The organism is Bordetella trematum (genome assembly GCF_900078335.1).
In the GTDB taxonomy this organism is placed as follows: Bacteria; Pseudomonadota; Gammaproteobacteria; order Burkholderiales; family Burkholderiaceae_B; genus Bordetella; species Bordetella trematum.
On the sequence record NZ_FKBR01000022.1, the window covers coordinates 65,786 to 121,806 of the forward strand.

Annotated in this window: 55 protein-coding genes and 2 tRNA genes (1 of these 57 cut by a window edge); 26 read left to right on the forward strand and 31 right to left on the reverse strand. The window is 64.7% G+C overall.

Annotated features, from left to right (window positions below; all coding sequences use genetic code 11):
• Positions 1–284 precede the first annotated feature (284 nt).
• From pssA to A7V84_RS11255, 4 genes are all read right to left on the reverse strand, one after another.
• Positions 285–1,052 carry a CDP-diacylglycerol--serine O-phosphatidyltransferase gene (pssA, locus tag A7V84_RS11240; protein ID WP_025516622.1) on the reverse strand — a complete coding sequence of 256 codons (768 nt, stop codon included), beginning with the start codon at positions 1,050–1,052 and terminating at the stop codon, positions 285–287.
• A 147-nt stretch (positions 1,053–1,199) separates the two neighbouring features.
• A complete protein-coding gene (gene ilvC / locus A7V84_RS11245) occupies positions 1,200–2,216 on the reverse strand; it encodes a ketol-acid reductoisomerase (RefSeq protein WP_025516624.1) in 1,017 nt (338 codons plus the stop codon).
• Positions 2,217–2,279: 63 nt separating this feature from the next.
• Complete coding sequence (gene ilvN / locus A7V84_RS11250) at positions 2,280–2,771, reverse strand: acetolactate synthase small subunit (protein WP_025516626.1); 492 nt, start codon at positions 2,769–2,771, stop codon at positions 2,280–2,282.
• 10 nt (positions 2,772–2,781) lie between these two features.
• Positions 2,782–4,527, reverse strand: a complete 1,746-nt coding sequence (locus A7V84_RS11255; RefSeq protein ID WP_257792249.1) for an acetolactate synthase 3 catalytic subunit — start codon at positions 4,525–4,527, stop codon at positions 2,782–2,784.
• Between the two features lie 495 nt (positions 4,528–5,022).
• Between A7V84_RS11255 and A7V84_RS11260 the strand changes: the two genes are divergently transcribed.
• Entirely contained in the window at positions 5,023–7,200 is a 2,178-nt protein-coding gene (locus tag A7V84_RS11260; RefSeq protein ID WP_025516630.1) for an FUSC family protein, read from the forward strand.
• A 77-nt stretch (positions 7,201–7,277) separates the two neighbouring features.
• Here the strand turns inward: A7V84_RS11260 and yaaA are convergent, their stop codons facing one another.
• Entirely contained in the window at positions 7,278–8,051 is a 774-nt protein-coding gene (gene yaaA / locus A7V84_RS11265) for a peroxide stress protein YaaA (RefSeq protein WP_025516632.1), read from the reverse strand.
• 20 nt (positions 8,052–8,071) lie between these two features.
• Positions 8,072–8,854: a 3-hydroxybutyrate dehydrogenase gene (locus A7V84_RS11270; protein WP_025516634.1), complete on the reverse strand. Its 783-nt coding sequence runs from the start codon at positions 8,852–8,854 to the stop codon at positions 8,072–8,074.
• A 251-nt stretch (positions 8,855–9,105) separates the two neighbouring features.
• Between A7V84_RS11270 and A7V84_RS11275 the strand changes: the two genes are divergently transcribed.
• The 3 genes from A7V84_RS11275 to dkgB all read left to right on the forward strand — a co-directional run bounded on the left by A7V84_RS11275 (position 9,106) and on the right by dkgB (position 10,806).
• Positions 9,106–9,195: transfer RNA gene (locus A7V84_RS11275), tRNA-Ser, on the forward strand.
• A 162-nt stretch (positions 9,196–9,357) separates the two neighbouring features.
• Complete coding sequence (locus A7V84_RS11280) at positions 9,358–9,816, forward strand: GNAT family N-acetyltransferase (RefSeq protein ID WP_025516635.1); 459 nt, start codon at positions 9,358–9,360, stop codon at positions 9,814–9,816.
• 183 nt (positions 9,817–9,999) lie between these two features.
• Positions 10,000–10,806 carry a 2,5-didehydrogluconate reductase DkgB gene (gene dkgB / locus A7V84_RS11285; RefSeq protein ID WP_063491417.1) on the forward strand — a complete coding sequence of 269 codons (807 nt, stop codon included), beginning with the start codon at positions 10,000–10,002 and terminating at the stop codon, positions 10,804–10,806.
• Between the two features lie 45 nt (positions 10,807–10,851).
• Here the strand turns inward: dkgB and A7V84_RS11290 are convergent, their stop codons facing one another.
• Positions 10,852–11,646 carry an AraC family transcriptional regulator gene (locus tag A7V84_RS11290; protein ID WP_231940119.1) on the reverse strand — a complete coding sequence of 265 codons (795 nt, stop codon included), beginning with the start codon at positions 11,644–11,646 and terminating at the stop codon, positions 10,852–10,854.
• Positions 11,647–11,883: 237 nt separating this feature from the next.
• Between A7V84_RS11290 and A7V84_RS11295 the strand changes: the two genes are divergently transcribed.
• A complete protein-coding gene (locus A7V84_RS11295; RefSeq protein ID WP_082832908.1) occupies positions 11,884–13,290 on the forward strand; it encodes a cytochrome P450 in 1,407 nt (468 codons plus the stop codon).
• A 31-nt stretch (positions 13,291–13,321) separates the two neighbouring features.
• On the opposite strand, the gene A7V84_RS11300 is transcribed toward A7V84_RS11295, so the two are convergent.
• The 4 genes from A7V84_RS11300 to A7V84_RS11315 form a co-directional block, all read right to left on the reverse strand.
• Entirely contained in the window at positions 13,322–13,732 is a 411-nt protein-coding gene (locus A7V84_RS11300; protein WP_127070883.1) for a hypothetical protein, read from the reverse strand.
• Between the two features lie 167 nt (positions 13,733–13,899).
• The gene (locus tag A7V84_RS11305; RefSeq protein ID WP_025516652.1) at positions 13,900–14,823 is read right to left on the reverse strand and encodes a hydroxymethylglutaryl-CoA lyase; all 924 of its coding nucleotides are present in this window, start codon (positions 14,821–14,823) and stop codon (positions 13,900–13,902) included.
• A gap of 9 nt (positions 14,824–14,832) precedes the next feature.
• Positions 14,833–15,798 (reverse strand): Bug family tripartite tricarboxylate transporter substrate binding protein, encoded by a 966-nt coding sequence (locus tag A7V84_RS11310; protein ID WP_025516654.1) that lies wholly within the window; start codon positions 15,796–15,798, stop codon positions 14,833–14,835.
• 62 nt (positions 15,799–15,860) lie between these two features.
• Positions 15,861–17,045: a CaiB/BaiF CoA transferase family protein gene (locus A7V84_RS11315; RefSeq protein ID WP_025516656.1), complete on the reverse strand. Its 1,185-nt coding sequence runs from the start codon at positions 17,043–17,045 to the stop codon at positions 15,861–15,863.
• Positions 17,046–17,290: 245 nt separating this feature from the next.
• Here A7V84_RS11315 and A7V84_RS11320 point away from each other — a divergent pair, with 245 nt between their 5' ends.
• Positions 17,291–18,628: a replication-associated recombination protein A gene (locus A7V84_RS11320; RefSeq protein WP_025516658.1), complete on the forward strand. Its 1,338-nt coding sequence runs from the start codon at positions 17,291–17,293 to the stop codon at positions 18,626–18,628.
• Here A7V84_RS11320 and A7V84_RS11325 read toward each other — a convergent pair.
• Entirely contained in the window at positions 18,625–20,007 is a 1,383-nt protein-coding gene (locus A7V84_RS11325; RefSeq protein WP_063491419.1) for an ATP-binding cassette domain-containing protein, read from the reverse strand. The two genes, A7V84_RS11320 and A7V84_RS11325, sit on opposite strands and share 4 nt — an antisense overlap.
• A 331-nt stretch (positions 20,008–20,338) precedes the next feature.
• On the opposite strand from A7V84_RS11325, the gene serS reads away from it, so the two are divergent.
• From serS to A7V84_RS21135, 3 genes are all read left to right on the forward strand, one after another.
• A complete protein-coding gene (gene serS, locus A7V84_RS11330) occupies positions 20,339–21,688 on the forward strand; it encodes a serine--tRNA ligase (protein WP_025516663.1) in 1,350 nt (449 codons plus the stop codon).
• Positions 21,689–21,953: 265 nt separating this feature from the next.
• A complete protein-coding gene (locus A7V84_RS20695) occupies positions 21,954–22,202 on the forward strand; it encodes a hypothetical protein (RefSeq protein ID WP_081695089.1) in 249 nt (82 codons plus the stop codon).
• Positions 22,189–22,329: a hypothetical protein gene (locus tag A7V84_RS21135; protein WP_156507242.1), complete on the forward strand. Its 141-nt coding sequence runs from the start codon at positions 22,189–22,191 to the stop codon at positions 22,327–22,329. The genes A7V84_RS20695 and A7V84_RS21135 overlap by 14 nt, the downstream gene beginning before the upstream one ends.
• 154 nt (positions 22,330–22,483) lie before the next feature.
• On the opposite strand, the gene A7V84_RS21675 is transcribed toward A7V84_RS21135, so the two are convergent.
• A complete protein-coding gene (locus A7V84_RS21675; protein ID WP_081977004.1) occupies positions 22,484–22,819 on the reverse strand; it encodes a hypothetical protein in 336 nt (111 codons plus the stop codon).
• 210 nt (positions 22,820–23,029) lie between these two features.
• Between A7V84_RS21675 and A7V84_RS21140 the strand changes: the two genes are divergently transcribed.
• The gene (locus A7V84_RS21140; protein ID WP_162269645.1) at positions 23,030–23,230 is read left to right on the forward strand and encodes a hypothetical protein; all 201 of its coding nucleotides are present in this window, start codon (positions 23,030–23,032) and stop codon (positions 23,228–23,230) included.
• 15 nt (positions 23,231–23,245) lie between these two features.
• Here A7V84_RS21140 and A7V84_RS11335 read toward each other — a convergent pair whose 3' ends face one another.
• Positions 23,246–23,857: a GGDEF domain-containing protein gene (locus tag A7V84_RS11335; protein ID WP_081695091.1), complete on the reverse strand. Its 612-nt coding sequence runs from the start codon at positions 23,855–23,857 to the stop codon at positions 23,246–23,248.
• Positions 23,858–24,415: 558 nt separating this feature from the next.
• Here A7V84_RS11335 and ppk2 point away from each other — a divergent pair.
• Positions 24,416–25,495 (forward strand): polyphosphate kinase 2, encoded by a 1,080-nt coding sequence (gene ppk2 / locus A7V84_RS11340; RefSeq protein WP_025516667.1) that lies wholly within the window; start codon positions 24,416–24,418, stop codon positions 25,493–25,495.
• Positions 25,496–25,568: 73 nt separating this feature from the next.
• The gene (locus A7V84_RS11345; protein WP_063491421.1) at positions 25,569–26,459 is read left to right on the forward strand and encodes a LysR family transcriptional regulator; all 891 of its coding nucleotides are present in this window, start codon (positions 25,569–25,571) and stop codon (positions 26,457–26,459) included.
• 44 nt (positions 26,460–26,503) lie between these two features.
• Here A7V84_RS11345 and lolA read toward each other — a convergent pair whose 3' ends face one another.
• Together lolA and A7V84_RS11355 are read right to left on the reverse strand one after the other, a co-directional pair.
• A complete protein-coding gene (lolA, locus tag A7V84_RS11350; RefSeq protein WP_025516669.1) occupies positions 26,504–27,133 on the reverse strand; it encodes an outer membrane lipoprotein chaperone LolA in 630 nt (209 codons plus the stop codon).
• Positions 27,133–29,499 (reverse strand): DNA translocase FtsK, encoded by a 2,367-nt coding sequence (locus A7V84_RS11355; RefSeq protein WP_025516671.1) that lies wholly within the window; start codon positions 29,497–29,499, stop codon positions 27,133–27,135. The genes lolA and A7V84_RS11355 overlap by 1 nt, the downstream gene beginning before the upstream one ends.
• Positions 29,500–29,546: 47 nt before the next feature.
• Between A7V84_RS11355 and trxB the strand changes: the two genes are divergently transcribed.
• The 3 genes from trxB to A7V84_RS11370 are packed head-to-tail and all read left to right on the forward strand — an operon-like array spanning position 29,547 to position 31,481.
• The gene (trxB, locus tag A7V84_RS11360; protein WP_025516673.1) at positions 29,547–30,500 is read left to right on the forward strand and encodes a thioredoxin-disulfide reductase; all 954 of its coding nucleotides are present in this window, start codon (positions 29,547–29,549) and stop codon (positions 30,498–30,500) included.
• Complete coding sequence (locus tag A7V84_RS11365; RefSeq protein ID WP_033535261.1) at positions 30,487–31,155, forward strand: Smr/MutS family protein; 669 nt, start codon at positions 30,487–30,489, stop codon at positions 31,153–31,155. The genes trxB and A7V84_RS11365 overlap by 14 nt, the downstream gene beginning before the upstream one ends.
• Positions 31,152–31,481: a DMT family transporter gene (locus A7V84_RS11370; protein WP_033535262.1), complete on the forward strand. Its 330-nt coding sequence runs from the start codon at positions 31,152–31,154 to the stop codon at positions 31,479–31,481. Before A7V84_RS11365 ends, A7V84_RS11370 begins: the two co-directional genes overlap by 4 nt.
• A gap of 15 nt (positions 31,482–31,496) precedes the next feature.
• Here A7V84_RS11370 and A7V84_RS11375 read toward each other — a convergent pair whose 3' ends face one another.
• From A7V84_RS11375 to icd, 3 genes are all read right to left on the reverse strand, one after another.
• Positions 31,497–33,563, reverse strand: coding sequence for a sodium:solute symporter family protein (locus A7V84_RS11375; RefSeq protein ID WP_025516679.1), 2,067 nt, complete (start codon positions 33,561–33,563; stop codon positions 31,497–31,499).
• Positions 33,563–33,856, reverse strand: a complete 294-nt coding sequence (locus A7V84_RS11380) for a DUF4212 domain-containing protein (protein ID WP_328586988.1) — start codon at positions 33,854–33,856, stop codon at positions 33,563–33,565. The genes A7V84_RS11375 and A7V84_RS11380 overlap by 1 nt, the downstream gene beginning before the upstream one ends.
• A 301-nt stretch (positions 33,857–34,157) precedes the next feature.
• A complete protein-coding gene (gene icd / locus A7V84_RS11385) occupies positions 34,158–35,414 on the reverse strand; it encodes an NADP-dependent isocitrate dehydrogenase (protein WP_025516681.1) in 1,257 nt (418 codons plus the stop codon).
• A gap of 149 nt (positions 35,415–35,563) precedes the next feature.
• Between icd and A7V84_RS11390 the strand changes: the two genes are divergently transcribed.
• The 3 genes from A7V84_RS11390 to A7V84_RS11400 all read left to right on the forward strand — a co-directional run bounded on the left by A7V84_RS11390 (position 35,564) and on the right by A7V84_RS11400 (position 38,154).
• Positions 35,564–35,989, forward strand: coding sequence for a DUF1841 family protein (locus A7V84_RS11390; protein WP_025516682.1), 426 nt, complete (start codon positions 35,564–35,566; stop codon positions 35,987–35,989).
• A gap of 116 nt (positions 35,990–36,105) precedes the next feature.
• On the forward strand, positions 36,106–36,972 hold the full coding sequence (locus tag A7V84_RS11395; protein ID WP_025516684.1) for an AAA family ATPase: 867 nt from the start codon (positions 36,106–36,108) through the stop codon (positions 36,970–36,972).
• Positions 36,973–36,981: 9 nt separating this feature from the next.
• Positions 36,982–38,154 carry a vWA domain-containing protein gene (locus A7V84_RS11400; protein WP_025516686.1) on the forward strand — a complete coding sequence of 391 codons (1,173 nt, stop codon included), beginning with the start codon at positions 36,982–36,984 and terminating at the stop codon, positions 38,152–38,154.
• Between the two features lie 43 nt (positions 38,155–38,197).
• Here A7V84_RS11400 and A7V84_RS11405 read toward each other — a convergent pair whose 3' ends face one another.
• Positions 38,198–38,518 (reverse strand): hypothetical protein, encoded by a 321-nt coding sequence (locus A7V84_RS11405; RefSeq protein ID WP_033535266.1) that lies wholly within the window; start codon positions 38,516–38,518, stop codon positions 38,198–38,200.
• Between the two features lie 264 nt (positions 38,519–38,782).
• Between A7V84_RS11405 and A7V84_RS11410 the strand changes: the two genes are divergently transcribed.
• Positions 38,783–41,536 (forward strand): M16 family metallopeptidase, encoded by a 2,754-nt coding sequence (locus A7V84_RS11410; protein WP_025516688.1) that lies wholly within the window; start codon positions 38,783–38,785, stop codon positions 41,534–41,536.
• Positions 41,537–41,704: 168 nt separating this feature from the next.
• On the opposite strand, the gene dnaJ is transcribed toward A7V84_RS11410, so the two are convergent.
• The 7 genes from dnaJ to hrcA all read right to left on the reverse strand — a co-directional run bounded on the left by dnaJ (position 41,705) and on the right by hrcA (position 48,449).
• The gene (gene dnaJ / locus A7V84_RS11415; RefSeq protein WP_025516689.1) at positions 41,705–42,832 is read right to left on the reverse strand and encodes a molecular chaperone DnaJ; all 1,128 of its coding nucleotides are present in this window, start codon (positions 42,830–42,832) and stop codon (positions 41,705–41,707) included.
• 108 nt (positions 42,833–42,940) lie between these two features.
• Positions 42,941–44,875 (reverse strand): molecular chaperone DnaK, encoded by a 1,935-nt coding sequence (gene dnaK / locus A7V84_RS11420; protein WP_025516690.1) that lies wholly within the window; start codon positions 44,873–44,875, stop codon positions 42,941–42,943.
• A gap of 85 nt (positions 44,876–44,960) precedes the next feature.
• Positions 44,961–45,341: a thioredoxin family protein gene (locus tag A7V84_RS11425; RefSeq protein WP_063491422.1), complete on the reverse strand. Its 381-nt coding sequence runs from the start codon at positions 45,339–45,341 to the stop codon at positions 44,961–44,963.
• Between the two features lie 8 nt (positions 45,342–45,349).
• Complete coding sequence (gene grpE, locus A7V84_RS11430; RefSeq protein ID WP_025516694.1) at positions 45,350–45,892, reverse strand: nucleotide exchange factor GrpE; 543 nt, start codon at positions 45,890–45,892, stop codon at positions 45,350–45,352.
• A 110-nt stretch (positions 45,893–46,002) separates the two neighbouring features.
• The gene (locus A7V84_RS11435) at positions 46,003–46,239 is read right to left on the reverse strand and encodes a hypothetical protein (RefSeq protein ID WP_025516697.1); all 237 of its coding nucleotides are present in this window, start codon (positions 46,237–46,239) and stop codon (positions 46,003–46,005) included.
• A 55-nt stretch (positions 46,240–46,294) separates the two neighbouring features.
• Complete coding sequence (gene hemH / locus A7V84_RS11440; RefSeq protein WP_025516698.1) at positions 46,295–47,395, reverse strand: ferrochelatase; 1,101 nt, start codon at positions 47,393–47,395, stop codon at positions 46,295–46,297.
• Between the two features lie 49 nt (positions 47,396–47,444).
• A complete protein-coding gene (gene hrcA, locus A7V84_RS11445) occupies positions 47,445–48,449 on the reverse strand; it encodes a heat-inducible transcriptional repressor HrcA (protein WP_025516700.1) in 1,005 nt (334 codons plus the stop codon).
• Between the two features lie 109 nt (positions 48,450–48,558).
• On the opposite strand from hrcA, the gene A7V84_RS11450 reads away from it, so the two are divergent.
• Together A7V84_RS11450 and recN are read left to right on the forward strand one after the other, a co-directional pair.
• Positions 48,559–49,458, forward strand: a complete 900-nt coding sequence (locus A7V84_RS11450) for an NAD kinase (protein ID WP_025516701.1) — start codon at positions 48,559–48,561, stop codon at positions 49,456–49,458.
• 20 nt (positions 49,459–49,478) lie between these two features.
• On the forward strand, positions 49,479–51,134 hold the full coding sequence (gene recN / locus A7V84_RS11455) for a DNA repair protein RecN (RefSeq protein WP_063491423.1): 1,656 nt from the start codon (positions 49,479–49,481) through the stop codon (positions 51,132–51,134).
• Between the two features lie 56 nt (positions 51,135–51,190).
• Here recN and fur read toward each other — a convergent pair whose 3' ends face one another.
• Positions 51,191–51,610, reverse strand: coding sequence for a ferric iron uptake transcriptional regulator (fur, locus tag A7V84_RS11460; protein ID WP_025516705.1), 420 nt, complete (start codon positions 51,608–51,610; stop codon positions 51,191–51,193).
• A gap of 222 nt (positions 51,611–51,832) precedes the next feature.
• On the opposite strand from fur, the gene A7V84_RS11465 reads away from it, so the two are divergent.
• Positions 51,833–52,372: an outer membrane protein assembly factor BamE gene (locus tag A7V84_RS11465; RefSeq protein ID WP_025516707.1), complete on the forward strand. Its 540-nt coding sequence runs from the start codon at positions 51,833–51,835 to the stop codon at positions 52,370–52,372.
• A gap of 12 nt (positions 52,373–52,384) precedes the next feature.
• Positions 52,385–53,176 (forward strand): 4-hydroxy-tetrahydrodipicolinate reductase, encoded by a 792-nt coding sequence (gene dapB / locus A7V84_RS11470; protein ID WP_025516708.1) that lies wholly within the window; start codon positions 52,385–52,387, stop codon positions 53,174–53,176.
• A gap of 98 nt (positions 53,177–53,274) precedes the next feature.
• On the opposite strand, the gene murB is transcribed toward dapB, so the two are convergent.
• On the reverse strand, positions 53,275–54,297 hold the full coding sequence (murB, locus tag A7V84_RS11475; RefSeq protein WP_063491424.1) for a UDP-N-acetylmuramate dehydrogenase: 1,023 nt from the start codon (positions 54,295–54,297) through the stop codon (positions 53,275–53,277).
• A gap of 52 nt (positions 54,298–54,349) precedes the next feature.
• On the opposite strand from murB, the gene A7V84_RS21145 reads away from it, so the two are divergent.
• Positions 54,350–54,490, forward strand: a complete 141-nt coding sequence (locus A7V84_RS21145; protein WP_156507240.1) for a hypothetical protein — start codon at positions 54,350–54,352, stop codon at positions 54,488–54,490.
• A gap of 44 nt (positions 54,491–54,534) precedes the next feature.
• A tRNA-Gly gene (locus A7V84_RS11480) sits at positions 54,535–54,610 on the forward strand.
• 83 nt (positions 54,611–54,693) lie between these two features.
• Here the strand turns inward: A7V84_RS11480 and A7V84_RS11485 are convergent.
• Both A7V84_RS11485 and A7V84_RS11490 read right to left on the reverse strand, forming a co-directional pair.
• Positions 54,694–55,332 carry an FMN-dependent NADH-azoreductase gene (locus A7V84_RS11485; RefSeq protein ID WP_025516711.1) on the reverse strand — a complete coding sequence of 213 codons (639 nt, stop codon included), beginning with the start codon at positions 55,330–55,332 and terminating at the stop codon, positions 54,694–54,696.
• Positions 55,329–55,712 (reverse strand): GNAT family N-acetyltransferase, encoded by a 384-nt coding sequence (locus A7V84_RS11490; RefSeq protein WP_328586989.1) that lies wholly within the window; start codon positions 55,710–55,712, stop codon positions 55,329–55,331. The genes A7V84_RS11485 and A7V84_RS11490 overlap by 4 nt, the downstream gene beginning before the upstream one ends.
• Positions 55,713–55,886: 174 nt before the next feature.
• Here A7V84_RS11490 and pdxR point away from each other — a divergent pair, with 174 nt between their 5' ends.
• Positions 55,887–56,021 carry the beginning of a MocR-like pyridoxine biosynthesis transcription factor PdxR gene (gene pdxR / locus A7V84_RS11495; RefSeq protein WP_197669220.1) on the forward strand. Its footprint extends 1,278 nt past the window's final position, so 135 of the gene's 1,413 nt are visible here — the first part of the coding sequence; its start codon is at positions 55,887–55,889; its stop codon lies off the right edge, out of view.

The window sequence follows — 56,021 nt, forward strand, 5'->3', positions numbered from 1 at the left end:
CGCGTGAGGGCATACCCACTCAGCGTGGGGCACCTCTAAGCAAGAACAGCCGCCCCGCCGCCGGGCCGCCCCAAGGCGGGGCAGCCCCCTCGGGGGGCAGCAAGCACGCCAAGCGTGCGCAGCGTGGGGGCACACCCACACGTGGGGCACCTCTACGCAAAAACAGCCGCCCCGCCGCCGGGCCGCCCCAAGGCGGGGCAGCCCCCTCGGGGGGCAGCAAGCACGCCAAGCGTGCGCAGCGTGGGGGCTCCCACACCCAGCGTGGGGGCACACCCACGGCACCCTCACCCCCCGCGCCGCTCCTGCTGCAGGCGCCGGGCGCGGTTCCAGCGCCATGCCATCACGACCCAGCCGGACAGGCCGTACAGCACGAACAGGCCGAACAGCACCACCGGGGGATCGCTGGAGACGAACACGAAGACCGCCACCACCACCAGGATGCCCCAGAAAGGCACGCTGCGGCCCAGCGCAAAACTCTTGCCGCTGTAGAACGGCGCATTGGAAACCATTGCGATGCCGGCGTACATGGTCAGCACGAAGGCCACCCAGGCCAGCACGTTGTCGTGAATGGGCAGCTTGTTGTCGACCGAGAGCCATACCAGGCCCGCCACCAGCGCAGCTGCGGCCGGACTGGGCAGCCCCTGGAAGAAGCGCTTGTCGACCACGGCGATGTTGGTATTGAAGCGGGCCAGGCGCAAGGCGGCCCCGGCCACGTACACGAAGGCCGCCAGCCAGCCCCAGCGCCCGAGATCCTGCAGCGCCCACTCATAGGCGACCAGGGCCGGCGCCACGCCGAACGAGGTCATGTCGGAGAGCGAGTCATATTGCTCACCGAAGGCCGACTGGGTATTGGTCAGACGCGCCACGCGGCCATCCATGCCGTCCAGCACCATGGCCACGAAAATAGCGATGGCAGCCGTTTCGAAACGGCCGTTCATGGCCTGCACGACCGCGTAGAAACCGGCGAACAGAGCGGCGGTCGTGAATGCGTTGGGCAACAGATAGATGCTGCGATGTCTGTTTTCAGGGTCGCGCATGGAAAAATTGGGCATGGCGTTGGGAGACTTCCACTGGCTTTGTAAGCTGAAAGATTAACCCATCTGCATGGGGTTGCGGTTCCGGACGGGCCCGCACAAAAAACAAAGGCCGCCCGAAGGCGGCCCCGCACGCCCCGGCCGCAGCCGGGGCACGCCGGTCCATTAGTTCTTGGACTTGTCCACCAGCTTGTTGGCGGCGATCCAGGGCATCATGGCACGCAGCTTGGCGCCGACCACTTCGATCTGCGACTCGGCGTTGATACGACGACGCGAGGTCAGGGTCGGGGCGCCGGCCTGGTTTTCCAGGATGAAGCGCTTGGCGTATTCGCCGGTCTGGATGTCCAGCAGCGCCTGGCGCATGGCCTTGCGGGTCTCGTCGGTCACGATCTTCGGGCCGGTCTCGTACTCGCCGAACTCGGCGTTGTTCGAGATCGAGTAGTTCATGTTGGCGATGCCGCCTTCGTAGATCAGGTCAACGATCAGCTTCAGCTCGTGCAGGCACTCGAAATAGGCCATTTCCGGAGCGTAGCCGGCCTCGACCAGGGTGTCGAAACCTGCCTTGATCAGTTCGACCGCGCCGCCGCACAGCACGGCCTGCTCGCCGAACAGGTCGGTTTCGGTTTCTTCGCGGAAGTTGGTCTCGATGATGCCGGCACGGCCGCCGCCGTTGGCGCTGGCGTACGACAGGGCGACATCACGGGCAGCGCCCGACTTGTCCTGGTAGACAGCGACCAGGTGCGGCACGCCGCCACCCTGGCTGTAGGTCGAGCGCACCGTGTGGCCCGGGGCCTTGGGGGCGATCATGATGACGTCGATATCGTCGCGCGGCACGACCTGGCCGTAGTGCACGTTAAAGCCGTGGGCGAAGGCCAGGGCAGCGCCGGCCTTGATGTTGGCGTGCACGGAATCGCGGTACACGGCGGCGATGTTCTCGTCGGGCAGCAACATCATGACGATGTCGGCGCGCTTGACGGCCTCGGCCACTTCGGCGACGTCCAGGCCGGCGTTGGCGGCCTTGTCCCAGGAAGCGCCGCCCTTGCGCAGGCCGACCACGACCTTCACGCCCGAATCATGCAGGTTCAGCGCATGGGCGTGGCCCTGCGATCCGTAACCGATGATGGCAACGGTCTTGCCCTTGACGAGGGAGAGGTCGCAGTCTTTGTCGTAGAAAACTTTCATGATTGCTCCAGATGCTTATTTTGGATTTGTTGAATTCAGAATGTAGGGTACTGCGTATGCCGCTCAGAGCTTGAGAATCCGCTCGCCACGGCCGATGCCGGAAACACCGGTACGGACGGTCTCCAGAATCGCGCTGCGATCCAGCGCCTCGATAAAGGCCTGGACCTTGTCCTGATCGCCGGTCAGTTCGATCGTATACGACTTGTCGGTGACATCGATGATGCGGCCGCGGAAGATATCGGCCATGCGCTTGACCTCGTCGCGCTCCTTGCCGACGGCACGCACCTTGATGAGCATCAGCTCACGCTCGATGTGCGCGCCTTCGGTCAGGTCGACCACCTTGACCACGTCCACCAGACGGTTCAGGTGCTTGGTGATCTGCTCGATGATTTCATCCGAACCCACCGTGACCACCGTCAGGCGCGACAAGGTCGCATCTTCGGTGGGCGCCACGGTCAGCGTCTCGATGTTGTAGCCGCGCGCGGAAAACAGCCCCACCACGCGCGACAGCGCGCCGGGCTCGTTTTCCATCAGCACAGAAATAACGTGTTTCATGCTGGACTCCTTACAGATCCTCGGAACCGAGCAGCATCTCGGTCAGCCCGCGGCCTGCCTTGACCATCGGCCACACGTTCTCGGTGCGGTCGGTGATGAAGTCCAGGAAAACCAGGCGGTCCTTATGCTTCTTGAATGCTTCGCGCAGCGCCGGCTCGACGTCGGCCGGGCGATCGATGCGCAGGCCCACATGGCCGTAGGCTTCGGCCAGCTTAACGAAGTCGGGCAGCGAATCCATGTACGACTCGGAATAACGCGAACCATAGTCGATCTGCTGCCACTGGCGCACCATGCCCAGGAAGCGGTTGTTCAGGCACACGATCTTGGGCGTCAGGCGATACTGCTGGCAGGTCGACAGCTCCTGGATATTCATCTGGATCGAGGCTTCGCCCGTGATCACTGCGATATCGCTGCCGGGGTTGGCCATCTGCACGCCCATGGCGTAGGGCAGCCCCACCCCCATGGTGCCCAGGCCGCCGGAGTTGATCCAGCGCCGCGGATTGCCGAACTTGTAATACTGCGCCGCCCACATCTGGTGCTGGCCCACGTCGGAGGTGACGAAGGCGTCGCCTCCGGTCACTTCCCAGAGCTTTTCCACCACGAACTGGGGCTTGATGACCTCATCCGAAGGGGCGTACTTCAGGCACTCGCGCCCGCGCCAACCCTGGATCTGCTGCCACCACTTGTCCTGCGACGCCGGCTTGGTGTCCTGGCGCGCCTGGTCATAGAGGGCGATCAGATCGGTCAGCACGTCCTTGACGTTGCCCACGATGGGCACGTCCACGCGCACACGCTTGGAAATCGACGAGGGGTCGATATCGATGTGGATGATCTTGCGCGCGTTCTGGGCGAAGTGCTTCGGATTGCCGATCACCCGGTCGTCAAAGCGCGCGCCGATGGCCAGCAGCACATCACAGTGCTGCATGGCCATATTGGCCTCGTAGGTGCCGTGCATGCCCGGCATGCCGACGAAACGCGGATCGTCGGCCGGCATAGCGCCCAGGCCCATCAGCGTATTGGTGCAGGGCGCGCCGACCATGTCGACCAGCTGGCGCAGCTCGGCGCTGGCTTCCGACAGGATCACGCCGCCGCCCGTGTAGATCATCGGCCGCTCGGCCGACAGCAGCATCTGCACCGCTTTCTTGATCTGCCCCTGGTGGCCCTTGGTCACCGGCGCATACGAGCGCATGCTGATTTCGCCCTTCTTGGGCGTGTATTTGCACTGCGCAATGGTGATGTCCTTGGGGATATCCACCAACACCGGGCCGGGACGGCCGGTGCGCGCGATGTAAAACGCGCGGCGCAGGGTTTCGGCCAGGTCCTTGACGTCACGCACCAGGAAGTTGTGCTTGACGCAGGGACGCGTGATGCCGACGGTGTCGCACTCCTGGAAGGCGTCCTCGCCGATGGCGGCGGTGGGCACCTGCCCGCTCAGGATCACCATCGGGATGGAATCCATGTAGGCGGTGGCGATGCCGGTCACGGCGTTGGTCACGCCGGGGCCGCTGGTCACCAGGCACACGCCGACCTTCTGCGACGAACGCGAATAGGCGTCGGCAGCATGCACGGCGGCCTGCTCGTGGCGCACCAGGATATGCTGAAACTTGTCTTGCTTGAAGATTGCGTCGTAGATATACAGCACGGCGCCGCCGGGATAGCCGAAAACGTGTTCCACGCCTTCATCGGCCAGGCAGCGCACGAGAATATCGGCGCCATTGAGTTCCATGTTGTCATTCCTTTTTAGACCAGCGCTGATTCCCTGACTGCCGGCCACCCGGATACGGCGGCGGCGGAACCCATACCGGCTGCGGCAACATGATCCGGCGCTTTGAGGCTCACGGAGCCACGCCACCCGGACACCTTGCCGACCCGGCACTGACTCGTCAGAGACACAGTGCAAACACCCTGGGGGTGCTCGAGGTCGAAACGGAAGCCTTGGCAACACACGCTTTTGGCGCGGCCAACAGCAGATAAAACTGGCGCAGCAGGCCGCGGAAGGTGGCCCGGGCCCTGCTCGCCCGCGCGCCGGATTCGGATAGCAGACCGGCGCAAGAGGAAGATTTATACCGCGTTGCGGCATCCTCCGCAAATCGGGCTGTTGCCCGCCTGCATCATGGCCAGCCAAGCGGGCCGTCCGCAGCGAGGCCCGGCGCCCTTTTGCACCGCACACCGCCGCAGCGAGAGGTTCCGGCCCCCAAACCGCCCGACGCTCTCTATACTTGCTTCATCACGGTCTTTTGCGCGTTTCGCCATGGACATCCGCATCGCCAATATCCGGCGTTTCCTATACAGCCATTATTTCTTTGGCGGCGTGCGCCAGGCGGTCGGCATGCTGCTGCCGGTGCTGGTTCTGGGCGGCCTTTTCGGGCAATACGCCATGGGCCTGGTGGCTACCTTCGGCGCCCAGTGCCTGGCCATCATCGATCAGCCCGCAGGCCCCCAGCGCCATCGCAACAACGAAATGCTCGGCGGCGCGCTGCTGGGCACAGGCACCGTGGCCATCACCGGCCTGGCCTCGACCTACCCGCTGATCCTGTGGCTGGTCGTGATCGCACAGTGCTTTCTGTTCTCGATGTTCACGGTATTCGGCAAACGTGGCGGCCTGATCGGCTTTGCCTGCCTGCTGCTCATGACGCTGACCATGCACTCGCCGATGGCCCCCGGCGAGGTCCTGTGGCATGTGCTGGCCACCCTGGGCGGATCGCTGTTCTATCTGCTCTTCAGCTTCGCCTTCCGCCGCGTGTTCTGGCTGCGCGAGGAACGCCAGGCGCTGTCCGTGGCCCTGTTCTCGACCGCGGACTACGTTTCCTCGCGTGCCCGGCTCTATGACGAGACGGCGGACCTGGACGATGCCTATCTCGCATTGATGCAACGGCAGTCGCTCATGACCGAGAACCAGCAAGCCGCACGCGACCTCGTGCTGCGTGCGCTGCCGCGCGGCAAGGGCTATCGCGAAAGCGACCGCATCATGCTGTGGAACATGTTCGTCGACATGCTGCAACTGCTGGACACCCTGGTGGCCACCCACACCGACTATGCGCGCCTGCGCCGCGCGCTGGCCGGCAATGACTGCCTGATCTTCATGCGCGACGCCCTGATCAAGATGTCGATGGAGCTCAACCGCATTGCGCTCGACCTGTCTCGCGGCAGGCCCACGCAGTACCGCAGCAGCGCCAAGGCCGAACTGCGCGCCATCGAGTACGAGATCGAACAGCTGAAACAAGCCGGCCTGAGCGAGCGCGACCCGGAAATCCTCACGCTGCTGGTGCAGGTGCTGCGGCGCCTGCGCAACGCCGCCCGCCTGGTCGACCGGCTGGCCGACCACAGCCAGGCCCCGCACGATGCGGAGCCCACCAGCGCGCTGCGCATCGACAAGTCGCTCACCCGCTTCATGTCGCGCCAGGAGGTCCGCCTGGGCATGCTGACCAGCAACCTGCGCCTGGATTCGCCGCACTGCCGCTATGCGCTGCGCGTGACGCTGGCCGCCGCCATCGCGTTGGGTGTGATCGGCAGCCTGCTGCCGGCCGAGATGGCCTCGCACAGCTACTGGGTGCTGCTGACCATCGTCATCGTCATGAAGCCTGGCTTTGCCATGACCCGCCAGCGCAACGGCTGGCGCCTGATGGGCACCCTGATCGGCTGCCTGCTGGCGCTGGCGCTGTTCATGATCACCGACAAGCCAGCGGTGTTGTTCGCCGTGCTGCTGACCGCCTGCATCATGGGCAACAGCCTGGTGCAGCTCAACTATATGGGCAGCGCCATTTTCAACACCTTGTTCGTGGTGCTGGTATTTCACTTCGTGGCGCCCGGCACGGTGTCGCTGGGCGTGATCGGCGAGCGTGCGCTGGACACGCTGGTCGGGTGCATCCTGGCGCTGCTGTGCAGCTATGTGCTGCCCTGGTGGGAGGCCAACTACATGGCCCCGCTGGCGCGCGCCGCCTCGCGCGCCAATCTCGAATACCTGCGCGCCGGCATGCGCTACATCGATGTGCTGCGCCGCCACGGCGGCGCGCAGGCCGACGCCGGCAATGCCGAGGTCACCGAAGCCGACGTGGCCTTGCGCCTGGCGCGCAAGAACGTGCACATCGCCTTCAGCAACTACGCGGAAGCCTTCTATCGCATGATGAGCGAGCCGCAGCACCATCAGATCAACGTGCCGGAATTCAACAACCTGCTGATCCAGAACCATGTGCTGGCCTCCCAGATCACCGCCACCGTGCCCACGCTGGCTGCGATGGAGCAGACACCGGCGCCGGTGCAACAGGCCCTGGAAGGCATGGAGCAGGCCTTGCAGGCCGATCAGCCCGAACCGGCGCTGCCGCCCTTCTCGATGGACACCCAGGGCGAGGCCGCCGGGCTGGCCTACCCCATCAAGCAGATGCTGCGCGCCAGCGGCATGATCCGCCAGGAACTGCAGGCCGTGGCCTGAGCGCCGGACTCGGCCCGGCGGCGGGAAACAGACAAAAAAAAGCGGCGGACAAGCCGCCGCCCTTCGGGACTGAGAGCTCAGTCCTGCTTGCGCCGGAACACCAGCTTGTCTTCGCTCGACGCCGCGGCGTCAAAGGCATAGCCTTCGCTGGCAAAGCCACGCAGGTCTTCGGCCCGCGCGACCTTGTTCTCGATGGCGTAGCGCACCATCAGGCCGCGCGCCCGTTTGGCATGGAAGCTGATCACTTTCCAGGCGCCGCTCTTCCAATCCTGGAACACGCACTGCACCACGCGCGCCTTCAGGGTCTTCAGGTCAACCGCCTTGAAATATTCTTCCGAGGCCAGGTTGATGACCAGCGGCGCGGCCTCGCCCTCCTGGCGCTCGTTCAGGTAGGCCGCAATGGTCGAGCCCCAGTAGTCGTACAGATTGCGGCCCTTGGACGTCTGAAGACGGGTGCCCATTTCAAGGCGATAAGGCTGCATCAGATCCAGCGGCCGCAAGGCGCCGTACAGGCCACTTAGGATGACCACGTGTTCCTGCGCCCACTCGAGCTGGGCGACCGACAGCGTCGGCGCCTCCAGGCCCTCGTAGACGTCGCCATTGAAGGCCAGCACGGCCTGACGCGCGTTGTCCTGGGTGAAGGTCCGGGTCCAGGCGGCATAGCGGCCGACATTGAGCTCGGCCAGCGCCGGGCTCAGGCTCATCAGCGCGGCGATATCGCTGGCCGACTTGGTCTTGAGCACATCGATGAGCGCGGCAGCCTGCGGCACGAACAGCGGTTGCGTATGGCCGACAGCCGGCAACGGCGAGTCGTAGTCAAGTTTCTTGGCGGGGGAAAGCAAAAACAGCATACGTGCACAATCCTTGTTCATCAGCGGGCAGTCCAGCCGCCATCCACGGAAATCGTCGTGCCGGTGATCTGCGCCGCCGCCTCCGAAGCCAGGAACACGGCCGTGCCGCCCAATTGCTCAGGGGTGACGAATTGCAGCGAGGGCTGCTTCTCGCTCAACAGTTCGCGAGCCGCGGCCTCCTGGTCAACGCCATCGCGCTCGGCCAGCGCCGAGATCTGCTTCTCGACCAGCGGCGTGCGCACCCATCCCGGGCAGATCGCATTGGCCGTCACGCCACTGCCCGCCGTCTCCAGCGCCGTTACCTTGGTCAGGCCGACGACACCATGCTTGGCCGCCACATAAGCCGACTTCTGGGCCGAGCCCACCAGGCCGTGGGCCGAGGCGATGTTGATGATGCGCCCCCAGCCCTGCTTCTTCATGTGCGGCAGCGCGGCGGCCGTCCCATGGAACACCGCCGACAGATTCAGGGCCAGCACGGCATCCCACTTCTCGACCGGGAAATCCTCGATCAGCGCGGTGTGCTGGATACCGGCGTTGTTGACCAGGATATCGATGCGCCCGAGCGCCTGAACGGTGTTGGCCACCAGCGCACGCACCGCCTCTGCCTTGGACAGATCCGCGCCGTCATACAGCACCTGCACTTTGTGCAGCGCGGCCAGCTCGGCGCGCACCTTCTCGATCTCAGCCGGGTCACCAAAGCCATTGATCACCACGTTGGCGCCCTGCTGCGCGAACGCGCGGGCAATCCCAAGGCCGATCCCGCTGGTGGAACCGGTGACGACAGCGACTTTACCTTTGAGCATGAACACTCTCCTGTGGACTGAAGCGATACCTTTGCAGTGTATCCGCCCCGCCCATGCGCCGCAGCGCAAGCCGGCCAGGCGCCTGCCGCCAAGCAAGGTTCAGGCTGCGGGCGCTTCAAAAATATTTGCACAAAACGAATTTACAGGTATACTCGCTGTCTTTCCTGGTTTGCGACCACAAGCCAGCGAAACCAGAAGGCGCCGTAGCAGGCCCTCTGGCAAGCACTGCACAAGGCGCAAGCCTTACACCCGGAGAGGTGGCAGAGTGGTCGAATGCGCCGGACTCGAAATCCGGTATACGTTTAGGCGTATCGTGGGTTCGAATCCCACCCTCTCCGCCAGATTCTGAAAGGCCCCTGGAATTCCAGGGGCCTTTTGTTTTTTCGGCGCGTTTTCAGCCCTCTTGTTTTCTCGGCCCTGGCAGACGGGTCATGCCGCTTGCGCCTTTGCCCGCCGGCCTGCGCTACCCTTGTGGCCGTCATCTTTCCCGATGCTGGCCTGCCATGACCGACTGGATCTGCAAACCCCATACCGGACTGACCGTCCCTGAACTCTATGCCCTGCTGCGCCTGCGCGCGCAGGTCTTCGTGGTCGAGCAGCAATGCTGCTACCAGGACCTCGACGGTCAGGATCTTCAGGGCGCTACCCGCCATCTGCTGGGCTGGCGGGACGGCCAGCTGGCCGCCTATTGCCGCATCCTCGATCCGGCCATCCGCGATGGCGAGGTCGCGATCGGTCGCGTCATCACGGCCCCCAGCGCGCGCGGCCAGGGTCTGGGGCACGCGCTCATCCAGCAGGCCATGGCGCAGGCCCGCCTGCACTGGCCCGGCACGCCGATCTACCTGAGCGCGCAGGCCCATCTGCGTCATTACTACGGGCAGCACGGTTTCGTGGCGGTCACAGGGGAATACCTGGAAGATGACATCCCCCATATCGGCATGCGCCTGGACGAATCCGCCTGAAGCCACCCAGCCCCTTGCGAAGGCCAGACGCCCCCCGGATTCTTGATTTTTCATCAAAAGTGATTGCCCGATAAGGGCCTTACCGGGCAAGAGCAAAGGGGGCAGACTGACAGGCATCAAAAACGCACACGCCGCCACCAGTTGCGTTTGCGTATGCCCCTCTCTCTGTTCAGGACTTCCATCATGAGTACCATCCCCGCCTTCGGCGTCGGCACCTTCCGCCTGACCGGCCAGGACGCCATCGATTCTGTGCGCAACGCGCTGGATGTCGGCTACCGCGCCATCGACACCGCGCAGATCTATGGCAATGAGGCCGAAATCGGCCAGGCGATTGCCGCCAGCGCTATCGAGCGTGACGCGCTTTTCCTGACCACCAAGATCTGGACCGACAACTACGCCCGCGACAGGCTGGCCCCCAGCCTGCGCGAGAGCCTGCAGAAACTACGCACCGATTATGTCGACCTGACGCTGATCCATTGGCCCGCACCGGGCAACGGCGTGGCACTGGCAGAATTCATGGAAGCGCTTGCCGAAGCCAAGGCACAGGGCCTGACCCGCCAGATCGGCATCTCGAATTTCAATATCGAACTGACCCGGCAGGCCATCGCCGTCGTGGGCCAGGGCGAGATCGCCACCAACCAGATCGAGCTGAGCCCCTATCTCCAGAACGCAAAACTCACCGCCTTTCTCCAGGCGCACGACATTGCCGTGACCTCGTACATGACGCTGGCCTATGGCAAGGTCCTCAAGGATCCGCTGCTGACCGGCATCGCCGCCAAGCATGGCGCCACCGTGGCCCAGGTCGCGCTGGCCTGGGCCCTGCAACTGGGTTATGCCGTCATTCCCTCCTCGACCAAGCGCGAGAACCTGGCCAGCAATCTGCTGGCGCGCGATTTGAAACTGGACGCCGACGACATGGCCTCGATCGCCACGCTGGAGCGCAACGGCCGCGAGGTCGATCCAGAAGGCCTGGCGCCGCTCTGGGACTGAGGCGTGCACCTGTGTGGCAGGCACAGACCCGCCGCACGGGGTCTTCTACACCCACAGGCGATACAGCCAGAACGACTCATCCTGCGCAAAGCGCCGGGCGAACTCCGCGGGCGCAAAGCCGGTGATGCGCTTCACGGCCCGGCTCAGGTGAGCCTGGTCGGCGAACCCCTCATCATGAGCCATCGCCGCCCAATCGAGCGTGCCGCGCGCAGCGAACTGCTCGCGCGCGGCAAAAAACAGCGCTTCGGTTCTGACCAGCGACTGCCATTCTCGCAATGAGCGCCCGCTGTAGGCCTTGATGCGCCGCTCGACGTGACGCGGGCTGTGGGTGCGACGCCAATCACGCGCCAGCCAGGCCAGCCTGTCGACCCACTCGCGGCCCGCTGCGCGCAACGACTGCGCCGGCCTGCCGTGATCCGCCACACGCTGCCAGCGCGGCAGCACGTGCTGCTCCAGCGCCAGCTGAAGCGCTTCATCCGTCTGCGCGGCGGCCAGTGCGTCGAGACAGTCGCGCCAGCCATCGCCCAGCGTGGCGTGCGCATCGACGCTGGCATCCCGGATCGCGCTCAGATCCAGCTGAAACAGAGTTTGGGCGGCCTGTGCATGAAAGCAGATCATCCCGGCGCGGCCGCTGCCCTGCGCCCAGCTGACCGTCGGGTGCGCATGGCTGCCCGACAGCATCATGCCAGCACCATGGCGCTGCCACGCAGCGCCCTGATCGTTGACGATGATCCGTCCCGGGTCGCCCCCCTCGAACCACGCAAGGCTAACCAGCGCAGTGGCAGGCAGGTGCGTCAGCCTCTGCGCATCGCTCAAGACAAACCCGCGCGTGTCACGCATGACGAGCGCCGCAACCGCCCCCCTCAGCCCCGCAGGCGGCAACAGCAACCGTGCACGCGGCCGCTGTCCGCCCTGCCCGGCCAGTGGCGCACGGGCCCACGGATCGGGGCAATTCAGGCAGGGGGAAGCAAGGCTCATGGAAAAGCAGTATAGGGTGCGGAACGATGTCGTTTGGGTTCAAGAAAATGGCGGCGTCACGCGGCAGAATCTGGCAAACGTTACACGGATTCCACGCTCATGCCCCCCTGCCCTGTACACCGTCGCGCCCCCGCGCGCGCCCCGGCTGCCGATGCCGGGCCGGGTGGCTGGCCTCCCGGCCCGCGACCCGGCCTAGCGGGATGGCGCCTGCTTGGCCCCATGGCGCGTGACCTGCCCGGCGCGCTGGCGGCCTGGCAGCAACGCCATGGCGACGTAGTGCATCTACGCCTTTGGCCGGAACACGTCGTGGTGCTCTGCGACCCGCAACTGGCGCGCGAACTGCTGCTTGAACATCATGACGCGCTGATCCGTTGGGAGCGTGGCGTGCGCGCATTTGCGCAGATCCACGGGCAAAGCGTACTTACCACGGAAGGCGACGCCTGGCGCAGCCGCCGGCAGGCCTTGAATCCGGGCTTCTCGCCCAAAGCAGTACAGGCCTTCGCGCCCCTGATCATTTCGACCGCCGCGCAATCGCTGGCCCGATGGCCGCAAGAGGACGCACGCTGGCCCATCGAAAGCCGCCTTGCGGAGATGACCATGGAGGTCATTCTCCAGATGGTGTTCTCAGGCAGCCACGAGGAAGATGCCGGCGCGATCGAAGAAGCGGTCCGCATCACCAGCGCAACCACCCACGCGGCGTTCTATGCGGCGGCCAGCCTGCCGGACTGGCTGCCATGGAAACGCCGGCAGCGGCGAGCCCGATTGCTTTTGCAGACGATGATCGAGCGGCAGGTGCAAGCGCGCCTGGCCATCGCCCGAGACGCCTGGCCGCCTGATCTGCTGAGCCGCCTGCTGACTTGCCAGCCGGACCTTTCGGCGTCCTCACTGCGCGACGTGCGCGCCGAATGCATGACCCTGTTTCTCGCTGGCCACGAAACCACCGCGGCAACCCTGACATGGTGGGCATGGTGCATGGCCGCCAATCCGCAAGCGCAAAGCCGCGCCCGCGAAGACGTCCGCCTGGCGCTGGGCCCTGACACGCCAAGCGTCGATGCGCTGCAGAACGCCGGATACCTGTCGCAGACGCTCAAGGAAACCATGCGCCTTTACCCCGCCGCGCCGATGCTGATGAGTCGCCGCACGACACGCCCCCTCCGCCTGGGCAGCTGGACCTTTGCGCCGCGCACGCTGTTCATGATCCCGGTGCAGGCCATCCAGGCTGATGCGCGCCGCTTCCCCGATCCGCAGCGCTTTCAACCCGAGCGATTTGCCAAACAAGCGCCGGAGATACCGCGTGGCGCCTACTTTCCTTTCGGCGCTGGCCCGCGCGTATGCCTCGGCCAGCATCTCGCCATGACGGAAATGGGCCTGCTCGCCGCCCTGATGTTGCAACGCTTTGAGTTTTCCGTCTGCGAGGATGCGCCGCCGCCGCGTCCGGTGCTCAATGTCACCTTGCGGCCGGCTCAGGCGCTACGACTTGCGATCAAACGGATCGATGGAGGCTAGCTGGCGATGCCTGACAAGGGCCGGCACGGCATTACGCTGCCGCCGCAGGCTTCTGCCCCCGAAGATAGGCATTCGCCCTGGCAGTGAACAGCGGCACGAGCACCAGCGCATAGATGAAGCCACGCAAGGCGATCTTGCCTACCGACGGGTCCGGCATGTCGGCAGACGTCACCAGCCACAAGGCGAACATCCCGGCCACCAGGAGCGTGCGCGCCCAGGCGGCGCGACGCAGCAAGCCCACCGACGCAACGGCGTTGGCCAGCCAGACGGCATTGAGCATGACCACCAGCAGGACCATATAGACCGTGCCCTCGCGGGTCAGCGCCAGCCACAGCGTGGGCAAGCCTCGGTCGATGAGAAGACCGCCGTTGATGCCCAGAAACAGCAAGGCCAGAAGCGTGACATACCAGGGGCGGCGGCTGGAGTTCGTTGAGGTGGCCACGGTGTCTCTGCGCAGAAAGGAATGGACGGCCGCCATGCAGGATGGCGCCGCGCAATTCTACTCAGGCAGCGGTTTGCACTGCAATCCGGGCGTCAGCCATCCGGAACCGCCGCCGCGGTCGATATCCCGAACGGCCTCGGCCCAGAACAATTCCGGAGTCGGCCGCCTCAGTTCGCCAGCGGCGCATGGCTGCGCGGCAGGCCCGCCAGGGCGACGCCGCCGCGCAGCGGCTCTTCGGGTAGCGCAGCGGCCAGGGGAGCCCGGGCAGCGATGAGGGCAGGCAGATCGATGCCACAGTCGTAGCCCATGCTCTGCAGCATGAATACCAGGTCTTCGGTCACGATGTTGCCCGATGCGCCGGGAGCAAAGGGGCAGCCGCCCAGCCCGCCCAGGCAGGCATCGAAGGCGCGGATGCCTTCGTCCAATCCGGCCAGCGCATTGGCCAACCCCAGTCCCATGGTGTCGTGCAGATGCAGTTTCGTCAGCCGTGCTCCCACGGCATCCTGCGTGGCGCGCACCGCCGCGCGCACGCTGCCCGGGTGGGCATAGCCCACCGTGTCGGCCAGGGAGAGCTCATCCACGCCGACCTGGGCCAGGGCCCGGCCGACCTCAGCCACCCGCGTAACGGGCACGCTGCCCTCCAGCGAGCAACCGAACGCCGTCGCCAACGCGACATCGACCCGCACGGCGCGAGGCTGGGCACGCAGCCAGTCGACCACGGCGGCCACCGCCTCAACCTGCCCTTGCGTGCTTTTGTTGACATTGGCGCGACTGTGCGTATCGCTGACCGACACCGGAATGGCGATCACATGGGCGCCGGCCTCATAGGCGGCGATCGCGCCTTTGAGATTACAGGCCAGCGCGCAGACAGTCAGGCCGTCGATCTTCAACACCTGCGGCAACAGCAGGCCGGTCTGCGCCATCTGCGGCACCAGGCGCGGCGACACGAAGCTGCCGACCTCGATCTCGCGCACGCCGGCCGCGGCCATCATCCTTATCCATTGCAGGCGCGTATCCAGGTCCATCTCGCCGCGCGCGATCTGCAGCCCGTCGCGCGGGCCCACCTCGCAGATACGGATCGCTTCACCCATGATGCCTCCTTACTGTTGGATCTCGATGCCGGCGCTGGCAATGGTTTCGCGCGCCTTGGCGATATCGGCAGCGATCAGATCAGCGAAGTCCTGCGGCGAGCCGGGCCGCGCCTGCAGCCCCTGGGTCGCCAGCGCTTCCCGCACGTCCGTGCGCGCAAGCAGCTTGTTGAAGTCCGTATTCAGACGCTCCACCACGGCGGCGGGCGTACCCGCCGGGGTCAGCACGCCGTAGTAGGTCACGACGCTGTAATCGGGATAACCCAGCTCGGCCACCGTCGGCACATCCGGCAGCGAGGGATTGCGCTCGGGCGAGGTCACGGCCAGCGCCCGCACCTTGCCTGCCTTGAGCAGACCCGCCGCCGACGAAATCGACGAACCGGCGAAATCCACGTGCCCGCCCATCAGGTCGGCCAGGGCGGGCGCGGATCCCTTGTAAGGCACGTGCTGCATCTTGAAGCCGGCGTCACGCTGCAGCATCTCCATGCCGATGTGCACGCCGCCGCCAGTGCCGGAGGTGCCGTATGACAGATGACCCGGGCGGCTCTTGGCCGCGGCGATCACCTCGGGCAGCGTGCGGTAGGGCGAGCTGTCCGCCACCAGGAGCACCATGGGGGTGGTCGCCACCAGCGCCACGGGCATCAAGTCCTTGACGGGGTCATAGGCAACCTTCATCAGCAGCGGAATCAACGTCACGTTGTCGGTCTGGCCGATCACCAGATCGTGACCCTGCGCCGGCGCGCGCGCAGCCTCGGCCAGCCCCAGCGCGGTGCCCGCGCCCGGTCGGTTCTCCGGCACGACCGACCAGCCGTTGAGTTCATGCAGCTTGTTGCCCAGCAGCCGGGCAATGTAATCGGTGCCCCCGCCAGGCGTGGCGGGGATGATGATGCGGATCGATTTGCCGGGGTAATCCTGCGCCAGCGCCTGCCCCTGACAGGCCAGTGCCATGGCAGTCACGGCGAGTAGTTTGCGAATCATGTTTGTCTCCTCGGAGATGAGGGCAGGCGCCGGGCTCTGGCGTCCCGGTCGCCTGCCAGGGTTCAGGTGCCGATCACGCCGGCATCGCGCAGCGCCTGGATCCGCGCGGCGTCCATCCCCAGCGAGGCCAGAATATCTGCGTTCTGACCGCCCTGCATCGGCGGGTCCAGGCGTTTACCCACTTTCTGGCCATCGAATTCGATCGGCAAGGCGGCCGCCGAGATTTCGCCGCCGCCGGGCAGCCGGGTCGGGATCAGCGCGCCGCGCGCCTGCAGGTGCTCGTCGTCCAGCAACTCATGCGGCTGGCGTATCGGGCCATACGACAGGTTGGCAGCCTCCAGCGCCGCGCACAGCTCTGCCGTTTTCCAGTGCTTGAGAATCTCGGCCACCCCAGGGACCAGCCAGGGGCGCGCGGCCTCGCGATCCACCGCCGTAGCCAGCCGCGGATCGCTGCCCCATTCAGGCGGCAGAAAGCGTTCGGCGAAATTGCGCCACTGGGCATCGCCCACCACGGCCACGAACACCCGCCCATCGGCGGTATCGAAAATGTCGTACACCCCCCAGGGCGGGCGACGTTCGGCGCCCATGGGGCGCGGCGCCTGGCCGGTCAACTGGAACTGGGCGATGAACTGCGCCACCAGCAGCAGGTTGTTCTCGAACAGGCCGGAGCGCACATGGCGCCCCTTGCCCGTGGCGTGGCGCTCCTGCAGCGCGGCCAGCGCGCCGACCACACCGAAGGTGCCGCCCAGGATATCGTTGACCGAAGCAGCCACGCGCTGCGGCGTGCCATCGCCGCCGTTGATGTAGGCCAGGCCGCCCATCATCTGCACGACCTCATCGAGCGCGGTGCGGTTCTTGTAGGGCCCGGACAGAAAACCCTTGAGCGATACATAGATAAGCCCCGGGTTCTGCTCCGCCAGCGAGGCATAATCCAGACCGTACTGATCCAGGCCGCCGTCGCGAAAGTTTTCCACCAGCATGTCGGAACGCAGCGCCAGATCGCGCACGATCTGCTGCCCTTCGGGCGATTTCAGGTCCACCGCGAGGCTTTGCTTGTTGCGGTTGAACACCGGAAAATAACCGCTACCCGAGCCGCGCAAACGCCGGGTCCGGTCGCCCTCGATCGGCTCGACCTTGATCACCTCGGCCCCCAGATCGGCCAGCACCAGCCCGGCCGCCGGGCCCATGATCATATGAGAAAGCTCCAGCACCTTGATGCCGCGCAGCGGCAAGCTGTCCGCTGACATGAATGCAGTGGGCATCGACGCCTCCAACTGACAACAAAAGTGCGCCCATCATCGGTGCGCCGGCCGCAGCCGGACAAGCGCTCTTTGGGAACGCCGCCCTTCTCTTTCCGGAACGTCCGGGAAATCCCTAGCCCGCCCGCCCCGGCGGCGGACGGGCGTGGCGCAGACGGGCGGGCGAGCCGGCGCGGCCTCATGGTGTAATGACTCTCCGTCAGCCGCCTTTCTGCTTTCTGTTTTCTGCTGCGATGAGCAACGACCTGTTTTCCGCCGATCCGGCCCACCGGCCCTATGTGCCGCTGGCCGAACGCCTGCGGCCGCGCACGCTGGCCGATGTTGTCGGGCAAACCCATCTGCTGGGGCCGGACAAGCCCCTGCGCGTGGCCTTCGACTCAGGCCGCCCGCATTCGATGATTTTCTGGGGCCCGCCCGGCGTGGGCAAGACCACGCTTGCGCGTCTGATGGCCGATGGCTTCGACGCCCACTTCATCGCCATCTCGGCGGTGCTGGGCGGCGTCAAGGACATCCGCGACGCCGTCACGGCTGCCCAGGTTGCGCAGGGGCAGGGACGCCGCACGATTCTGTTCGTCGACGAAGTCCACCGCTTCAACAAGGCCCAGCAGGATGCCTTCCTGCCCTACGTGGAAAGCGGACTGTTCACCTTCATCGGCGCCACCACCGAGAACCCCTCTTTCGAGGTCAACTCGGCCCTGCTGTCACGCGCCCGGGTGTATGTATTGCAGTCGCTCAATGCCGAAGAACTCGGCCAGCTGGTCGAGCGTGCCGTCTCCGCCTTCAACGAGAGCCGCCCCGAGCACCCTATCCAGATCGATGCGGCCGCGCGCGAACAATTGGCCGGCTGGGCCGACGGCGATGCGCGCCGCCTGATCAGCGCCGTGGAAGTGGTGGCCGAATCGGCTGAAGCCGCCGGACGCAGCACGGTGGATGTCGAGTGGCTGGAGATCGCCCTGTCGCAGAACCTGCGGCGCTTCGACAAAGGCGGCGACGCCTTCTATGACCAGATCAGCGCCCTGCACAAGTCGGTGCGGGGCTCCGCGCCGGACGCCGCACTGTACTGGTTTGCGCGCATGCTCGACGGCGGCGCAGACCCCAAGTACCTGGCGCGGCGCATCGTACGCATGGCGATCGAGGATATCGGGCTGGCCGATCCCCGCGCCACCGACCTGGCCATCCAGGGCGCCGACATCTACGAACGCCTGGGTTCGCCCGAAGGCGAGCTGGCGCTCGCCCAGGCCGTGGTCTACATGGCTTGCGCCGCCAAATCCAACGCGGTTTACAACGCCTACAACACGGCACGCAAGTTCGCCGCCGAAAACGGCAGCGCGCCCGTGCCCCTGCATCTGCGCAACGCGCCGACCAAGCTGATGAAGCAGCTCGGGCATGGTCACGCTTACCGGTATGCCCACGACGAGCCGCATGGCTATGCCGCCGGCGAACAGTATTTCCCGGATGGTCTGAACCCGCGTTTCTACAAGCCCACCGACCGAGGCCTGGAAGCCAAGATCCAACAGAAGCTGGCCTTCCTGCGCGAGCTCGACGCGCAGGCGCGCGACAGGAAACGTTAGTGCAAGGCACTGCGCCGGTGGCGCACCTCGACCACCACCTTGCGCTGCGCCAGTTCGGCCAGCGCCGCGTCGGCCCGGCGGATGTTGCCCTGATCCAGGTTGGCATCCCATTCGTCGAGCAACAGACAGCGCACCTCGGGCATCTCGCCGACCTCGGCGAGCACCCGCATCATGCGCTCGCCGCTGGACAGGCCATCGAGCGCACTGCGCCAGGCCAGTTGTTCGAACGACACCGGCAGATAAAGCGTGTTATCGGGATCGGCGGCTTTCAGGCCCAGCAACAAGGTGGTCTTGCCTGAACCGTTCGGCCCGCGCAAGGTATAACGCCCACAAGGCGCCGAGCGCAGCTGCTTCACCAGCGCCGGGCCATCCGGGATCGGCGCATCGTTAAGCAGGATGCCCTCGCAGGGGGGCTGCGGCGCGTGCTGCGCAGGCGGAGTCGTCGCCTCGAACACGAAGCGCAGCGCGGCATCGGCGGCCCGGAACTCCAGCACCTGGTACACCAGCGCCCCCAGCGAATTCAGGATATGAAAGATGCGCGTCAGGTTGACCAGGGTGGCGGCGACCAGCGCCGGCTCGACCCGGGGCGCCGTGACCATCTGATAAATGAGATAGGCGCTTGGGATCAGTGTCACCAGGCCGAGCAGGCCGTTGCTGGCCTGCTTGACCCATTCAAGCGCTGTCAGGGAATGGTAGTAGCGCGCCCCCGTTTCACGCGCCCTTGCGCGCCAGTGAAGCAGATTGGCCGGATTGCCCAGCGTCACATTGGCCCACAGGCTGCCCAGCACCTGCCCATAACGGGCCAGATTGTCCTGAGCCGCCGTGGACAGACGGTCCACCCGTGGCGAAAACACGCCGATCACCGCCGCGCAAGCCGCCACGCTCACCAGATAACCCTGCCAGATCCCGGCCGGCAACAGATAGGCGATGACCAGCAGGCTCAACAGGCTGTTCAGGCTGAAGCTGGCCAGGCCATAGAGGTAATGGATATAGCCGGACAGGGCGGAGAAGGTATTGCGCGAAACGATCGATTCGACCTTTTCCCGCCAGGCGGAATCCCGGTACAACAGCGGCCGGCCCTGATAGCGCTGCTCGAAGATGCGCACCACGCTGGCATGGGCGGCATTGGCCCAGGCACACACGGCGACGTAAGCCAGGCAGCCCGGCACGAAGGGCAGAATCATGGCGAGGAAATACAGCAACAGGGGGCGCTGAAACGGCCCGCCCGCCTGCAGGGCCTCGATGGCAGCCGTCAGAAAATAGGCCGATGACGCCACCATGCTCTGGTGCAACACCACCAGCAGCAGGGCCCACAAGGCAGCGCGATGCAGGAATATGGTTTTCAGGCGCGAAGGAAGACCTGCACGCTGGCGCGTCATTGCTGCTCCGCATGACGGGTTGACTAAAGGACGGCCGATAGGGGCATCTGGCGCGCCGCCAGAGTGCTGTGTGATGGCAGCCGTCAATGAGAGAAGGGGAAGGTAGCCACTGAATGCCCCACTGTCGATCAGCAGCTTCCGCACAGGCTATGGGCGTTTGCCGACATCAAATGACAGCGCCGCAGGCTGCGCTATGGGCCGCACCAACGGGATGGCGGGCGGAAGGGTAAAATCCCCCGGGTGGCCCGCCTGACTGCGCGAATTTCTTGCGCGGACGCCGGCCCCGGGCCTGCCGGCCTGTCACGCATCGATCAACCCAACCGCCAACACTATGCTAGATCCGATACTGCTGCGCAAAGACCTGCAAACCGTCGTGGACCGCCTCAAAAGCCGGGGCGTGGACTTCGACACGGAACGGTTCAACGATCTGGAGTCTCGCCGCAAGTCGGTGCAGACTGAGACCGAGTCCCTGCAGGCGCGCCGCAATGCCCTGGCCAAGCAGATCGGCCAGCTCAAGGCCAAGGGCGAGGATGCCTCGGCCGTGATGGCCGAGTCGCAAGCCCTGCCCGGCCGGGTCAAGCAACTCGAAGAAGACCTGGCTCAATTGCAGCAGCAGCTCAACGACATGTTGATGTCGGTACCCAACCTGCCGCACCCGAGCGTGCCGGTGGGCGCCTCCAGCGATGACAACGTCGAGGTGCGGCGCTGGCTGCCCGGCCAGGCCGACGCTGACGGCAACCCGGCCCCGCTGGGCTTCGAGCCGCGCGATCACGTCGCCGTGGGCGAACCGCTGGGTCTGGACTTCGATACGGCGGCCAAGCTGTCGGGGGCGCGCTTTTCCTTCATGCGCGGCCCCGTCGCCCGCCTGCATCGCGCGCTGGCGCAATTCATGCTGGACCTGCAGACTGGCGAACACGGCTACACCGAGTGCTACACCCCCTACATCGTCAACAGCTCGACGCTGTTCGGCACGGGTCAGTTGCCCAAGTTCAAGGACGACATGTTCTTCGTCACCAAGGGTGGCGTGGACGATGGCCCCAGGACCGATGAACAGGGCAACGCCTATGTGCGCGAAGACCAATACCTGATCTCCACCTCGGAAATCACGCTGACCAGCTACGTGCGCGACACCATCGTGCCGGCTGCCGAGCTGCCCTTGCGCCTGACCGCCCACACGCCGTGCTTCCGTTCGGAAGCCGGCAGCGGCGGGCGCGATACGCGCGGCATGATTCGACAGCACCAGTTCGACAAGGTCGAAATGGTCCAGATCGTGGCGCCCGACCAATCGTATGACGCCCTGGAACAGATGACCGGGCACGCCGAGACGGTGCTGCGCCGTCTGGGGCTGCCTTACCGCGTGATGCTTCTGTGCACCGGCGACATGGGTTTCGGCGCCACCAAAACCTATGACCTGGAAGTCTGGCTGCCGGCGCAGAATACCTGGCGCGAGATCTCGTCGATTTCCAACTGCGAGAGCTTCCAGGCGCGCCGCATGCAGGCGCGCACCCGCGCCGATGCCAAGGCCAAGCCGGAATACCTGCACACCCTCAACGGGTCGGGCCTGGCGGTCGGCCGCGCGCTGGTGGCCGTGCTGGAGAACTACCAGCAGGCCGATGGCAGCGTGCTGGTGCCCGAAGCACTGCAACCCTATATGGGTGGCCTGACGGTCCTGCGCCCCTGAGCCTTGGCTCTGTCTTAGAAAGCCCGGTTTCCATACCGGGCTTTTTTATTAACGATATGAAAATTAAATATATAGAAAGAGCACCCGCCTCGTACTAGGACGATTTACCCCGGCAGCTGCAATGAAAATGTAGCCTTAGACAGGTATTGTTGCCCGATAGCTTTTGAAGTTAATGAATGTGAATGTATGATCTAAGGGTTCGCATATTTCAAGCAACAAACAAAGTTGCTCAGAAATCCCTTCATTTCAATAGAGGAAGCTATCCATGACTTCACGAATGATTGGCGATTTTCGCGTTCGGTACACGATTGTCCCGCACGAGGACAAGCGTTACGGAGTACGAATCTGGACCCGCCGCGTTGGCGGCACGGCTCCGGAAAAGCCATGGGATGTTCCCACTCTGGCCACCTATGCCTCCCTCTCCGAGGCAGAATCGGGTAGCCTGGAGATCTTCAAGAAGATCAATGGTGTTCGTTTCAACGGTGAACCGGAGTTTGCACATGCGTCCGCATAACGGCTGGTGGAAAACCACCACAACCCCGCGCCGCTGGTTAGACACGATGCGTGTCGCCACGCCGCAACCCTCGACCCAGGAACCGCTGGCGGCAGAACCCGCCAAAGTCGCTCCTACCGCCGCCTGACATCAACAGGCACGGAAAGACAAACCGCCAGTCAATAAACTGGCGGTTTTGTTTTTTGTATTCTTTATATATACCCGGGAAAACGCCAATACCCCGATTCCGGCCTGGTTTAATTCACGGCCTGTCCTGCAGCAATTATGGCGCAGGGCACGACTCAATCACGCCGCCCGTGCCCACGGCCATGTCCACGACCGTGGTGATGGCCCTCCCGGTAATACGGCGCTTTACCCCGGCCGCCGTAATAGTGAGGCGGCGGAGGCATCACGACCACGGGGCGCCCGTAAACCGGCGGCGCACCATAATAAGGCCTGGGCATTACATATCCCGGGGCGACATAAACTGGCGGTGGCGGCGCCACATAAACGGGAGCCGGCGCAACGATCACACCGGGTATACCGATGGACACCCCGACATCGACCCGGGCCGATGCCGGCCCGGCCAGACTCAGCGCCAGCACGCCCAGCCCCGCTGCCATCAAGCACTTTTTCATCATGTACCTGCCTTGCCGCCGACGGCGGCCTTGAATCGGCAACAAGCTGCCGACAGGATTGTGCGCGCAAGGATGGAAAACAGCATGAGCCGATCGTTGCAGACGCGACAAGGCGCTACACCGCCAGGGGAGACGAGGCGCTCGGCTTACATCCCTTCACCCTTGATTCAGGAATGTCCACAATCGGTGGCTTCTGGGTATACTCATTGGATGACGACGACTGCCCACAACCTCAAGCCTGGGTACTACTGGTACACCATGGACAAAGATCCCTTGGCCATCATTCACATCCATGAAGACGGCGGCGCTACTCTCATGGGTACGGATTTTCGTATGGCCCCGGAAGGCGTGGCCAACATGATCCAGCAAGGCGAGAGCTTCTTCTGGATCGAACCGCCCGCCAAGGCCTGAAGGCCGGCCCTGCCCTCAGGCAGGCACCTGCATGGCATCGAGCAAGGTGATGCCGCCCTTGCCCGCCTGCTTGGCGTTATACAGGGCGTAATCGGCGCAGCCGTAGGCGCGCTGCCAATCCAGCTGTTCACCGGGCGGCAGCCAGACCAGCCCGAAAGTGGCGCTGACCGCCAGGCGGCCATGCAGGCTTTCAACATGGCCCAGGCCCCTGATGGCGGCCAGCAGCACTTCGGCCTGCTGCAACGCCTTTTGCGGTGAGCTGGCCGAATAGATCGCGGCGAACTCATCTCCGCCCAGGCGGCAGAGGCAATCTCCCGCACGGCGCAGCTGGCGCTTGACCGCCGAGGCCACGGCCTGCAGGAGGCGGTCCCCCGCGGCATGGCCCAGCCGATCATTGACCGACTTGAAATTATCCAGATCGAAAATGCACAGGGCGATCCCCATCTCGCGCTGGGGCAGCGTCATGGCATCGTGCAGGCGGCTGGAAAAATAGCGCCGGTTGAACACCCCCGTCAGCTCGTCAGTGACCGCCAGCCGGCGCAACAGACGGTTTTCGGCGCGCAGATCACGCACCTGCCTGCGCAACGCATGGGCAGAACCACGAGTGCGCTGGGGGATTCGGTGCATGGAAACGCAGGGACTTTTCAGGCTAAGACTCATCAAGGCAACATCTGATCGCGGGCAGCCTGTTTTCAGGCCAGGGCACATCTCTGCCAACCGGATAGGTCGGGGTCGGCCCGGCGCATTCTTCCGCATGCAGCGCCGTGCCTTGAGGCTACGACGTTTCCATATGTTTCTCCATCTTTTCCATGTCAATGATTGTCAATTCCGGAGAAACTGCTGCTAAATCCAGTGCAAAGGACCGCTGGACGCCGATCCGGCGCGCTGCGTGCCAGACCCGCGCAGCCTCGCTTGTAAGCAGCTGTGTTTTCGATTCGATACACAAATACCGGAAACCCGGCAGCGCGCGGAGCACGAAAAAACCACCGCTCGCGATCGGGCGGGACAGATCAGGCGCCGGCCCAGGCAGCGCGATCGACGGCAGAGCCGGCGGGCCGCAGCGATACGGCCGTGGCCGCTTTCCGCGATTGTCATGGCTTTGCGCTTGCGCAAGCAGGATGATCCTGCGATGGTCTAGCGTGGTGCCACAATGGATATTCAAATCAGCTACAGGATAAGACGTTCATGACTGACAAGCCGCAGCTTCCCTCCTCTCTCCCACACGCCGATGAGCGCTGCGCAGACACCCCGGCGCTCACCCCCGAACTGGAGCAGGCCGAAGCCCGCGTGGAAGCCGCCCGCATGCAAGCCGTCTCGGTGCTGGCCGATGTGGCCGTGCGCTATGGCAATGACGCCAACGGCGAGGCCAAGACCGTCCTGCGCTCGGTCATCGAGGCGCTCTCGCCCGATGACGCCCGCGCGGTGCATCGCGCCCTGCTGCATGCCGGCGCCGGCCAAAGCAGCCTGCAACAGCGCAATCCCGACCTGGAATTGGCGGGCGACTGGCGCGATGGCGGCTACCCCTATCAGCACCGCATGCTGCGGCGCAACTATGAACGCCAGAAATACCGCCTGCAGGTGGAACTCTTGAAGCTGCAGGCCTGGGTCAAAGCGACCGGCCAGCGCGTGGTCATTCTGTTCGAAGGGCGCGATGCCGCCGGCAAGGGCGGCGCCATCAAACGCATGATGGAACATCTCAACCCGCGTGGCGCGCGAGTGGTCGCACTGGAAAAACCCTCTGACACCGAGCGCGGCCAATGGTATTTCCAGCGTTATGTGCAGCACCTGCCGACCGCAGGCGAAATCGTGCTGTTCGATCGCTCCTGGTACAACCGCGCCGGGGTCGAGAAAGTCATGGGTTTCTGCAGCGAGCACGAATACCAGGAGTTTCTGCGCCAGGTGCCGGACTTTGAACGCCACCTGGTCAGCAGCGGCATCCACCTGGTCAAGTTCTGGTTCTCGGTCAGCCAGGAAGAGCAGCGACGCCGTTTTCGCGAACGCAAGGTGCATCCGCTCAAGCAATGGAAGCTCAGCCCGGTGGACCTGGCCTCCCTGGACAAATGGGACGACTACACGCGCGCCAAGGAGGATATGTTCGCCCACACTGACACGGCCGACGCCCCCTGGATTGTCGTCAAGTCCGACTGTAAGAAGCGCGCCCGCCTGAATGCCATGCGCTATGTCCTGAACCGCCTGCCCTACGAGGGCCGCAGCAACGAGGCCTATATGGCGACCGACCCGCTGATCGTCGGCCGGGCGCTGTAGGACCGGCCACAGACGGGCCGCTCGGGGCGGGTTACGGGGTACATTCCAGCCAGACCCGTTATACCGCCCCCCCATGAACGCTCAGCCTGTCCGCGACATCGATCCGCTTTCCATCCGCCTTTTCCTTGCCGCCCTCGAAGAAGGGAGCCTGGCCAAGGCCGCCGCCCGGCTGTGCCTGGTGCCATCGGCAGTCAGCAAGCGCATGAGTGAAATGGAGGAGGCCTTCGGCGTGCCGCTGCTGGAGCGCGGCGCCTGGGGAGCGCGGCCCACGCCGGCAGGCCAGGTACTGGCCAGCCACGCCCGCCAGCTGCTGTACGACATGACCCGCATGCACAAGGAGATGGCGGGTTTCGCCAATGGCATGCGTGGGCGCATCCGCCTGGCGGTCAGCGTGGCCGCCCTATCGGGTGAGTTGCCGGCAGAAATCCAGGCATTCCGTCGCGACTATCCCCAGATCGAGATCTCGCTCGAAGAGGACACCACGGAAGCCGTCTTTCGGGCGGTACTCCAGGGCCAGGCCGATCTGGGCATCGGGTCGGATTTCGGACATAGCGGATTACAGGTCTTTCCTTACGGCGCCTGCCAGCTGGCGGCCGCCTTGCCGCCGCAACATCTGCTGGCCGAACGCTCGTCGCTCAACTATGCCCAGCTGCTGCCCTATGAGCAGATAGAACTGAACCGCCCCAATGGCATCAGCGCGCTGTTCGAACGCGCTGCTGCACGGGCCCGGCTGCCACGCCGCATCAGTGCGCGCGTGAGCTCGCATGAAACGATCTGCACTCTGGTGGCCCGAGGCATGGGGGTGGCCGTGGTGCCGTGGTTTCTCAGGCAGCGGCATCCGGATGTCTGCTTCATCCCGCTGACCGGTCGCTGGGCGCGTACCCGCATCTGCATCGCCGTGCGCGAAGCCGACGCCTGCCCGCCCGCCTTGCGTGCCCTGCTGAATCATCTCGGCGGGCGCTGAAACGCCCCCGGCGGCACCCGCAGGGCTGCCGCCGACCGACTGCCTTACATGCGCACCACATCCACCCCGGCGGGCGGCTGGAACTGGAACTGCCCCTCGGGCAGCTTGGGATTGGCCTGGATATCGGAAAGCTCGACGCGTGTCACCTGCCCGAAGGCATCCAGCAGTTCGATGCGCGCCGGCTCATCGCCGCGCATGCCGATATCGACCTGGGAAAAGCCGGCGTCGGCATTGCGCGGCACGGCTCGCAGCCATTGCAGGCCGTCGGCATCCGGCAACACCGACACCTTGAACGAGGCTTCCAGGTCGCCCGCGCCGAACAGGATGGCTGCCGGCGAAGTGCCGATGGCCTGATCGACGTTGCGCACCGTCACCTGGGCCAGATCCGGATCGTACTGAAAGACCTGACGACCGTCGGCGATGATCAGCTGCTCGTAGGGACGCACGATCATCCACTTGAATTTGCCTGGACGCTGGAAGGCAAAGGTGCCCAACTGGGCCGGCTGGGTCCGCCCCTGCGGCCCGACCGTCGACTGCGAGAACTGGCCGGTGGCGCTTTGCACCTTGGCGACAAACGCCTTCAGCTGGGCCTGCGCATCTGCGGCCAGCGCCAGCGCGGGCGCCACCGTCAGCAGCGCCAAGGCAGCCAGGCGGGACAGGGTTCGGGGCATCATCAGTCTTCCTCTCGGGCAGCAGGCACCAGGATCTCCCGGTTGCCATTGGATTGCATCGGAGACACCATACCAGCCTGCTCCATCTGTTCGAGTAACCGGGCGGCACGGTTGTAACCAATGCGCAAATGGCGCTGTACCAGTGAAATCGAGGCGCGGCGGTGTTTGAGCACGACTTCGCAGGCCTGGTCGTACATGGGATCGGACTCGGCATCGGCCAGCCCCGTCACAGAGCTCACGCCATCGCCGCTCTCGCCCTCGACACCGCCCTCCAGAAGACCCTCGATATAGTTGGGCTCGCCCTGGCTGCGCAGGTACTCGACGACGCGGTGCACCTCGTCGTCGTGAACGAAGGCGCCGTGCACGCGCACCGGCAACCCGGTGCCCGGCGGCATGTAGAGCATGTCGCCCTGGCCCAGCAGCGTTTCGGCGCCCATCTGGTCGAGAATAGTGCGCGAGTCGATCTTGGACGAGACCTGGAAAGCGATGCGGGTCGGAATGTTGGCCTTGATCAGGCCGGTGATGACATCCACGCTGGGGCGCTGGGTCGCCAGCACCAGATGGATGCCGGCCGCCCGCGCTTTCTGGGCCAGGCGGGCGATGAGTTCTTCGATCTTCTTGCCGACCACCATCATCAGATCGGCCAGCTCGTCGATCACCACCACGATATGCGGCAGGGGCGCCAGCGGCTCCGGCGCATCCGGCGTGAGCGAGAAGGGATTGGGAATGGGCTCCTCGCGCTTGATGGCGTCGCGGATCTTGGCGTTGTAGCCGGCCAGATTGCGCACGCCCATCTTGCTCATGAGGCGATAGCGTTTTTCCATTTCGCCCACGCACCAATTCAGGGCATTGGCGGCCTGGCGCATGTCGGTCACGACCGGCGCCAGCAGATGCGGGATGCCCTCATAGACGCTCATTTCAAGCATCTTGGGGTCGATCAGGATGAGGCGGGTATGGCTGGCGTCGGCCTTGTAGAGCAAGGACAGGATCATGGCGTTGATCCCGACCGACTTGCCCGAGCCGGTGGTGCCAGCCACCAGCAGGTGGGGCATTTTGGCGAGGTCGGCCACCACGGGATTGCCGGCGATATCCTTGCCCAGGGCCATGGTCAGTACCGAACTGCTGGCGTGATAGGTCTGGGAGCCGAGGATCTCCGAGAGCTTGACCATCTGGCGACGCGGATTGGGCAGCTCCAGGCCCATGAGGTTCTTGCCCGGAATGGTCTCGACCACGCGGATGCTGACCAGACTCAATGCCCGCGCCAGATCCTTGGCCAGATTGACGATCTGGCTGCCCTTGACGCCGGTGGCCGGCTCGATCTCGTAGCGCGTGATGACGGGGCCGGCCTGCGCGGCCACCACGGTGACCGACACGCCGAAGTCGGCCAGTTTTTTCTCGATCAGGCGAGAGGTGAATTCGATGGTTTCGGCAGAAACGGTTTCCTGGGCGGGCGGCGGCATGTCCAGCAAGCTGACGGCCGGCAGATCGCCTTCGCCAGCCGGTGGCAGAAAGAGCGCCTGCTGCTTTTCCTTCTCGACCCGGTCCGAGCGCGGCACGACGGTGATGGCCGGCTCGATGCGCACGGGCTGCTCGTGGACCAGCTTCTCCTGTTTGGCGGCGACCTGTTCGGTGCGCTCGGTCTTGGCGACGGCACCCACGCGACGATCCTCGCGCGCGGTATAGGAATCACGCACACGGCGCGCCACGCCTTCGATCCAGCCGCCCACCCGTTCGGCCACCTGCAGCCAGGAAAACGAAAAAAACAGCGACAGCCCGATGGCCAGCATCACCAGCAGGATGAGAGTGCTGCCGGTAAAGCCCACGCCCAGACGCAGCTGCCCGGCCAGCATCTGGCCGATGACGCCGCCAGCGCCGCTGTTGCCGTCGGTGCCGCCGGGCAGATGCATGCCCCAGCTGTACAGGCGCAAGGCTTCGAGACCCAGCGAGCCCACCAGCAACAGGGCAAAACCGATGCCTTGCTCCCAGCGCACCCGCGGCAGCATGTCGGGCGCCTTGCCATTGCCGGCTCGCAGGTGGCTCGCCAGGCGGTGATAGCCCGCACGCACGCGATGCAGCAGCAGGATGACCCACCACCAGGCGGAGAAACCGAAAAGATAGAGCAGGATGTCGGCCAGATAGGCGCCCAGCATGCCGCCCTTGTTGTGCAGCTCGTCGCTGGCGACCGAATGCGACCAGCCCGGGTCCGCCGGGCTCCACGTGAGCAGCACCAGCGTCAGCCAGGCCGCCAGGGCGGCGAACAGGATCCAGCGGGCTTCGCGCAGCAGTCCGCCGATACGCGTCTGCAAGGGAGAAGGCCCGTTACGGGTGTTGCGCGAGGCGCGCGCGGAGACATTCGAAATGCGAGGCATGCGCCTCATTATAATTGGGTGTCCATCCAAGAGTATCTGCCAAAGCCATGTCCAAACACGCCAAAGTTCTCATTCTCGGTTCCGGCCCTGCCGGCTACACGGCGGCGATCTATGCCGCACGCGCCAACCTTCAGCCCATGCTGATCACCGGCCTGTCGCAAGGCGGCCAGCTGATGACGACCACAGACGTGGACAACTGGCCCGCCGACGCCGACGGGGTGCTGGGCCCGGACCTGATGGAGCGCTTCCAGAAGCATGCCGAACGCTTCAATACCGAGATCGTTTTCGACCATATTGCCAAAGTCGACTTTTCGAAACGACCTTTTACGCTGACCGGTGACACGGGCAACATCTACACCTGCGACGCCCTCATCCTCGCCACCGGCGCCTCGGCCAAGTACCTGGGCCTGCCGTCCGAGGAAAAATTCATGGGCCGCGGCGTCTCGGGCTGCGCCACCTGCGACGGCTTTTTCTACCGCAACCAGGATGTGGTCGTGATCGGCGGCGGCAATACCGCCGTCGAAGAAGCGCTGTACCTGTCCAACATCTGCCGCAAGGTCACCCTCATCCACCGTCGCGACAAATTCCGTGCCGAACCCATCCTGGTCGACAAGCTGATGGACAAGGTCGCCAACGGCAACATGGAACTGCGCGTCTTCAGCACCCTCGAAGAGGTGCTGGGCGACGACAGCGGCGTGACCGGCGTGCGCATCCGCAACGTCGAGACCGGCGTCACCGAAGATCTGGCCGTCATGGGTTGCTTCGTGGCCATCGGCCACCAGCCCAACACCGGCATCTTCGAAGGCCAGCTCGACATGAAGGACGGCTACATCATCACCCGCAGCGGTCTGAACGGCCTGGCCACCATGACCTCGGTGCCGGGCGTGTTCGCCGCCGGCGACGTGCAGGATCACGTCTATCGTCAGGCCATCACCAGCGCCGGCACCGGTTGCATGGCCGCCCTGGACGCACAACGGTGGCTGGAGAATGCGGGGAACTAAGCTTGGCCTGGCCGACCTGAAGCGGCTGCAGAAGTCGGTCCAGGAACAACGCGCCCAGGCGCAGCGCCAGGCTCGCGAAGCCGCCCGGCAGCAGGCCGTGGCGATCGACGACAGCGAAGCCTTCCGGCGCGCCGTCGCGGCCGCCACGCCCCTGAAAGCGCGCGCCACGGTGGTGCATGCGCCGCCTGCTGCCGCCGGTTCGCTGGCGATCGCACAGCGACGCGCCCACGCCACGGGCGACGCCCTGAGCGCGCGTGCCGACCAGGGCGTCTCCGATGGTGGCGATATCGCACCGCTGCTGTCCGAGGGCGGCACGGCCTTTGTGCGCCACGACGCCGCTCCCGACACGGCCCGCAACCTCAAGCGCGGGCAATGGCGGATCGGCGCCGAACTCGACCTGCACGGCCTGCGGGTCGAGCAGGCCCGCCACGCGGTGATCGTCTTTCTGGACGAATGCCTGGAGCATGGCATCCGATGCCTGCGCATCGTGCACGGCAAAGGCTACGGCTCGCAGGGGCTGGAGCCTGTACTCAAAGACAAGGTGCGCACCTGGCTGATCCAGAAGGCCGAAGTCATGGCTTTCTCCGAAGCGCCCGAGCGCGGCGGTGGCGCCGGCGCCCTGCTGGTGCTGCTGCGCAACGAGACCAGCCCATGAAGTGGGTCTTTCTGGCGGTGGCGATTGTCGCCGAGATCATCGCCACCAGCGCGCTGAAGGCCAGTGACGGCTTCACGCGCCTGCTGCCATCGGTGGTGACCGTGGGCGGCTACGTGATCTCGTTCTATTTCCTGTCGCTGACCCTGCGCGAACTGCCGGTCGGCATCGCCTACGCCATCTGGTCCGGCGTGGGCATCGTGGTCATTTCCCTGATCGGGCTGGTTTTCTTTCAGCAGACCCTCGACTGGCCGGCCATCGTGGGCATCGGCCTGATCGTCTGCGGGGTGATCGTGATGAACGTGTTTTCCAGCAGCGTCGCCCACTGAGCCAGCCCTTGCGCCTCAGCGCCCTTGCGGCTGGCGCAGGTAGTCCACCAGCGCCAGCGTGGCGCGATCCGGCCTGGGGGTCAGCAGGGACACCACAATGATGGTCACGAAAGCCGCCGGTGCGCCGAACACACCGGCCGCGATGGGCTGGATCCCCCACCACAGCTGCACCGGCTCGGCCTGCCCCACGCCGAAGACCCACTCCCGCAGCCACGGATGCGTATGCGCCATGTAGGCAAAGGTGGTCAGCAGGCCGGCGGCCATGCCCAGCGTGGCCCCCCATTTGTTGGCGCGCCGCCAGAAAATGCCCATCACCAGCGCCGGGAAAAACGATGAGGCGGCAAACGAGAACGCCGCCGACACCATGAAAAGAATGTCGGCCGGCTTGCGAGCGGCCAGCCAGGCCGCACCGAAGGCCACCAGCAGCAGCAGGATTTTTGACACCATGACGCGGCGCGCCGCCGACATGCGCGGCGACACCACCCGGTACCACATGTCGTGCGAGAGCGAGTTGGACAGCGTCAGCAGCAGGCCGTCGGCCGTCGACAGGGCCGCGGCCAGGCCGCCTGCGGCCACCAGGCCCGATATCACGAAAGGCAGGCCGCCGATCTCCGGCATGGCCAGCACCACCATTTCGGCGCCAATATGGATTTCGCTGGCCTGCAGCACGCCATCATGGTTGACGTCGGCCACCTCCAGCAGGCTGCTGTCAGCCCCGCTCCAGGCATGGATCCAGGCCGGCAGATCGGAAAACCCCACGCCGACGACCTGGGCATAGATCTCATACTTCACCAGCAATGCCAGCACCGGCGCCATCAGGTAGAGCAGCAGAATGAACAGCAGCGACCAAGTCACCGAGCGGCGCGCCTCGGCGACCGAGGGTGTGGTGTACGAACGCATCAGGATATGCGGCATGCCCGCCGTTCCCAGCATCAGGCATATCGCCATGGCCAGGAAATTGATGCGCATATTGCTGCGCTCGTCTGCGTCCTCTGAGGGAAAGGGCTCGGTATGCGGCACGGCGGGCGCCGCCCGCGCAGCATAAAGCGTCTGCGCCTTGGACCAGACCGTGCGCGCTTCTTCGATACTGGCCGGATAGGTGGCCAGTTCCCGCTCCAGCGACCGGATCTCCACCAGGGGCGCATTGGTCGCATTCATCCAGGCCAGCCGCGCCCGCAGGGCCTGCTTTTCCTCGGTCCAGGAATGCGGCAGTCCCTGGATGCGCGCTTTCATTTCCTGCGCCCGCTCGGCCCACAACTGGCGCACCTCGATCTCGCCGGGCTCGGCCAGGACCCGGCGCTCATTGTCATTGACGGTCTGCACCAGGGCCGAGCCGGCCAGCTGCGGCAGGGGCGTACCGGTGTGCTTGACGGCCAGCCAGATGACAGGCACCAGATAGGCGATCACCAGGATGATGTACTGCCCTACCTGGGTCCAGGTCACCGCGCGCATGCCGCCCAGGAAAGAACACACCAGCATCCCCCCCAGCGCCACGAAAATGCCCAGTTCGAAGGAGATGCCGGTCAGGCGGGTGGTGACGATGCCCACGCCATAGATCTGCGCCACCAGGTAGGTGAAGGAGCAAAGCAAAGCGCACACCACGCCCGCCATGCGCGGCAGATGCCCGCCGTAGCGCGCGCCCAGGAAATCCGGAATGGTGTACTGGCCGAACTTGCGCAGATAGGGAGCCAGCAGCAGCGCCACCAGCACGAAACCGCCGGTCCAGCCGATGATGTAGGCCAGCCCGCCATAGCCGGAAAGATACAGCGTGCCGGCCACGCCGATGAAGGAGGCGACCGACATCCAGTCCGCCGCCGTGGCCATGCCGTTGTAGAAGGCCGGCACCCGCCGGCCGGCCACGTAGTACTCGGCCTGGTCTGACGTGCGACAGACAATGCCGATGCCGGCATACAGGCTGACGGTCACCAGCAGGAAGATGTAGCCCAGCCAATGCCGAGGCAGCCCTGCCATCTCGACGGCGGCCAGCAGGGCCACCAGCAGCATGAAGCCCACCGCATACAGCGAGTAAATCCAGCGCAGCCGGCGGGTGAACTCATGCGGTGTCGAGCCCCAGAACGGCATCAGCCCTCCTGGCCCTGGCGGGCATCGGCGCGATTGGACAGCCAGGCATAGACGCCGATGATGATCAGATAGCTCAGGGGCGCCCCGAAAGCCGCCATCCAGTAGGCGGCAGGCCAGCCGAAGATTTCATAGCGCCAGTAATCGCGCGCCAGAAACACCGGCACCACGGTCACCGCCGCCCAGATCAGCAGCAACAGGGCAATGCGGCGCACATTGGCGCGCCAATAGGGAGAACTCGGGGACGGATCAGCCCCGCGGGAGGTATTGCGTTCCGACGTCTCGGTGGGCAACACACGGCTCCTTTAAGCGACAACGGCCGGCACCGAAGTGCCAGCCGTTGTGCGTTTACTTTTTATTTTAGGTACTGCTTCATTTTTATAACCGGTGCCGCCGGTTTTTTTGTGCCCTTATGCAGGGCCTGTCTCCTCACCTGCATGGGACGGAATTCTGCACCACTTACGGGCATGTCACACTAGGGGAATGCCCTAGGTCGGGGCATTTAAACCGGACAATGCGCCATTCTGGTGCAAAAAGCCGCCAAGCTCTCGCAATGGGCAGCCAACGCCAGGCAGCCCCTTGCTGGCGGCACGGGGCTTACATGTTTTCGATCATCTTGGCGCCAAAGCCGGAGCATGACACCTGGATCGCGCCGGGCAGCAGGCGGGCGAAATCGTAAGTGACGTGCTTGGACTGAATGGTTTTTTCCATGCTGGCGAGAATCAGGTCGGCCGCTTCCAGCCAGCCCATGTGACGCAGCATCATTTCGGCCGACAGGATCTCCGAGCCCGGATTGACGTAATCCTTGCCGGCATATTTGGGCGCCGAACCATGGGTGGCCTCGAACATCGCGACGGTGTCGGAGATATTGCCGCCCGGGGCAATGCCGATGCCGCCGACCTGCGCAGCCACCGCCGCCGAAATATAGTCGCCGTCCAGGTTGAGGGTGGCGATCACGTCGTACTCGGCCGGACGCATCAGAACCTGCTGCAGGAAGGCGTCTGCAATGACATCCTTGATGATGATGTCGCGTCCGCCACGCGGATGCTTGATCTTGCACCAGGGACCGTTGTCGATCAGCTGAGCGCCGAACTCACGCCGTGCCAGCGCATAGCCCCAGTCGCGAAAGCCCCCTTCGGTGAACTTCATGATATTGCCCTTGTGAACCAGCGTGACCGAGGCGCGGTCGTGGTCCAGGGCATACTGAATGGCCTTGCGCACCAGGCGCTCGGTGCCCTCGCGCGAAACCGGCTTGATGCCGATGGAGGCCGTATCGGGGAAACGGATCTGGGTCACGCCCAGGTCCTGCTGCAGGAAGTCGATCAGTTTGCGCGCCTCGGGCGTCTCGGCCATGTATTCGATGCCGGCATAGATATCCTCGGAGTTTTCGCGGAAGATGACCATGTTGGTCTTCTGCGGCTCGCGCACCGGCGTAGGCACCCCCTGGAAGTATCGTACCGGACGCACGCAGGCGTACAGGTCCAGGCGCTGGCGCAGCGCCACGTTCAGCGAACGCAGGCCCGCCCCCACCGGCGTGGTGATGGGGCCCTTGATGGACACCAGATAGTCACGCAGCACCTCGAGGGTTTCCTCGGGCAGCCAATGGTTTTCGCCATAGACCCGGGTGGCCTTCTGGCCGGCGTAGACCTCCATCCAATGGATGCGACGCTGGCCGCCGTAGGCTTTCTGCACGGCGGCATCCACCACCTTGAGCATCACCGGCGTGATATCGGCGCCGGTGCCGTCGCCTTCGATGTAGGGAATGATGACTTCATCCGGGATATTCAGACTGCCATCAGGATTGACCGTGATCCTCTGCCCCCCCTCGGGGATCCTGATATGTTGATACGACATGGCTTGCTCCACTTTTTGATGACCTGCGTGCCGCCAGGCAGCGAGGCTGCCGGCCGCGAACATGGAACCATTCTATAGCGCAATTCAGGGGGGCTATCCGCACAGGGCGTAAAATGGCAGGTTTTGCAAGCACTTTTCCTGGCCCACGAATGTTCAATCCCTCGCGCGACCAAGTTCGCGAATTCTTTATCGAGACCTGGCGCAAACACCGCGCCAACGAGCTGCTCACGCCGCTGGAGTCGATGGCGCTGGACTGGGTGCTGGAACATCCCGAATACCACGGCGACCTCGAAAGCCCGGACGCCATGACGCAGGAGTACCCCGTCGAGAAGGGGCGCACCAACCCTTTTCTGCACCTGTCCATGCATCTGGCCATCGCAGAACAGCTGTCCATCGATCATCCGCGCGGCATCCGCAATGCCTACCAGACGCTGGTGCGACGCATGGACGCGCACCAGGCCGCGCATGAAATCATGGACTGTCTGGGCCAGGTCGTCTGGGAAGCCCAGCGCCTGGGCGCCCCGCTGGACAGCGACGTCTACATCGATCTGATCCGCCAGCGCGCGGGCCGCTAGACGGGCATGCGGCGGGCGGCCCCGCCCCGGGGCGGCGGGAATGTACGATAATCCTTGCACACCCCGTCTGCCGCAGCGGCGCGACGCGCCCGGCTCAACCCGATTCCCGCCTCCCGATGTCCCAGACCCAATCGACCGCACCATCCGAACGTTTCGAAGGCACCGACCGCTACGTTGCCACCGATGATCTCAAGCTGGCGGTCAACGCCGCCCTCACCCTGCAACGCCCCCTGCTGATCAAAGGCGAACCCGGCACCGGCAAGACCATGCTGGCCGAGGAAGTCGCCCGCGCCCTGGGACGCCCGCTGCTGCAGTGGCACATCAAGTCGACCACCAAGGCCCACCAGGGCCTGTATGAATACGATGCGGTCTCGCGCCTGCGCGACTCGCAGCTCGGCGACGAAAAAGTCCGCGACATCCGCAACTACATCGTGCAGGGCACGCTGTGGCAGGCCTTTCAGGCCGACGAGCCGGTGGTGCTGCTGATCGACGAGATCGACAAGGCCGACATCGAGTTTCCCAACGATCTGCTGCGCGAGCTCGACCGCATGGAATTCCATGTCTACGAAACGCGCGAAACCATCGCCGCGCGTCATCGCCCGCTGGTCATCATCACCTCCAACAACGAGAAAGACCTGCCCGACGCCTTCCTGCGCCGCTGCTTCTTTCACTACATCCGTTTCCCGGATCGCGACACCATGCGCGATATCGTGGCCGTGCACTATCCCGAATTGCGCGCCGACGTGCTGCGCGCCGCCCTGGACACGTTCTTCGCCCTGCGCGAGGCGCCGGGCCTGAAGAAAAAACCGTCCACCTCCGAGTTGCTGGACTGGCTGCGGTTGCTGATGGCCGAAGGCATCGAAGCCGAACGCATCGACGCCGACAGCGCCGTGCCCCTGATGGCGGGCGCCCTGCTCAAGAACGAACAGGACGTCCACCTGCTGGAGCGCCTGGCCGGCATGGCCCGCAACCTGCGCCGCTGACCTGCCGCCATGCTGACGGAATTCTTCTATCACCTGCGCGACCATCGCCTGCCGGTGTCGGTCAATGAATATCTGACGCTGCTGCAGGCGCTGCGTGCGCAGGTGATGCCGCCCACACTGGACGACTTCTATTTCCTGGCCCGCACCACGCTGATCAAGGACGAAAGCCTGTTCGACCGCTACGACCAGGCTTTCGGCAGTTACTACAGAAAGCTGGAGGCGGCGCTGCCCGCCGATCGCGAGATCCCGCTGGACTGGCTGATCAAGGAATTCGAGAAGAGCCTCACCCCGGAAGAAAAAGCCGCGATCCAGAAGCATGGCTGGGACAAGCTCATGGAGCTTTTCAAAGAACGGCTCAACGAGCAGAAGGGCCGCCACGCCGGTGGCAACAAGTGGGTCGGCACCGGCGGCACGTCGCCCTTCGGCAACGGCGGCTACCACCCCGAGGGCATCCGCGTGGGCGGAGAATCGGCCGGCCACCGCACCGCCGTCAAGGTCTGGGAGTCACGCCAGTTCCGCGACTACGACGACCAGGTCGAACTCGGCACGCGCAACTTCAAGGTCGCATTGCGCCGGCTGCGCCGCTTTGCACGCGAAGGCGCCGACCTGGAGCTCGACCTGGACGACACCATCGCCCATACCGCGCGCAACGCCGGCCATCTGGACCTGCGCCTGGTTCCCCAGCGACGCAATACCGTCAAGGTGCTGATGCTGCTGGATGTCGGCGGCAGCATGGACGATCACATCGCCCGCGTCGAGGAACTGTTCTCGGCCGCACGCAGCGAATTCCGCCACCTCGACGTCTATTACTTCCACAACTGCCCCTACGAGTCGGTCTGGCAGCACAATACGCGCCGCCATGCCGAACGCATCGACACCTGGGACCTGCTGCGCAAGTACAACGCGGACTGGCGCCTGATCATCGTGGGCGATGCCACCATGAGTCCGTACGAGATCCTGCATCCCGGCGGCTCGGTCGAGCACTACAACAAAGAGACCGGTGCGACCTGGATGCGGCGCCTGCTCGACACCTGGCCCAAGGCCGTATGGCTCAACCCCGAGCCCTCGGCCTATTGGCAGTACCGGCAGTCCATCGCCTTGATACGCGACATCATGCAGGAACGCATGTTCCCCGTCACGGTCGGCGGCCTAGAACAGGCCATGCGCATTCTCGCCAAGTAGGCAGCGTCGCAGCCCTCAGGGCCTGGACGCTGTGCGGCAGGCCTCAGCCTGCCGCAGGGCAACCCCGCCAGGCGATTTCCTCGCCATCCATGTCCAGGTCGAACAGATCATTGGCGGCTTCGCCCTGCGCAAGCTGCATTTCCAGCACATGGCCGGAGAATCCGCAGGGTTGCACGCCGGGCTCCCGGCAATAGCGCCCATCGTTCAGATCGACGACATAGGTATTGGTGTCATGCGCCAGGATGGCGACATAGCGGCCATCTTCGCTGGCATAGGCGTAGCGGAACTGGCCCTTGATGTGCGCTTGCGTAAGCGCGCGGCCCAACAGCACGGACAGGGCCTGGGCGACGGTATCGGTCAACATGGATTCCTCCGGCGCGGCGCAGCACCCGACCGCGGCTGATCCGCGCCGGGGCGCCTCGACATAGGCGATGGCGGGCAAGACAGCAGCCGCCACGTATCATTAGCGTACTGCTATCGCTGCGTCCCCGACAAACCCCTGCCTGAGTCAAGCTGTAACCGGCAAAAACAGTCTCAGGCACGGTCCCAGAAGGATCGGCCGGCGCACTTTCGAACCATTGCCAGCGTTTACACTCCAACTCACTTTGCCGTTGATGAGGACTCGACCATGCACTTTTCGCTGACCGGCGTGACCCGAAACCTGAGCGCAGCACTATGTATCGCATTCATTGGGGGGCCGGCTGCCGTCTACGCGGCGTCACCCAGCGAAATCACATCCATCGAGGGCATCACGGAATACCGCCTGGACAATGGCCTGAGGGTATTGCTCGTCCCCGACTCGTCCAAGCCGACCACCACCGTCAACATGACCTATCTGGTCGGCTCGCGCAACGAGAACTACGGCCAGACCGGCATGGCCCACCTGCTTGAGCACATGCTGTTCAAGGGCACACCCAGCACCCGCAACGCCCTGGGCGAGTTCTCGCGCCGCGGCCTGCGTGCCAATGGCACCACCTCCGGCGACCGCACCAACTATTTCGCCAGCTTCGCGGCCAACCCCGAAACCTTGCGCTGGTATCTCGGCTGGCAGGCCGATGCCATGGTCAATTCGCTCATCGCCAAGGAGGACCTGGACTCCGAAATGACGGTGGTGCGCAATGAAATGGAAAGCGGCGAGAACAATCCTTTCCGCGTGCTGATGCAGAAAATGCTCGCCGCGGCCTTCCAGTGGCACAACTACGGCAAGAGCACCATCGGTGCGCGCAGCGACGTCGAGAACGTCGACGTCGCCCAGCTGCGCGCCTTCTACCACGAGTACTACCAGCCGGATAACGCCGTGCTGATCGTGGCCGGCAAGTTCGACCCCAAGACCACCCTCGCGGCCATCGAGGACACGCTGGGCAAGCTGCCCAAACCCACCCGCAGCCTGCCGCGCGAGTACACCGTCGAACCGCAGCAGGACGGGGAACGCTCGGTAACGTTGCGCCGCGCTGGCGGCACGCCGCTGGTGGCAGCGATGTATCACATCCCGGCAGCAGGCAGCCCCGACTACATCCCCATGGATCTGGCCACCATCATGCTGGCCGACACGCCTTCGGGCCGCCTGTATCACGCCTTGGTGCCCACCAAGCTGGCCTCCGGCGTGTTCGGCTTCACCATGGATCAGCTCGATCCCGGCGTGGCCATGTTCGGCGCCCAGCTGCAGGCAGGCATGAATCAGACCCAGGCGCTGCAGACCCTCACCTCCACCCTGAACACCCTCTCGGAAAAGCCGTTCACCGCCGAAGAACTCGAACGCGCCCGCAGCAAGTGGCTGACGAGCTGGCAGCAAACCTACAGCGATCCGGAAAAAGTGGGCATCGCCCTGTCGGAGGCCATCGCCTCGGGCGACTGGCGCCTGTTCTTCCTGCAGCGCGATCGCGCACGGGCCGCCACCCTGCCCGAGGTGCAGCGTGTGGCCGAAGCCTACCTGCGCCCCAGCAACCTGACCGAAGGCCGCTACATCCCCACCGAGAAACCCGTGCGCTCGCCGCTGGGCGCCCGGCCCGACCTGGACAGCGTCTTCAAGGACTACAAGGGCGATGCCGACTTCAAGGCGGTCGAGGCCTTCGACCCCACGCCGGCCAATATCGACAAGCACACCCAGCGCCGCACCCTTGATCTGCCCAATGGCCCGGTCGAACTGGCGCTGCTGCCCAAGGCCACCCGTGGCGATCGCGTCGCCGCCGACCTGCTGCTGCAATTCGGCAACGTCGACAGTCTGCGCGGCCAGCGCGTCAACCTGAGCGCCGTGGCCGACCTGCTTGCCCGCGGCACGCCCAAGCTGACCCGCCAGCAGATCAGCGACCGCATCGACCAGCTGCAGGCCCAGGTCGCCATCAATGGCTCGGGCACCGACCTGGCCATCAGCATGGAAACCACGCGCGAACACCTGCCGGCGCTCATCGAGCTGATGCTGGACATCACGCGCAACGCCAACTTCCCCCAGGAAGAGCTGGATGAATACAAGCGCCAGGTCAGCACTTCCATCGAAAGCGCCATGACCGAGCCCACCGCCCTCGCCTCGCGCGTGCTGGCCCGCCACGACAACCCCTGGAAGCCCGATGACGTGCGCTACGTGCCCACCTTCGAAGAGGCGCTGCAATCCGCCCAGAAACTCCAGCGTCAGGCCCTGATCGAGACCCACAAGCGCTTCTACGGTGCCGGCCAGGTCAAGCTGTCGGTCGTCGGCGACTTCGACCCGGCGGCAGTCGAGAGCGCCGTGAAGAAGGGCCTGGACGGCTGGCAGCGGGCGCCAGCCTTCACGCGCATTCCGACGCCCTTCGAGAAGATCAAGCCGGAGCAATTCACCCTCGAGACCCCGGACAAGGCCAACGCCTTCTATATCTCGCGCCTGCCCCTGCCGCTGCAGGACACCAACGCCGATTATCCGGCGCTGTACCTGGCCAACTTCCTGCTGGGCACCTCGGAAACCTCGCGCCTGTGGACCCGGGTGCGCGAACAGGATGGTCTGTCGTACAACGTGCGCAGCAATCTGGCCGTTTCGGCCTTCGAACCCTCGGCCAACTGGACGATCTACGCCATCTACGCGCCCGAGAATCGTCAGCGCGTCGAGAACGCGATCAACGAAGAGCTGGCCCGCGTTCTGAAGGACGGCTTCACCGACCAGGAAATCAAGGACGGCGTGACCGCGCTGCTGAACTATCGCAATCTGTCGCGCGCCCAGGACGACACCCTGGCCGGCAGCTGGCTGCACTACCTGCAGACCGGCCGCAGCTTCGCCTGGAGCGCCGAGATGGACCAGAAGCTGTCCGCCCTCACGACCGCGCAGGTCAATGCGGCTCTGCGCAAGTACCTGCAACCGCAGGGCTTCAGCACGGCCGTGGCAGGCGACTTCAGCAAGGCGCCGGCCAAGCCTTGAACCCCGGCCCGCCGGCGCTGCCCGGCACCGGCGCGATAACGGGCCCGATCGGGCCCGTTATCTTTTTGCAAACCGGCGGGCCCGAGCCCATGGCAAGGGACGGCGCACCGCGAAATGAAAACGGCCCCGTCGAAACGGGGCCGCTGGCTTGCCGAGGTTCGCACCGGCTCAGCTGAAGAACTCCTTGACGCGATCGGTCCAGGATTTGCTCTGCGGCGAATGGCGCTCGCCACCGTCGTTCAGGGACGCCTCGAACTGGCGCAGGATGTTCTTCTGCTCATCGCTCAGGCGCACCGGCGTCTCGACCACCACGTGGCAATACAGGTCGCCCGGATAGGCAGCGCGTACGCCCTTGATCCCCTTGCCGCGAAGGCGGAAAGTCTTGCCCGACTGGGTGCCTTCGGGGATGGAGATTTCCGCCTTGCCACCCAAGGTCGGCACCTGCAGGTCGCCGCCCAGCGCAGCTGTGGTGAAGGGGATGGTCAGCTCGCAGTGCAGATCATCGCCATCGCGCTGGAAGATGCGGTGCTGCTTGATGTGGATCTCGACGTACAGATCCCCCGGAGGGCCGCCATTGACGCCCGGCTCGCCGTTGCCGCCCGAGCGGATGCGCATGCCGTCATCGATCCCGGCCGGAATCTTGACCTGCAGCGTCTTGTTGCGACGCACGCGCCCCACGCCATCGCAGCTGGTGCAGGGATCGGTGATCTCCTTGCCGCTGCCATGGCAGGTCGGGCAGGTCTGCTGCACGCTGAAGAAGCCTTGCTGCATGCGCACGGCGCCGGAGCCGCCGCAGGTGCGGCAGGTCTTGGGCGTGGTGCCGGGCTTGGCGCCCGAACCGTGGCAGGTATCGCAGTTTTCCCAACTGGGTACGCGGATCTCGGTTTCGAAACCGTTGGCGGCCTGTTCGAGGGTGATTTCCAGCGCGTACTTGAGATCGGCGCCCCGATAGACCTGCGGACCGCCGCGACGTCCACCGCCGCCACCCCCGAAGATCTCGCCGAAGATGTCGCCAAAGGCATCGGCGAAACCGCCACCCATGCCCGCGCCACCCATGCCGGCGGCATTCGGGTCGACGCCGGCATGGCCATAGCGGTCATACGCGGCGCGCTTCTGATCGTCGCCCAGGACTTCGTAGGCTTCTTTGGCCTCTTTGAATTTTTCTTCGGCTTCTTTGTTGCCCGGATTGCGGTCCGGGTGGTACTTCATGGCCAGCTTCCGGTAGGCCTTCTTCAGTTCGTCATCCGAGGCGTTTTTCGCCACGCCCAGGATGTCGTAGTAATCACGTTTTGCCATGAGTCATCAGGGCTCCGGAAAGAGCCAGGTTCCAGGAAAGAGCAAAGCATCCGCCCGATAACCGGGGAACCGGTTACCGGGCGAAAGCCTTGCATCATAGAACGAACATCAGTTGTCGCGCTTGACTTCCTTGAAGTCGGCATCCACGACGTTGTCATCAACCGGCTTGGCGTTGTCGGCCGCCTGCTGCTGCGAGGCCTGCTGAGCCGCCTGCTGCGCCTGCGCATCGGCGTACATCTTCTCGCCCAGTTTCTGCGAAGCCTGCGTCAGCGCTTCGACCTTGGCGTCGATTTCAGCCTTGTCGCCGGTCTTGAGGACGTCTTCGACTTCCTTCAGGGCCGCCTCGATGCTTTCCTTCTCGGCCGCTTCCAGCTTGTCGCCGTACTCGGTCAGCGACTTGCGGGTCGCGTGCACCAGTGCGTCGGCCTGGTTGCGGGCCAGGGCCAGCTCAGCCATGCGGTGATCTTCCTCGGCGTTGGCCTCGGCATCCTTGACCATGCGCTCGATCTCGTCTTCCGACAGCCCCGAGTTGGCCTTGATGGTGATCTTGTTTTCCTTGCCGGTACCCTTGTCCTTGGCCGAGACGTGCAGGATGCCGTTGGCGTCGATGTCGAAGGTGACCTCGATCTGCGGCAGACCGCGCGGCGCGGGCGGGATCCCTTCCAGGTTGAATTCGCCCAGGCCCTTGTTGCCTGCGGCGATTTCACGCTCGCCCTGGAAGACCTTGATGGTCACGGCCGGCTGGTTGTCGTCCGCGGTCGAGAAGGTCTGCGAGAAGCGGGTCGGGATGGTCGTGTTCTTCTGGATCATCTTGGTCATCACGCCACCCAGGGTTTCGATACCCAGGGACAGCGGGGTGACGTCCAGCAGCAGCACGTCCTTGCGATCGCCCGACAGCACGGAACCCTGGATCGCGGCGCCTGCGGCGACCGCCTCATCGGGGTTGACGTCCTTGCGCGGATCGCGACCGAAGAATTCCTTCACCTTCTCCTGCACCTTGGGCATGCGCGACATGCCGCCGACCAGAATCACGTCATCGATATCCGACACTTTCACGCCAGCGTCCTTGATGGCGACGCGGCACGGCTCGATGGTGCGCTCGATCAGCTCTTCGACCAGCGCTTCCAGCTTGGCGCGCGTGATCTTCAGGTTCAAGTGCTTGGGACCGGAAGCATCGGCCGTGATGTACGGCAGGTTGATTTCGGTCTGCTGGCTCGAGGACAGCTCGATCTTGGCCTTCTCGGCGGCTTCCTTCAGGCGTTGCAGCGCCAGCACGTCCTTGGCGAGATCGACGCCCTGCTCTTTCTTGAACTCGCCGATGATGTAGTCGATGATGCGCTGGTCGAAGTCTTCGCCGCCCAGGAAGGTGTCGCCGTTGGTCGACAGCACTTCGAACTGCTTTTCACCGTCAACGTCGGCGATTTCGATGATGGACACGTCGAACGTGCCGCCGCCCAGGTCATAGACGGCGATCTTGCGGTCGCCCTTTTCGGTTTTGTCCAGGCCGAAAGCCAGCGCGGCCGCGGTCGGCTCGTTGATGATGCGCTTGACTTCCAGGCCCGCGATGCGGCCGGCGTCCTTGGTGGCCTGGCGCTGGCTGTCGTTGAAGTAGGCCGGCACCGTGATCACGGCTTCGGTGACGGGCTCGCCCAGGTAGTCCTCGGCGGTCTTCTTCATTTTGCGCAGCACTTCGGCCGACACCTGCGGCGGGGCCATTTTCTTGCCGCGCGCTTCAACCCAGGCGTCGCCGTTGTCCGCCTTGACGATGCCATAGGGCATCAGATGGATGTCTTTCTGAACGGCCTTCTCGTCGAACTTGCGGCCGATCAGGCGCTTGACGGCGTACAGGGTGTTCTTGGGGTTGGTGACGGCCTGGCGCTTGGCCGGGGCGCCGACCAGGATTTCACCGTCTTCCATGTAGGCGACGATGGAGGGCGTGGTGCGGCCACCCTCGGCGTTTTCGATGATCTTGACCTGGCCGCCATCCATGACTGCCACGCAGCTATTGGTCGTACCCAGGTCGATGCCGATGATTTTGCTCATGGTAGGTTTACCTAAGAATCAGTTATTGGTCGAATTAGTCAAAAAATCACAGTCCCAGCCTAACTGGGGACGAGGGCAGGGTTTTTCAAGACCCGTTTTGCAAGCGCCGCACCGCCGCGCTGAATTGCGGCAAACCGGGCCAGCCGGTAACCCGGCCCAGACGCTTGCCAGCGCGGAAAAACATGAAGGCGGGCACGCCATGCAAGCCGAAACGCTGGCCCAGCGCGACATCCGCATACACATCGGCCTGAAACCAGCTCAAGTCGAGCGCCAGCAGCGCCTCGCGGTGCAACAGCGCGGTCTGCTTGAATATATTGCAGTTGTAGCAGTCCTGGCCCCACAGAAAGACGCAGCACAGTTCGGACTCGGGAGCCTGCAGCACGGCAGCCTCGAAGCTCTCGCTTCTTACGGCGCGCATGCCGAAGACCTCGAAAACCTGACTGGGGTCAAACCCTGCGGGGCTCATGACGCCCCTCAGCCCTGTCCGGCCGACACGACCACCAGGGCCGGGCGCAGCGTGCGATCCGCGATGACATAGCCTTTCTGCAGCAGCTGCACCACCGTATTGGCGGGCTGCTCGCTGGGAATGGACGAGATGGCCTGGTGCAGGTGCGGATCGAATTTGTCACCCGCAGCCGGCGCGACTTCCTTGAGCTGGTTGCGCTCGAAGGCGCCGGTCAGCTGCTTCAAGGTGACCTCCACCCCTTCGCGGAAAGCCTCGACGGTCTGCTCGCCCTGAGCCAACGCCGCTTCCAGGCTGTCCTTGACCGGGACCAGGCTCTCGGCAAAAGACTCGATGCCGAACTTGCGGGCCTTGGAGACATCCTCCTGCGAGCGGCGACGCACGTTCTCGGCTTCGGCCATGGCGCGCAGCGCCTGCTCCTGCTGGGCCAGCACCTGGGCCTGGGCGGCCTCCAGTTCGGCGCGCACGGCGGCCAGCTCGGCCTGAAGTTCGTCAGCGGTCGATGCGATGTCAGGATCCTGAACCGGATCGACAGGCTCTTGAGATGCCGTCATGGATATCCTCCAGAAATAAATGAACAGGGTTTGCGCCCCAAATGGGGGCCATGGCCGGACTTTCAAGAGGAAAATACAGCCCGGCCAGCCCCTTTTTCGGGCGCCTGCCCTTATTTTTTGCCGGGCTGGGCAGGAGCCGGAGGATCGCTGGCGGGAAAGGACTCTTTGAGCGCCTCGTCGATTTCCGGCTCGGGCCGGTCTTCCTCGGGCGTGATGGAGATCGGATCGCTGGCCGGGAAAGTTTCCATCAGCGCCTCGTCGAGATCACGCTCGACGCTGTCCTCCCGGAGTTCTTCATGGCCAGGGGCACCGGAAACACCTACGCGGGGTCGAGTGGGGGATGTCATCTTGCCGTCTCCTTGAAAACTATTCACGGGATAGGCGCAAGGGCCTTGCCCCAGTTTACGCGAGCGCAGTCCGTCCGACGGGCCAGCCTTGCAACTGTTCTTGAACCAGGTCCGTCAGGCCGGCCACCCATTGCTCGCTGTCATTGAGGGCCGGGATGTAGCGGAAACGCTCGCCGCCGGCCTCGATGAAGGCCTGGCGGCATTCCTGGTCGATCTCTTCCAGGGTTTCCAGGCAATCGGCCACGAAGCCCGGACACACGACGTCCACCTGCCGAACGCCGCGGCCGGCCAGCTCCTTGAGCGTGGGTTCGGTGTAGGGTTCCATCCAGCGGGCCGAACCGAAACGGCTCTGGAAGGTCACCTCCAGCTCTTCGGGCGCCAGGCCAAGCCGCTCGCGCAGACCGCGTGCGGTCTCCAGACAATCGCGGTAGTAGGGGTCGCCCAGTTCGATGGAGTAACGCGGCAGGCCGTGAAAGCTCATCACCAGCATCTGCGCACGGCCATGTTCGGCCCAGTAGGCCTGGATGCGTGCGGCCTGGGCGTCGAGATAGCCGGGGTCGGCATGAAAGCGCTTGACGAAGCGCAGGGCCGGCTGATCGCGCAGGCGCGCAGCGTGGCGCGTCACGGCGTCGACCGCCGTGGCCGTGGTGCTGGCCGCATACTGCGGATAGAGCGGCACGGTCAGAATGTGATCGCAGCCCTGGGCGCGCAACTGCGTGATTGCCTCGGCCACGCTGGGATTGCCATAGCGCATGGCCAGGGCCACCGGCACATCCAGACCGCGCTCGGCCAGCAGGCGCGCCACGCCTTCGGCCTGCTGCCGGCTGTAGACCAGCAGGGGCGAACCGCCCTCCATCCAGATGCCGGCATAACGCGGCGCCAGCTTCTTGGGCCGCAGCCGCAGCACCAGCCCATGCAGGATGGGCTTCCAGAGATAGCCCGGGATCTCGATGACACGCGGGTCCGAGAGGAATTCGCCCAGATACTTGCGGATATCGCGCGGCGTGGGCGCATCGGGCGTGCCCAGGTTGACCAGCAACACGCCGCTGCGCCCCGGGCCCCGCGGAGCGGGATCCGGGTCAAAGCGATCTTCGGCGCCGGGAGGCTCCATCAGGAACCGTTCAGGCCACAAATACTTGAACAGGCGCAAAAACACAGACCTCTCCTGTTGCCGCCCCCCAAGGGGCGCGTCATCGATTTTCGGTTTACTGATTGTGGCTCAGGGCGTTGGACAGCAGGCGCGCCGTGATGTCGACGATCGGAATCACCCGCTCATAGGCCATTCGGGTCGGGCCGATCACGCCCAGCGTGCCCACCACCCGGCCATCCACGCCATAAGGCGCAGTCACCACGGTCATTTCATCCATGGGCACCAGCTGCGAATCGCCGCCGATGTAGATCTGCACGCCCTGCGCGCGGCTGGAGACATCCAGCAGCTGCAGCAGCTCGGTTTTCTTCTCGAACAGCGAAAACATCTTGCGCAGGCGATCCATGTCGGAAGTGATGTCGCTGACGTCGAGCAGTTTGCGCTCGCCGGAAATCACCACGTTGTCGCCTTCGTCGAGCGGTTCGGTGCCGGCTTCGACTGCCGCCTGCATCAGGCGCGAGATATCCTCGCGCAACTGCGTCAGCTCGGTCGACAGGGTGCGCCGCACGGCGTCGAACGACTTGCCGGAAAAATGCTGGTTGAAGAAATTGGCGGCCTCGTGCAGGTCGGCATCGGAATACTCGCGCTGAACCTGCATGATGCGGTTCTGCACGTCGCCATCGGGCGTGATCACGATGAGCAGCACCCGCCTTTCGCCAAGCCGCAGGAACTCGATCTGGCGAAAAACCTGAGCCCGTTTGGGCGTGAGCACCACACCGGCGAACTGCGTCAGGTTAGACAGCAGCGCCGCTGCAGCGTTGAGGGCGCGGCTGGGTTCGGCCGACGGCAACAGCTCGATGGGGCTGGCCGGTTCGAACTGATAGGGCCGCACGGCCAGCAACGAGTCCACGAACACGCGGTAGCCGCGCGGCGTCGGCACCCGCCCCGCTGAGGTGTGGGGACTCTGGATCAGCCCGAGGTCCTCCAGATCGGCCATTACGTTGCGTATGGTCGCCGGAGAGAGATCAAACACCTGGGCAAGCGTACGCGAGCCGACTGGTTGCCCGTCGGCGATATGGCGTTCAATCAACGCCTTGAGCAAGGCACGAGCACGGTCATCCATAACGGTATTTTAGGGAAAGTTGGCTGGGGAGGCGATTTTTGTCCTCCAACACAATATACGCCCCCATATAATCGCCTGATATGCATCCTGAATCCACTGAAACCCGCCCATGCACTTTCCCGTCGTCGCTCTGATCGGCCGCTACCAGGACACTGGCCTGGATGCGCCGCTGCGCGCCCTGGCCGACATGCTGACGCGCGCAGGCCGGCGCGTGCTCCTTGACACCGACACGGCGCGCAACACCGGCCTGCACGACTATGCCGTTGCCACGCTGCAGGAAATCGGAGAGTCCGCCTCGCTGGCGGTGATCCTGGGCGGCGATGGCACGGTGCTGGGCGCGGCGCGCCATCTGGCGCCCTATGGGGTGCCCCTGATCGGCATCAACCACGGCCGGCTGGGTTTCATCACCGACATCCCGCTGCAGGATACCCAGGCCGCGCTGACCCGCGTGCTCGACGGCAACTACCAGATCGAGGAGCGCTCGCTGCTGCAAGGCAGCGTCTGGCGCGGCGATGCGGAGATGTTCTCGGCCTGTGCCCTGAACGACGTGGTGCTCAACCGCGCCGGACGCGGCGGCATGATCGAGATGCGGGTCGAGCTTGATGGCGTGCACATGTACACCCAGCGCGCCGACGGCCTGATCATCGCCACCCCCACGGGCTCGACCGCCTACGCCCTGTCGGCGGCCGGCCCCTTGCTGCACCCGGGCCTGAACGCCATGGTGCTGGTGCCGGTGGCGCCGCAAAGCCTCTCCAACCGCCCTATCGTCATCCCGGACACGGGAGTGCTCAGCATGACCCTCACGGCCAGCGGGCGCGTCGAGACGGGGGCTTCGGTGCACTTCGACATGCAGACCTGGTCAGACCTGCAGCCAGGCGACCGGATCACCGTGCAGCGCTCTCCGCACACGGCCCGCCTGGTTCATCCCCAGGGCTACAGCTTTTTCTCCACCCTGCGCCGCAAACTGCACTGGAACCTGATGCCGCAGGCCACCGATAACGTTGACTGACCCTAACGGCAGCGCCCGCCATGTTGCGAACCCTGCATATCCGTGATTTCGTCATCGTCGAACAGACTGAAATCCATTTCGGCGCCGGTTTCACCGTCTTCACCGGTGAAACCGGCGCGGGCAAGTCCATCCTGATCGACGCGCTGGCGCTCACCCTGGGTGAGCGCGGCGACGCCGGCATGCTGCGCGAAGGCGCCACGCGGGCCGACATCACCGCGATCTTCGACACCCCGCCCCATCTGCAAGCCTGGCTCGCCGAGCGCGAACTCGAACCCTGCGAAGAGCTGTCGCTGCGCCGCGTCATCGACGCCCAGGGCCGCAGCCGTGCCTTCATCAACGGCCTGCCGGCCACCGTCACGCAGTTGCGCGAGCTGGGCGAGTCGCTGGTCGACATCCACGGCCAGCATGCCCACCAGAGCCTGATGCGACCCGATGCGCAGCGCGACCTGCTCGACGCCCACGGCGGCCACCAGGCATTGCGCCAGAACGTGGCGCAGGCCTGGAAGGCCTGGCGTACCCTGGCCCGCCAGCTCGAAACCTCAGAACAGGACGCAGAAAGCCTGGCCGCCGAGCGCGAACGCCTGCAATGGCAGGTCGACGAACTGCAGCGCCTGAATCTCGCGCCAGGCGAGTGGGAAACCCTGCAGGCCGACCACAGCCGGCTCTCGCACGCCCAGTCCCTGCTCGATGACGCCAGCCAGATTCTCGACGCCCTGGACGGCGAACACGACTCCGCGCTCTCACGGCTGAATGCCGCCGGGCACCGCCTGCAGCAAATGCAGCGCCACGATGGCAGCGGGCTCAAGACCATCGCCGAAGAACTGGAGTCGGCCCGCATCGCCATGAGCGAGGCGGTCTCCGACCTGAACAACTACCTGAGCCGCATCGAGCTCGAACCCGAGCGCCTGAATGCCGCAGAAGCGCGCCTGAGCGCGGTTTTCGAGACAGCGCGCAAGTTCCGTTGCGATGCCGAGCAACTGCCCGAACTGCAACACTCTCTGACCGAACAGCTGGCCCAGCTGCAGGCTGCCGGCGACATCGAAGCGTTGCGCGAGCAAACCCGCCAGGCCCAGGAACGCTACGACGCGGCCGCCCGGGCCCTGAGCCAGGCCCGCCGCAAGATCGCCCGCGACCTGAGCGAGCAGGTCACCCGGGCCATGCAGACCCTGTCCATGAGCGGCGGGCGCTTCGAGGCGGCCGTCAATGAAGGCGCCGCCAGCGCCCAGGGCAGCGACAACGTCGAGTTCCTGGTGGCCGGGCATGCCGGATCGACCGCGCGCGCCTTGGGCAAGGTGGCCTCGGGCGGCGAGCTGTCGCGCATTTCTCTGGCCCTGTCGGTGATTGCCAGCCGCGCTGCGCGCGTGCCCACCCTGATCTTCGACGAAGTCGACAGCGGCGTGGGCGGGGCCGTGGCCGAGGTGGTCGGCAAGCTGCTGCGCGAGCTCGGCGCCCGCCATCAGGTGTTGTGCGTGACCCACCTGCCCCAGGTGGCCGCCTGCGGCAATCACCAGTTCCGCGTCAGCAAGCACGAAAGCGGCGGCGTGACCCGCTCGCATATCACCCCGCTCGACGAATCCGAACGCATCGAGGAAGTCGCCCGCATGCTGGGCGGCATCACCATCACCTCGACCACGCGCGACCATGCGCGCGAAATGCTGCAAGGGCTGGACGCATAAAAAAACCCCCGGCCGAACCGGCCGGGGGAGTGTCAATGCGTCAGTAACTCAGGGAATCAGCGGCCCTTCTGGCAATCGCTGCAAATGCCATACAGCACCATGGCGTGGCTTTCGAGGACAAATCCATTGTCCTTGGCGACCTTGTGCTGGCGCTTCTCGATGTCGGCATCGGAAAACTCCACTACCTTGCCGCAGTTGGTGCAGATGAGGTGATCGTGATGATCCCCGTCATTGAGCTCGAACACGGCCTTGCCGGTGTCAAACTGGCTGCGGCTCAGGATGCCGGCCTGTTCGAACTGCGTCAGCACACGATACACGGTGGCCAGGCCGATCTCGACGTTCTCGCTGATGAGGGCACGATAGACGTCCTCAGCGCTGAGATGGCGCTCGTCCGACTTGCGGAAAATATCCAGAATCTTGAGGCGCGGGAACGTCGCCTTCAAGCCCATATTCTTCAATTCGCATTGGTCGCTCATGTAATCGCTCTCCATCCGCGGTGGCAGGGACTGATCCGGCGCTGGGCCCCTGTCGGGTGAACCAATACGGCCCCAATTCCGTATGGCGGCTCCGCCTGCTCTTGGCGGCACATTTATCGACAGACCAGCGCCCTGATTCCCGCTGCCCTGCGGAACTATCTGTTATGAAACCTTTATGATAACGGTTTTGTACGTTACCAATAATAGGGGCGCGTAGTGTCCATGATCGCACGAATTCCCTTCCAACCCGTGAAAGCGGCCTTGGGAGCCCTGGTACTAGCTTCGGCACTGGCAGGTTGCTCGTCCGGGAAATGGGGGTTCCCATACCGGGCCGACATGCAGCAAGGCAACTGGATCACGCGCGAGCAGGTTGACCTGCTGCAGCCGGGCATGTCCCGCGAACAAGTGCGCTTCGCCCTGGGCAGCCCCACCCTCACCAGCGTGCTGCACGCGGATCGCTGGGACTATCCCTACTACTTCAAGCCCGGTTACGGCAAACCCCAGGAGCGCCAGTTCACGGTGTTCTTCGAACATGACCGGCTGGTGCGCTGGGTCGGCGACGAGCAGCCCGAGCTGCAACCCTTCCAGATCGAGCAGATGAACGCCAAGCAGGCTGTCGAGCAAAACGCGATGGAAAACCGCGCCATCGAACGTACCGAGCAGATCGACGGCGTCAACTCCCAGCCCCAGCTCCTGGCGCCGGACGATCCCGTTCTGGACATGACCAACGAACCCGGGTCCTCTCCCGAACCATTGCTGTAAACAAGGACAAACATGCGCATTGCAATTGCTGGAGCCAGCGGCCGCATGGGCCAGATGCTGATCGAAGCGGTGCTTGACACCGAAGGCGTCGAGCTCGCGGTGGCCCTGGACCGCAAGGACTCTCCCTCCCTCGGCCGCGACGCCGGCGCTCTGCTGGGACGCGAGACGGGCGTGGCCATCACCGACGATCTGGACGCGCTGGCCCAGGCCGATTGCCTGATCGACTTCACGCGACCGGAAGGCACGCTGGCGCATCTGCAGGCCTGCGTGCGCCATGGCACCCGCATCGTCATCGGCACGACCGGCTTTGATGACGCCGGGCGGGCCGCCATCGACGTGGCCGCCCAGAAAATCGCTGTGGTCTTCGCGCCCAACATGAGCGTGGGCGTGAACGCCACCCTCAAGATTCTCGATCTGGCCGCACGCATCCTGAACAGCGGCTACGACGTCGAAGTCTTCGAAGCGCATCACCGCAACAAGGTTGACGCCCCCTCGGGCACCGCCCTGGCCATGGGCGAAACGATCGCCTCCGCCTGGGATGTGGCCCTGCCCGACGTGGCCACCTGGGCACGCCATGGCGAAACCGGCCCGCGGGAATCCGGCACCATCGGCTTTTCCGTGGTGCGCGGCGGCGACATCGTCGGCGACCACACGGTGTACTTCTGCGGCCCGGGCGAGCGCATCGAGATCACGCACCGCTCCAGCAGCCGCGCCACCTATGCGCAAGGCGCCGTGCGCGCTGCCCAGTTCCTGGGCGACAAGCGCCATGGGCTGTTCGACATGCAGGCCGTGCTCGGCCTCTGAACCCGCCCAGCACAAAAAAGCCCGCATTCTTGAGCTGCGCCCCACAGCTTGGACCGGTGTCCAACTTTTGGGGCGCAGTTCATTCTCGCGGGCTTTTATTATTGGCGCACGATCACCGGCTCGGGCTCCAGCGCCACGCCGAAACGGGCCTCCACCTCGGCCTGGATGGTTTGGGCCAGGCCCAGAATATCGTCTGCCGTGGCACCGCCCCGATTCACCAGGACCAGGGCCTGCCGGTCATGCACGGCCGCCGCCCCCAGGGCACGGCCCTTCCAGCCGCATTGGTCGATGAGCCAGCCTGCGGCCAGCTTGTATCGGCCATCAGGCTGGGCATAGGAAACCAGGTCCGGAAAGCGCGCCAGCAGCTGCGCCCGCACACCCCCGGTGACCAGCGGATTCTTGAAGAAGCTGCCCGCATTGCCGATGCGCGCCGGGTCCGGCAACTTGGCGCGACGGATGGCGCACACCGCATCAAAAATGGCTCGGGCATCGGGCTTGCCCTGCTGCAGGGCCGGCCAGCGACGCAGGTCCGGGTAGTCCAGCACCGGCTGCCAGGGGCGCGGCAGCGCAAAGCGCACCGCCGTGATGATCCAGCGGCCCTCGCGCTTGAAGCGGCTGTCGCGATACGCGAAGCGACAATCGGCCGCCGACATTTCCACCGCTTCGCCGCGCGCGACATCCCAGGCGCTCAGGCTGTGGAAACGATCCGCCAACTCAACGCCATAGGCGCCGATGTTCTGCACCGGGGCAGCCCCCACCGTGCCGGGGATCAAGGCCAGATTCTCCAGCCCGTCCCAGCCCTGCGCCACGCAGTGCGCCACGAAATCATGCCAGCACTCGCCTGCCGCCGCCTCCACGATCCAGGCGTCGGCGCGCGTCTGCACCAGCCGGATTCCCTTGAACGCCACCTGCAGCACCAACCCTGCGAGCGTGCGCCCCAGCACCAGATTGCTGCCCCCGCCCAGCGCCAGCCAATAGGGATAGCGGCCTGCCAGCGCCGACACGGCGGGCAGCTGGGCCGGATCTTCCAGAGCCAGAAAGGCCGACGCTTCGCAGGCCAGGCCAAACGTATTCAGGGTGCGCAGGTCGTGCGCGGCGGGCATGAGGGGAACTGTTGACATTAAACCCGGGAGCTATGCTATAGTTTCGGTCTTCGCTCATGATACTTGAACGATGAATCAAACGCAGGGCGGCTCAGACAAGGGTTCGGGCAGCGCCGCAGCGATTCAGGAAGCCTTTCAAACCTTGCCTGCCGGCAGTGTTGAAAGCAGGTTTTGCAAGTACTTTTCAAGTGCCTGCCAACGCAAAATCTGAAATTCGTGTATAGTGCGCGCTTCGCTGGAAACACAAGCGAATATGCGGGAGTAGCTCAGTTGGTAGAGCGCAACCTTGCCAAGGTTGAGGTCGCGAGTTCGAGACTCGTCTCCCGCTCCAGAATTTTTCTCAAGGGCATGCTCTTGAGCGATAAAAAACCGGACACCCTGTGTCCGGTTTTTTTCGTTTTACGACGTGATCGATCAGGCCGGCAGAACGGCCTCCTGTTCTCCCGGCACCGGGGCGAAAAATCCGGCGATCTGCGCCTGGGCGCGCAGACGGGCGGCCTGCAAGGCCTCCCGCCCCATCGCAGTGCCCTCCACGGCAAAAGCATGGAAGGACTTCAGGCCCATGGTCGCCATCGCGGCCTTCAGGTACGGCGTCAGGAAATCCGGCTGGCGCGCGCGCTCGCCGGTAAAAAACCCTCCGGAGGCTGCCGCCAGAAACACTGGCCGATCAGCCAGCAGGCCCACCTTTCCTTGACGCGTCACGTTGAAGCTATGCCTCACCCGCAGGACATGATCGACCCAGGCCTTGAGGGCCGAGGGCACGGTGTAGTTGTGCATCGGGGTTGCGATGACAAGATAATCGGCTGCCGCCAGCGCGCGGATCAGCCCATCGGATTCGCACAAGGTGCCTGTCGCCTGCGCCGGATCGGCCGGCGAACCCAGCGCCCAGGCGTACTCAGCATCCACATGAGACAGTTGATTGACGTCGAAATCGACCAGTTCACGCCCCCGTTCGGCGTCAGTGCGCGCCAAGGCCCGGACCACGAACTGGGACAGCCGATAGCTTTCCGACGCCGCCCCCCGCGGACTGCAGATCAAACGCAAGACACTCATGCCGCCGGCCCTCCCAGGGGTTTGTCAAAGCGCATGGCCCCGCTCAGCAGGCCAGCGCGGAAATAAAAGCGTTGAGCGAGCGCATTGGCCAGCCCGGTGTCGAGCACCAACCGGGCACATCCCGCCTCGCGCGCCATCGCCTCCAGCGCCCGCAACAGCCGGGCGCCATGCTGCTCCCCCCGACGATCGGCATGCGTGACCAGGTCATCGACATAAAGAAAATGGCCGTAGATCAGGTTTTCCTGGTAACGATAACCCGCCAGCGCAAGCGGCAGGCTCCCCTCCCAAACCGCCAGCAAGGCATAACGCTGTTCCCGCATACGCTCGATTCGCGCCAGGAAATCAGCCTCGTCAACCAGATGCGGACGCAAGGTATGCATGAGAGCAAAGCAGGCGCGCAGGCAAGCAGGGCTATCGGGAGGACGAACAAGAGGTAAAGACATGGCAATCCAGTCGTTGATGACGATCTCCCACCGGCATGGCGGGCACAGACGCCATGCTAGGGATGACATGCCATAATTTGAAGAACCATAAACTGCGATTCTGACTGGGCCATGATGACACTTCCACCTGCCTCCCCTTCACCGGAGCCAGGCAGCGACGCACCGCTCTACAAGCAGATCTACGAGCGCTTCAGAAGCGCCATTGCACAGGGCACGCTGCAGGCGGGCGATCGCATCCCATCGGCG

Coding starts and splice junctions, on each gene's coding strand:
- fur (WP_025516705.1), bottom strand. CDS start 51,610: ATGAGCGACCAATGCGAATTGAAGAATATGGGCTTGAAGGCGACGTTC.
- grpE (WP_025516694.1), bottom strand. CDS start 45,892: ATGACGGCATCTCAAGAGCCTGTCGATCCGGTTCAGGATCCTGACATC.
- ppk2 (WP_025516667.1), top strand. CDS start 24,416: ATGACTGACAAGCCGCAGCTTCCCTCCTCTCTCCCACACGCCGATGAG.
- A7V84_RS11465 (WP_025516707.1), top strand. CDS start 51,833: ATGATCGCACGAATTCCCTTCCAACCCGTGAAAGCGGCCTTGGGAGCC.
- A7V84_RS11410 (WP_025516688.1), top strand. CDS start 38,783: ATGCACTTTTCGCTGACCGGCGTGACCCGAAACCTGAGCGCAGCACTA.
- A7V84_RS11270 (WP_025516634.1), bottom strand. CDS start 8,854: ATGCTCAAAGGTAAAGTCGCTGTCGTCACCGGTTCCACCAGCGGGATC.
- A7V84_RS11260 (WP_025516630.1), top strand. CDS start 5,023: ATGGACATCCGCATCGCCAATATCCGGCGTTTCCTATACAGCCATTAT.
- A7V84_RS11395 (WP_025516684.1), top strand. CDS start 36,106: ATGTCCCAGACCCAATCGACCGCACCATCCGAACGTTTCGAAGGCACC.
- A7V84_RS11490 (WP_328586989.1), bottom strand. CDS start 55,712: ATGCATACCTTGCGTCCGCATCTGGTTGACGAGGCTGATTTCCTGGCG.
- dnaK (WP_025516690.1), bottom strand. CDS start 44,875: ATGAGCAAAATCATCGGCATCGACCTGGGTACGACCAATAGCTGCGTG.
- A7V84_RS11390 (WP_025516682.1), top strand. CDS start 35,564: ATGTTCAATCCCTCGCGCGACCAAGTTCGCGAATTCTTTATCGAGACC.
- A7V84_RS11370 (WP_033535262.1), top strand. CDS start 31,152: ATGAAGTGGGTCTTTCTGGCGGTGGCGATTGTCGCCGAGATCATCGCC.
- A7V84_RS11365 (WP_033535261.1), top strand. CDS start 30,487: ATGCGGGGAACTAAGCTTGGCCTGGCCGACCTGAAGCGGCTGCAGAAG.
- A7V84_RS11405 (WP_033535266.1), bottom strand. CDS start 38,518: ATGTTGACCGATACCGTCGCCCAGGCCCTGTCCGTGCTGTTGGGCCGC.
- dkgB (WP_063491417.1), top strand. CDS start 10,000: ATGAGTACCATCCCCGCCTTCGGCGTCGGCACCTTCCGCCTGACCGGC.
- A7V84_RS21140 (WP_162269645.1), top strand. CDS start 23,030: ATGACGACGACTGCCCACAACCTCAAGCCTGGGTACTACTGGTACACC.
- ilvN (WP_025516626.1), bottom strand. CDS start 2,771: ATGAAACACGTTATTTCTGTGCTGATGGAAAACGAGCCCGGCGCGCTG.
- A7V84_RS11290 (WP_231940119.1), bottom strand. CDS start 11,646: ATGCGTGACACGCGCGGGTTTGTCTTGAGCGATGCGCAGAGGCTGACG.
- A7V84_RS11280 (WP_025516635.1), top strand. CDS start 9,358: ATGACCGACTGGATCTGCAAACCCCATACCGGACTGACCGTCCCTGAA.
- A7V84_RS11450 (WP_025516701.1), top strand. CDS start 48,559: ATGCACTTTCCCGTCGTCGCTCTGATCGGCCGCTACCAGGACACTGGC.
- A7V84_RS11435 (WP_025516697.1), bottom strand. CDS start 46,239: ATGACATCCCCCACTCGACCCCGCGTAGGTGTTTCCGGTGCCCCTGGC.
- trxB (WP_025516673.1), top strand. CDS start 29,547: ATGTCCAAACACGCCAAAGTTCTCATTCTCGGTTCCGGCCCTGCCGGC.
- A7V84_RS11375 (WP_025516679.1), bottom strand. CDS start 33,563: ATGCCGTTCTGGGGCTCGACACCGCATGAGTTCACCCGCCGGCTGCGC.
- hrcA (WP_025516700.1), bottom strand. CDS start 48,449: ATGGATGACCGTGCTCGTGCCTTGCTCAAGGCGTTGATTGAACGCCAT.
- A7V84_RS21135 (WP_156507242.1), top strand. CDS start 22,189: ATGCGTCCGCATAACGGCTGGTGGAAAACCACCACAACCCCGCGCCGC.
- dapB (WP_025516708.1), top strand. CDS start 52,385: ATGCGCATTGCAATTGCTGGAGCCAGCGGCCGCATGGGCCAGATGCTG.
- recN (WP_063491423.1), top strand. CDS start 49,479: ATGTTGCGAACCCTGCATATCCGTGATTTCGTCATCGTCGAACAGACT.
- A7V84_RS21145 (WP_156507240.1), top strand. CDS start 54,350: ATGAATCAAACGCAGGGCGGCTCAGACAAGGGTTCGGGCAGCGCCGCA.
- A7V84_RS20695 (WP_081695089.1), top strand. CDS start 21,954: ATGACTTCACGAATGATTGGCGATTTTCGCGTTCGGTACACGATTGTC.
- A7V84_RS21675 (WP_081977004.1), bottom strand. CDS start 22,819: ATGAAAAAGTGCTTGATGGCAGCGGGGCTGGGCGTGCTGGCGCTGAGT.
- pssA (WP_025516622.1), bottom strand. CDS start 1,052: ATGCCCAATTTTTCCATGCGCGACCCTGAAAACAGACATCGCAGCATC.
- A7V84_RS11310 (WP_025516654.1), bottom strand. CDS start 15,798: ATGATTCGCAAACTACTCGCCGTGACTGCCATGGCACTGGCCTGTCAG.
- serS (WP_025516663.1), top strand. CDS start 20,339: ATGCTAGATCCGATACTGCTGCGCAAAGACCTGCAAACCGTCGTGGAC.
- A7V84_RS11400 (WP_025516686.1), top strand. CDS start 36,982: ATGCTGACGGAATTCTTCTATCACCTGCGCGACCATCGCCTGCCGGTG.
- ilvC (WP_025516624.1), bottom strand. CDS start 2,216: ATGAAAGTTTTCTACGACAAAGACTGCGACCTCTCCCTCGTCAAGGGC.
- lolA (WP_025516669.1), bottom strand. CDS start 27,133: ATGATGCCCCGAACCCTGTCCCGCCTGGCTGCCTTGGCGCTGCTGACG.
- A7V84_RS11305 (WP_025516652.1), bottom strand. CDS start 14,823: ATGGGTGAAGCGATCCGTATCTGCGAGGTGGGCCCGCGCGACGGGCTG.
- A7V84_RS11345 (WP_063491421.1), top strand. CDS start 25,569: ATGAACGCTCAGCCTGTCCGCGACATCGATCCGCTTTCCATCCGCCTT.
- icd (WP_025516681.1), bottom strand. CDS start 35,414: ATGTCGTATCAACATATCAGGATCCCCGAGGGGGGGCAGAGGATCACG.
- A7V84_RS11315 (WP_025516656.1), bottom strand. CDS start 17,045: ATGTCAGCGGACAGCTTGCCGCTGCGCGGCATCAAGGTGCTGGAGCTT.
- murB (WP_063491424.1), bottom strand. CDS start 54,297: ATGTCAACAGTTCCCCTCATGCCCGCCGCGCACGACCTGCGCACCCTG.
- A7V84_RS11355 (WP_025516671.1), bottom strand. CDS start 29,499: ATGCCTCGCATTTCGAATGTCTCCGCGCGCGCCTCGCGCAACACCCGT.
- A7V84_RS11320 (WP_025516658.1), top strand. CDS start 17,291: ATGAGCAACGACCTGTTTTCCGCCGATCCGGCCCACCGGCCCTATGTG.
- A7V84_RS11295 (WP_082832908.1), top strand. CDS start 11,884: ATGCCCCCCTGCCCTGTACACCGTCGCGCCCCCGCGCGCGCCCCGGCT.
- A7V84_RS11325 (WP_063491419.1), bottom strand. CDS start 20,007: ATGACGCGCCAGCGTGCAGGTCTTCCTTCGCGCCTGAAAACCATATTC.
- A7V84_RS11485 (WP_025516711.1), bottom strand. CDS start 55,332: ATGAGTGTCTTGCGTTTGATCTGCAGTCCGCGGGGGGCGGCGTCGGAA.
- A7V84_RS11425 (WP_063491422.1), bottom strand. CDS start 45,341: ATGAGCCCCGCAGGGTTTGACCCCAGTCAGGTTTTCGAGGTCTTCGGC.
- yaaA (WP_025516632.1), bottom strand. CDS start 8,051: ATGCTGTTTTTGCTTTCCCCCGCCAAGAAACTTGACTACGACTCGCCG.
- dnaJ (WP_025516689.1), bottom strand. CDS start 42,832: ATGGCAAAACGTGATTACTACGACATCCTGGGCGTGGCGAAAAACGCC.
- A7V84_RS11335 (WP_081695091.1), bottom strand. CDS start 23,857: ATGCACCGAATCCCCCAGCGCACTCGTGGTTCTGCCCATGCGTTGCGC.